The 40,513-nt window shown below is 55.4% G+C and carries 48 protein-coding genes and 5 tRNA genes; all 53 read left to right on the forward strand.

Annotated elements, in window-relative coordinates; genetic code table 11:
- Positions 1-471 precede the first annotated feature (471 nt).
- The 53 genes from QPM17_RS21715 (at position 472) to rplQ (ending at position 40,361) form a co-directional block, all read left to right on the forward strand.
- Positions 472-1,671, forward strand: coding sequence for a hypothetical protein (locus tag QPM17_RS21715; RefSeq protein ID WP_285393828.1), 1,200 nt, complete (start codon positions 472-474; stop codon positions 1,669-1,671).
- On the forward strand, positions 1,671-2,753 hold the full coding sequence (locus tag QPM17_RS21720; protein ID WP_285393829.1) for a hypothetical protein: 1,083 nt from the start codon (positions 1,671-1,673) through the stop codon (positions 2,751-2,753). Before QPM17_RS21715 ends, QPM17_RS21720 begins: the two co-directional genes overlap by 1 nt.
- The gene (locus tag QPM17_RS21725) at positions 2,750-3,298 is read left to right on the forward strand and encodes a DUF6160 family protein (protein WP_340367412.1); all 549 of its coding nucleotides are present in this window, start codon (positions 2,750-2,752) and stop codon (positions 3,296-3,298) included. The genes QPM17_RS21720 and QPM17_RS21725 overlap by 4 nt, the downstream gene beginning before the upstream one ends.
- Positions 3,299-3,308: 10 nt before the next feature.
- Positions 3,309-5,708 carry a DUF6160 family protein gene (locus tag QPM17_RS21730; protein WP_285393830.1) on the forward strand — a complete coding sequence of 800 codons (2,400 nt, stop codon included), beginning with the start codon at positions 3,309-3,311 and terminating at the stop codon, positions 5,706-5,708.
- 117 nt (positions 5,709-5,825) lie between these two features.
- Positions 5,826-6,794, forward strand: a complete 969-nt coding sequence (locus QPM17_RS21735) for a biotin--[acetyl-CoA-carboxylase] ligase (RefSeq protein WP_285393831.1) — start codon at positions 5,826-5,828, stop codon at positions 6,792-6,794.
- Positions 6,791-7,528 (forward strand): type III pantothenate kinase, encoded by a 738-nt coding sequence (locus QPM17_RS21740; RefSeq protein ID WP_285393832.1) that lies wholly within the window; start codon positions 6,791-6,793, stop codon positions 7,526-7,528. Before QPM17_RS21735 ends, QPM17_RS21740 begins: the two co-directional genes overlap by 4 nt.
- Positions 7,525-8,247 carry a hypothetical protein gene (locus QPM17_RS21745; protein WP_285393833.1) on the forward strand — a complete coding sequence of 241 codons (723 nt, stop codon included), beginning with the start codon at positions 7,525-7,527 and terminating at the stop codon, positions 8,245-8,247. Before QPM17_RS21740 ends, QPM17_RS21745 begins: the two co-directional genes overlap by 4 nt.
- A gap of 31 nt (positions 8,248-8,278) precedes the next feature.
- Positions 8,279-8,354 (forward strand) — tRNA-Thr (locus QPM17_RS21750).
- 41 nt (positions 8,355-8,395) lie between these two features.
- Positions 8,396-8,479: transfer RNA gene (locus QPM17_RS21755), tRNA-Tyr, on the forward strand.
- 10 nt (positions 8,480-8,489) lie between these two features.
- Positions 8,490-8,564 (forward strand) — tRNA-Gly (locus QPM17_RS21760).
- 21 nt (positions 8,565-8,585) lie between these two features.
- Positions 8,586-8,661: transfer RNA gene (locus tag QPM17_RS21765), tRNA-Thr, on the forward strand.
- Positions 8,662-8,711: 50 nt separating this feature from the next.
- Positions 8,712-9,908, forward strand: a complete 1,197-nt coding sequence (gene tuf, locus QPM17_RS21770; RefSeq protein ID WP_285393834.1) for an elongation factor Tu — start codon at positions 8,712-8,714, stop codon at positions 9,906-9,908.
- A gap of 52 nt (positions 9,909-9,960) precedes the next feature.
- Positions 9,961-10,036: transfer RNA gene (locus QPM17_RS21775), tRNA-Trp, on the forward strand.
- Positions 10,037-10,069: 33 nt separating this feature from the next.
- The gene (secE, locus tag QPM17_RS21780) at positions 10,070-10,438 is read left to right on the forward strand and encodes a preprotein translocase subunit SecE (RefSeq protein WP_027830870.1); all 369 of its coding nucleotides are present in this window, start codon (positions 10,070-10,072) and stop codon (positions 10,436-10,438) included.
- A gap of 12 nt (positions 10,439-10,450) precedes the next feature.
- Positions 10,451-10,984 (forward strand): transcription termination/antitermination protein NusG, encoded by a 534-nt coding sequence (nusG, locus tag QPM17_RS21785; RefSeq protein WP_285393835.1) that lies wholly within the window; start codon positions 10,451-10,453, stop codon positions 10,982-10,984.
- A 119-nt stretch (positions 10,985-11,103) separates the two neighbouring features.
- Positions 11,104-11,535 (forward strand): 50S ribosomal protein L11, encoded by a 432-nt coding sequence (gene rplK / locus QPM17_RS21790; RefSeq protein WP_285393836.1) that lies wholly within the window; start codon positions 11,104-11,106, stop codon positions 11,533-11,535.
- Position 11,536: 1 nt separating this feature from the next.
- The gene (gene rplA / locus QPM17_RS21795; RefSeq protein ID WP_285393837.1) at positions 11,537-12,235 is read left to right on the forward strand and encodes a 50S ribosomal protein L1; all 699 of its coding nucleotides are present in this window, start codon (positions 11,537-11,539) and stop codon (positions 12,233-12,235) included.
- 234 nt (positions 12,236-12,469) lie between these two features.
- On the forward strand, positions 12,470-13,000 hold the full coding sequence (gene rplJ, locus QPM17_RS21800) for a 50S ribosomal protein L10 (RefSeq protein ID WP_027830874.1): 531 nt from the start codon (positions 12,470-12,472) through the stop codon (positions 12,998-13,000).
- 39 nt (positions 13,001-13,039) lie between these two features.
- A complete protein-coding gene (rplL, locus tag QPM17_RS21805) occupies positions 13,040-13,414 on the forward strand; it encodes a 50S ribosomal protein L7/L12 (RefSeq protein WP_114614489.1) in 375 nt (124 codons plus the stop codon).
- 242 nt (positions 13,415-13,656) lie between these two features.
- On the forward strand, positions 13,657-17,733 hold the full coding sequence (rpoB, locus tag QPM17_RS21810) for a DNA-directed RNA polymerase subunit beta (RefSeq protein WP_285393838.1): 4,077 nt from the start codon (positions 13,657-13,659) through the stop codon (positions 17,731-17,733).
- Positions 17,734-17,810: 77 nt separating this feature from the next.
- Complete coding sequence (gene rpoC, locus QPM17_RS21815) at positions 17,811-22,025, forward strand: DNA-directed RNA polymerase subunit beta' (protein ID WP_285393839.1); 4,215 nt, start codon at positions 17,811-17,813, stop codon at positions 22,023-22,025.
- A gap of 168 nt (positions 22,026-22,193) precedes the next feature.
- A complete protein-coding gene (rpsL, locus tag QPM17_RS21820) occupies positions 22,194-22,568 on the forward strand; it encodes a 30S ribosomal protein S12 (protein WP_007154021.1) in 375 nt (124 codons plus the stop codon).
- 113 nt (positions 22,569-22,681) lie between these two features.
- Positions 22,682-23,152 (forward strand): 30S ribosomal protein S7, encoded by a 471-nt coding sequence (rpsG, locus tag QPM17_RS21825; RefSeq protein ID WP_114614492.1) that lies wholly within the window; start codon positions 22,682-22,684, stop codon positions 23,150-23,152.
- 18 nt (positions 23,153-23,170) lie between these two features.
- Positions 23,171-25,276 (forward strand): elongation factor G, encoded by a 2,106-nt coding sequence (gene fusA / locus QPM17_RS21830; RefSeq protein ID WP_285393840.1) that lies wholly within the window; start codon positions 23,171-23,173, stop codon positions 25,274-25,276.
- 35 nt (positions 25,277-25,311) lie between these two features.
- Positions 25,312-26,508, forward strand: coding sequence for an elongation factor Tu (tuf, locus tag QPM17_RS21835; protein ID WP_285393834.1), 1,197 nt, complete (start codon positions 25,312-25,314; stop codon positions 26,506-26,508).
- Between the two features lie 192 nt (positions 26,509-26,700).
- Positions 26,701-27,012 (forward strand): 30S ribosomal protein S10, encoded by a 312-nt coding sequence (gene rpsJ / locus QPM17_RS21840; RefSeq protein ID WP_004580743.1) that lies wholly within the window; start codon positions 26,701-26,703, stop codon positions 27,010-27,012.
- A gap of 72 nt (positions 27,013-27,084) precedes the next feature.
- Positions 27,085-27,723: a 50S ribosomal protein L3 gene (gene rplC / locus QPM17_RS21845; RefSeq protein WP_285393841.1), complete on the forward strand. Its 639-nt coding sequence runs from the start codon at positions 27,085-27,087 to the stop codon at positions 27,721-27,723.
- A gap of 11 nt (positions 27,724-27,734) precedes the next feature.
- Positions 27,735-28,340 (forward strand): 50S ribosomal protein L4, encoded by a 606-nt coding sequence (gene rplD / locus QPM17_RS21850; protein WP_285393842.1) that lies wholly within the window; start codon positions 27,735-27,737, stop codon positions 28,338-28,340.
- A complete protein-coding gene (rplW, locus tag QPM17_RS21855; protein ID WP_285393843.1) occupies positions 28,337-28,630 on the forward strand; it encodes a 50S ribosomal protein L23 in 294 nt (97 codons plus the stop codon). Before rplD ends, rplW begins: the two co-directional genes overlap by 4 nt.
- A 17-nt stretch (positions 28,631-28,647) precedes the next feature.
- On the forward strand, positions 28,648-29,475 hold the full coding sequence (rplB, locus tag QPM17_RS21860) for a 50S ribosomal protein L2 (protein ID WP_027830881.1): 828 nt from the start codon (positions 28,648-28,650) through the stop codon (positions 29,473-29,475).
- 23 nt (positions 29,476-29,498) lie between these two features.
- Positions 29,499-29,774: a 30S ribosomal protein S19 gene (rpsS, locus tag QPM17_RS21865; RefSeq protein WP_007154011.1), complete on the forward strand. Its 276-nt coding sequence runs from the start codon at positions 29,499-29,501 to the stop codon at positions 29,772-29,774.
- A gap of 16 nt (positions 29,775-29,790) precedes the next feature.
- On the forward strand, positions 29,791-30,123 hold the full coding sequence (gene rplV, locus QPM17_RS21870) for a 50S ribosomal protein L22 (protein ID WP_007154010.1): 333 nt from the start codon (positions 29,791-29,793) through the stop codon (positions 30,121-30,123).
- 11 nt (positions 30,124-30,134) lie between these two features.
- On the forward strand, positions 30,135-30,818 hold the full coding sequence (gene rpsC / locus QPM17_RS21875) for a 30S ribosomal protein S3 (RefSeq protein WP_007154009.1): 684 nt from the start codon (positions 30,135-30,137) through the stop codon (positions 30,816-30,818).
- Positions 30,819-30,830: 12 nt separating this feature from the next.
- Positions 30,831-31,244 carry a 50S ribosomal protein L16 gene (gene rplP / locus QPM17_RS21880; RefSeq protein ID WP_127330398.1) on the forward strand — a complete coding sequence of 138 codons (414 nt, stop codon included), beginning with the start codon at positions 30,831-30,833 and terminating at the stop codon, positions 31,242-31,244.
- The gene (gene rpmC, locus QPM17_RS21885) at positions 31,244-31,435 is read left to right on the forward strand and encodes a 50S ribosomal protein L29 (protein ID WP_007154007.1); all 192 of its coding nucleotides are present in this window, start codon (positions 31,244-31,246) and stop codon (positions 31,433-31,435) included. Before rplP ends, rpmC begins: the two co-directional genes overlap by 1 nt.
- A 1-nt stretch (position 31,436) precedes the next feature.
- Positions 31,437-31,703 (forward strand): 30S ribosomal protein S17, encoded by a 267-nt coding sequence (gene rpsQ, locus QPM17_RS21890; RefSeq protein WP_007154006.1) that lies wholly within the window; start codon positions 31,437-31,439, stop codon positions 31,701-31,703.
- A gap of 58 nt (positions 31,704-31,761) precedes the next feature.
- Entirely contained in the window at positions 31,762-32,130 is a 369-nt protein-coding gene (gene rplN, locus QPM17_RS21895) for a 50S ribosomal protein L14 (RefSeq protein WP_007154005.1), read from the forward strand.
- Between the two features lie 16 nt (positions 32,131-32,146).
- A complete protein-coding gene (gene rplX, locus QPM17_RS21900; RefSeq protein ID WP_285393844.1) occupies positions 32,147-32,467 on the forward strand; it encodes a 50S ribosomal protein L24 in 321 nt (106 codons plus the stop codon).
- A gap of 15 nt (positions 32,468-32,482) precedes the next feature.
- Positions 32,483-33,022: a 50S ribosomal protein L5 gene (rplE, locus tag QPM17_RS21905; protein WP_064230337.1), complete on the forward strand. Its 540-nt coding sequence runs from the start codon at positions 32,483-32,485 to the stop codon at positions 33,020-33,022.
- Positions 33,023-33,034: 12 nt separating this feature from the next.
- Positions 33,035-33,340 (forward strand): 30S ribosomal protein S14, encoded by a 306-nt coding sequence (rpsN, locus tag QPM17_RS21910; RefSeq protein WP_285393845.1) that lies wholly within the window; start codon positions 33,035-33,037, stop codon positions 33,338-33,340.
- 89 nt (positions 33,341-33,429) lie between these two features.
- Positions 33,430-33,822: a 30S ribosomal protein S8 gene (gene rpsH / locus QPM17_RS21915; RefSeq protein WP_285393846.1), complete on the forward strand. Its 393-nt coding sequence runs from the start codon at positions 33,430-33,432 to the stop codon at positions 33,820-33,822.
- A gap of 9 nt (positions 33,823-33,831) precedes the next feature.
- On the forward strand, positions 33,832-34,365 hold the full coding sequence (gene rplF, locus QPM17_RS21920; protein ID WP_285393847.1) for a 50S ribosomal protein L6: 534 nt from the start codon (positions 33,832-33,834) through the stop codon (positions 34,363-34,365).
- 9 nt (positions 34,366-34,374) lie between these two features.
- The gene (gene rplR / locus QPM17_RS21925) at positions 34,375-34,722 is read left to right on the forward strand and encodes a 50S ribosomal protein L18 (RefSeq protein WP_007153999.1); all 348 of its coding nucleotides are present in this window, start codon (positions 34,375-34,377) and stop codon (positions 34,720-34,722) included.
- Positions 34,723-34,734: 12 nt separating this feature from the next.
- Positions 34,735-35,235 carry a 30S ribosomal protein S5 gene (gene rpsE / locus QPM17_RS21930; RefSeq protein WP_007153998.1) on the forward strand — a complete coding sequence of 167 codons (501 nt, stop codon included), beginning with the start codon at positions 34,735-34,737 and terminating at the stop codon, positions 35,233-35,235.
- Positions 35,236-35,239: 4 nt separating this feature from the next.
- Positions 35,240-35,428 (forward strand): 50S ribosomal protein L30, encoded by a 189-nt coding sequence (rpmD, locus tag QPM17_RS21935; protein ID WP_007153997.1) that lies wholly within the window; start codon positions 35,240-35,242, stop codon positions 35,426-35,428.
- 1 nt (position 35,429) lies between these two features.
- Positions 35,430-35,864 carry a 50S ribosomal protein L15 gene (gene rplO, locus QPM17_RS21940; protein WP_007153996.1) on the forward strand — a complete coding sequence of 145 codons (435 nt, stop codon included), beginning with the start codon at positions 35,430-35,432 and terminating at the stop codon, positions 35,862-35,864.
- Between the two features lie 17 nt (positions 35,865-35,881).
- A complete protein-coding gene (secY, locus tag QPM17_RS21945) occupies positions 35,882-37,204 on the forward strand; it encodes a preprotein translocase subunit SecY (RefSeq protein WP_285393849.1) in 1,323 nt (440 codons plus the stop codon).
- A 30-nt stretch (positions 37,205-37,234) separates the two neighbouring features.
- Complete coding sequence (gene rpmJ, locus QPM17_RS21950; RefSeq protein ID WP_008174902.1) at positions 37,235-37,348, forward strand: 50S ribosomal protein L36; 114 nt, start codon at positions 37,235-37,237, stop codon at positions 37,346-37,348.
- Between the two features lie 142 nt (positions 37,349-37,490).
- Positions 37,491-37,847, forward strand: coding sequence for a 30S ribosomal protein S13 (gene rpsM, locus QPM17_RS21955; protein WP_027830890.1), 357 nt, complete (start codon positions 37,491-37,493; stop codon positions 37,845-37,847).
- Positions 37,848-37,860: 13 nt separating this feature from the next.
- Positions 37,861-38,250 (forward strand): 30S ribosomal protein S11, encoded by a 390-nt coding sequence (gene rpsK, locus QPM17_RS21960; protein ID WP_044387623.1) that lies wholly within the window; start codon positions 37,861-37,863, stop codon positions 38,248-38,250.
- An 18-nt stretch (positions 38,251-38,268) separates the two neighbouring features.
- Positions 38,269-38,889 carry a 30S ribosomal protein S4 gene (gene rpsD, locus QPM17_RS21965; protein WP_027830891.1) on the forward strand — a complete coding sequence of 207 codons (621 nt, stop codon included), beginning with the start codon at positions 38,269-38,271 and terminating at the stop codon, positions 38,887-38,889.
- A gap of 35 nt (positions 38,890-38,924) precedes the next feature.
- Positions 38,925-39,929 (forward strand): DNA-directed RNA polymerase subunit alpha, encoded by a 1,005-nt coding sequence (locus tag QPM17_RS21970; protein WP_275707499.1) that lies wholly within the window; start codon positions 38,925-38,927, stop codon positions 39,927-39,929.
- Positions 39,930-39,962: 33 nt separating this feature from the next.
- A complete protein-coding gene (gene rplQ, locus QPM17_RS21975) occupies positions 39,963-40,361 on the forward strand; it encodes a 50S ribosomal protein L17 (protein WP_285393850.1) in 399 nt (132 codons plus the stop codon).
- Positions 40,362-40,513: the final 152 nt, after the last annotated feature.

Genomic DNA, 40,513 nt, shown 5'->3' on the forward strand with positions numbered 1-40,513 from the left:
CAGCAGTGAAACAGACCAGCGCCGATGGTAGTGTGGCTTCTGCCCATGTGAGAGTAGGTCATCGTCAGGCTCTTAATCCCAAAACCCCAGTACCGTACGGTACTGGGGTTTTTTTATGGGATTAACAGCCTGACGATGACATGGTGTCCACTACAACGGCCCCATGTGACAAGGCGTGCAACGCACGCCGCAGGACGTCGGAGCGCAGCGACGACGGGGGCGAAGCCCCGAAGGCCGCCAGGCCTGAGCAAAGTAGGTCATCCCAGCGCAAAGCGCTGGCCGAAGCCTACTACCCACCTTCCAAATCTATGACACCGCTCACAGTGACAACGTGTAAACAACGTTAATATTTGTCAAGAACTGGCCAAAAAATAAAAACCGCCAGCGAAAACAAGACAAGTGTTCAGAGACACTCATCCAAAACAACGATAAACCGCTTCCAAAAAAGGCGGTCAATGGTGAGATTTGTCTATGAAACCTGTTGCTTGGCTTTCGTTGGCGGCGCTGTCGATTACCCCTCCTGTTGTGGCAGACCTGCAGCCAATCTCCGACAGTGACATGTCCGAGGTCACCGGACAGGCATTCATTTCTGTGGATCGCCAATATCACCCGGACGACACCGATAACACTTCCTATACCCGGGTCAATCTGGGCATGGATATGGATATCCAGACCAATGTCGATGTCCTTGAACTCGGACGCTATGATCGGGATGGCGAGAAAACTGGAACCTCTGATGTCTATATAGAGGACTTTGCCCTCGGGTACATCAATAACCAGGCCTACTTCGACCGTAACCCCAAAGCGCCGCGTCAGCTCAAACCGGACGGTTCCGCCTATGGCGAAGGTGAAATTGTCCCGTTCAGTATAGAGAACCCGTTCTTCGAATTTGCCTTCGATGAGGGTACCCAGGAAATTGTCGGTTTTCGTCTCGGCTTCGGCGAATCCATGGGCATTCTTTCCGGAAAGATAGAAACTCTGACTGGCAATGTGAACGTTGACATTGTTGACCGCGGCGAGGGCCTGAGAGACGCGAGTTCCAGTGGTAATTTCTTTGATCAGGTAATCGTTCTGCTCACCCCGTTACTTGAGGGCGGTAGTCCGCTTCAAACCAAGGCGCAACTGGTTTACGGCGAAGAGGGCGATCCCAATATCGGTGAGCTTGATCCGATCCGGGCAGAGCACATTGGTATTCCCAACGGAGAACGTTTCGTTCTTGAGGATGCCGGTGGATTTACTCGCTGGTCCGTGAAAAACCTGATTGGCTGGGGTTCCAGCTCCCGCATTGAAGTGCCCGACTGTTCGTTTTTCAGTTGTGGCAGTGGCGATATCTATGTGTACGCCCAGGACTGTCTTGTTCTGGGGATAGACTCCTGCTTTGATCTCGATATCTACAACAGCTTTCCAATAGGTACAGTTGAAGAAGTCGGCGATGAGCGGCGTATCACTGGGCCTGCCGACGGGGCGTTTATCTCATTCCAGACGAAGGACCTTGATTGGCTTAAGGATGTCCGGAATACCAATCCCACCGCAGAAGACTTCATACGGGCCACATCCGGAGCTTTTTTCAATATTCCGAATGGCGCGACTGAGGTGAACCTTAATGAGGCTCTTTACGGTACCGACCGTTACAGGACGGAATACATTGACCGGGGGAGGGGGTTGTTCTGATGTTTTCGTCTTTGAAGCGGCATTGCGTCGCGGACCGTTTACCGAGAGCGTTCCTTGTAATGGTAGTGCTCCTTGCTCCAGGGCTGACAACGGCAGAGCTCCAGGGTCTCTCTGAACACGAGTTGTCGGAAATTGACGGAGCAGGCATTGGTGTGGTGCTTGAAAACTTTGTATTTTCTCACGGCACGGATACCCCTGATGCGGACGGCAACCAGGCTCGGATTTTCAAGATTGGCGGCCTGAAGAGTACCGATGGGCGGGATGTAGAGATCGTGGTCAATCATCTCTATATATCCGGAGCCGGGAGTAACTACGGGCAGAGTCTCAGCCCGGTAAACCTTGGCCGCCTGGTGAATCCCTATCGGATCGATGTGGTGGACGGCAACGAGATTGGAATCAGCGACAGGGCCGTTCTGGAGTTCGCTGCGCCGGCATTGGTGGATGCCACCCAGGGATTTGACTGCATGAGTTCCGGCGCCCAGGCCGGTACCGGTACCTGTGCCAGTCGGCCAGCAACCTCTGATTTTGTGGGGGAGCGTCCTGACATCGGGATGCAGATGAACGTTGCTGTCGGTGATGACCGGTCTGCCAATATAAGTATTCATGCAAAAAGCGCTGTTATTGATGGCAGTTTTCTCCGGCTCTGGGGAGATGATGACCGTCGACAGATGGTGGGGCAGTTCAAGCTCAATTTCCAGACTCCGGAATTGTCGATCAACGCCTGTTCCCAGGATGGTCTGTCCTGTGGATCACGAATTACCATGACCAATTTTGCGCTCGAGCTTGCGATCGGCAACCAGTTGCAGCCGGTATTTTTTGATGTGGATGGCACCGGCAATTTTGTGGTGGAGGTCGCGGCCATTGAGCCGCCCGCGCCGGGCGCCATTGGGGCGGATGGACTGCGTGGCAGCAGTGATACCGAAACCTGGGATTTCTATGAGGATTACTACACCAATCCGGACTATCGAAGCAATCTGCACATCGGCAACTTCTCTGTAGCTGACCGGGACTTCGGTTCGGCGAGGGTCGAAGGCATGCTGATCCAGCATCTGGATATCCGAACAAAGGATCTGGCGCCATGAAAGGAAGACACTGTAGAGCCGTTCTCACAACATTGGTGATGTGTGGGGCGGCTCAGGCCACTGCCGAGCTTGATCGCCTGAATGACCGGGATCTCTCGGACATATCCGGTCAGGGTGGGATTTATCTGTCCGGCGACATCAGCATCAATGAAATGGGCGGTCCGATCGAGAACAGCTATTTTGGGCGGTGTGATGACCCTGACAAAAAATGCGGTGCGAGGCTGGCCTACAGACTGAAGGAAGATGGCGGCTGGATGGTGTTGGACGAGATCCGGGGTAACTTTTCCTTCGAGGGCCTGACGCTCCGGGTACGTACCATTGACTCAGGGTTTGGGGGCGATGGCGAGTTGTTCAGTCGCGACGTAATGGAAATCGGCTTGCCCAATGTTGTCCGTTACAACGATGTCCGCTTCAAGATCGCCGGAAGCAATCTGCCCAGGCCAACGGCCCCGGGGTTCCGGCAGACAGACATTCTTGCTGTGGAAATGCAGGGTGAAGTCATCATGGAGGGAAATCTGCTGGTTTTCCCCGCAGGTAATCCATAGGGAGAAGTCTATGCCCGGTATTGCAAGGTATGCATTTAAACTCCGTTTTACCTGGTTTCTGACTCTGGCCATGCCTGCTCCTGTCATGGCCGGCATGCAAAGTCTTGATGATGACGATCTGGCGGATATCAGTGGTCAGAGCGGCATAACCCTGGAGATGGAGCTCAGCATGTCCGCGGCCCGGTTGTCCTATTTTGATGATGACAGCGGTATCTATCTGGAGGATTTGCGTGTGGGTTCTGCAAGCCAGCCGGGAGAATCAGCTGCCCATCTTATCAAGGTGGACATTACGGATGATGCTGCACTGAACCTCGACTATCTGATTGAAGACCGCAGGATAGAGTTTGGCGATATTCGTCTGGCTGGTGCCCCGGGCATAGGTATGGGCGGCGTTTTCTTTGATCACAGTCTGGATGGAAATCTGCGCATCAGTTCGGGAGGTGCGTTTGGTCCCTCCGGGTACACGTTCGACGCCGCCTACACCATGACTGGTGGCCGCCTCGGCTACCGCACTAATGGTAATGAAGTTTTTCTCGATGACGTCACGCTCGACGTGGAGGCTCTTGGCGTCACCCTTGATGTGGTTGGTAGTACACTGGAACTCAACGCACCGCGTATAGCTGGTTCCTATGATGTGGGAGCCATCCGTTATAGCAATAATCCTGCAAACCATGGCAATACCCGGGATGTCTCAACCGGCCAGCTGCTTCCCAGCTATGGCGGGCTCAGCGGTACCTTTGATCTGTCTTCGAAAACCGGTATTACAGGTGGAGGCCGGCAAGGGCAAGGTTTCCGTATCGATAACGAGACCACCATCAACAGCGCATCCTTCATATACCACGACGACGATAATCTGCTTGCTTTTCGGGACATTACCGGCCACTACAACATCAATGACCTGCGGGTTGATGTGACCACCGATCAGCTTGGCCGCGAGGCATTGGGGTTGACCCTGGGCTCGGTGGACGGTGAGCTGAATATAGGCCGTATCGAGATGGGTGCTGCGGGCCAGAGCATTGGAGAGGTCAACGTCAGTTTCATGCTGCGAGACCACACCTATAATGGTCGCAGTTATACCAATGCCGTCTACGTGCAGGGTGGAGGGCATACTGATGCTGGCGTCCAGGGGCTCAGACTGGCTGCGGAATGGAGTCTGCAGTTGGCAGACCTGAGTTACGTGGAGGATGGCAACCGGGTTATTTTCAGTGGCCTGCAGTCCTGGGGCCAGGGTGATATCACGGTGAATGTCACCCGGGACGGGGAGATCAACGGCACGCGTTTCTATGATGGTCTGAGGATCGGGTTTGAGAGCGTGGACGCAGGCTATCGGATCAATGGCCTGCGAGTCGGCAGTGATGATGCGCCCCTGCAGGGAGGCACCGAGCTTCTGCTGGCGCTGGGTTTCTATCCGGCCTATGAGTTTGAAATGGATGGCCAGGTGACGCTGGGCGCCGGTGGTGCCAATGGTGAAGGGCTCACCATCAATTCGGATGTCCGAATACGTAATGGCCAGGCAGCCATCATCGCTGCGCCCTATGATGAAGGTGGTGGAGAAATTTCCCAGAAAGGTCTGTGGATCAGTGACCTCAGCTATGACGCACATATTCGGGATATGACGGTGGATGTCACGGAGGAAGGGCTTGCCATCATCAAGGGAGAAGCCTGGAGTGTGATGGACGTTGGCAATCTGCGTGTTGGCGACAAGGACGACGGGGCCAGTTTTGGTCGTTTTGTTGTGCAGAAGTATGAAACCGGGAGCAGTATGACCATGGTTCCGGGTGGCGCCGGTGATGTGTGCGCCGGTGGGGCGGGGGCGACTCAGGCGGCGTGTACGGACTCCGGTGGTATCTGGGAAGCTCGGGGGGATGAGGGCATTACCATCCGGTTGAAACAGATTTTTGCCAGGGCTGTCAGCGAAAACCGCAAGAACGCGCTGATCTGGGAAACCAATCGTCAGACGGATGCCGGCGGAAATCCGATTAACAACTCCGGTACGAAACTCGTGCTCAATGATATCCATACCAGTGATGGTGGCGACTTCGATGGCGACGGAGTGGATGATAATATGTTTGGTGTCCGCACGGATCTGTCCATAGACGTCTACCAGACCAGAGTCGTCAAGAAAACCGATGGCGCGGATGCCCTCGGGGTGAGTGGCGCCAGAGGGGATGAAAAAATCATGGATTCTGCCGTTGCCGCCGGGTACCGATACGTATCGTCGCCAACGGCCTCTGATCTTGAAAATCGCCCACTCGGTTTTGCTGTCCGGGCCAGGAGCCAGTTCAAGGAACTGTCCATTAACAATATTGACCTGGTACATCCCACCGGTGGGACACAGACAGCGGTTTACGGTGTGAAAATGCAGAACTTCGATATTGAGGCCAACCTGACAGCCACCCCGATTCCCTGAATGGCGGCGGCAGAATCTGCGTCAATCGCGCTGCACTTCGGTGTCGTCCTTTGTCTTTTTGGCTCGCGTGTTGTTTAATCCCGCCCTGATCCTATTCAATCACGCGGGCATACGTTCATGAAATCCAGAGCACTCCTTGGCCTTCTGGCAGACGGGCAGGTTCACTCAGGTGAATCACTTGCCTCCAGCCTCGGCATCAGCCGCACGGCAATCTGGAAGCAGATCCGGCGTGCGATGGACGAAGGTGTTCATATAGAGACCATTCGCGGCAAGGGGTATCGTCTGCTGACCGATATGGACCTTCTTGATGCCGGACGGATCATGCACGGCCTGGACGCCCATCGTCGTTCCGTCATTGACCTGATAGTCCTGGATGAAGTGGACTCTACCAACGCAGAAATCGTGCGCCGGCGTCGAGAGTCTGGAATCGGTTGTATTCCCGTTTGTATCGCTGACTGCCAGACCGCGGGTCGCGGCCGGCGCGGCCGGCAATGGCAAAGCCCCTGGGGGCAAAACCTGTACCTGAGCCTGGGGCTCACTTTTCGTGGCAGCTTTGCCATGCTGGACGGACTGAGCCTGGTGCTCGGCGTTGCCGTTGCTGAGGCGCTGGAACAGCAGGGAGTGCCAGACGTGGGGCTTAAATGGCCCAATGACATTTTTCTTGGTGGCAGTAAGCTCTCCGGCATTCTCGTTGAGCTTCAGGGAGAGCTCGAAGAGGGAGTTGTGCAGGTTGTGGCCGGCATTGGTCTGAATGTACATATGAAAGATGGCGCAGGCGTGGATCAGTCCTGGAGCAGCCTTGCAATGGCGGTACCTGAGCGCCGCTGGTGCCGCAGTGATCTCGCGGCCTCGGTGACCAGTTCGGTACTTGACGCAGTGGATGAGTTCGCCGAGCAGGGCTTCGGAGGCTTCAGGGCGCGCTGGCAGAACCGTGACATCTTCACTGGAAAGCCGTTGGTAGCCAGCCAGGGGGAGCTTGCCGGGACCGGGCGCGGAATAGACGACTCCGGGAACTACCTGATCGCCACTGGTGAAGAACTGGTGAAGGTCCGTGCTGGCGAGATAAGCCTGCGGGTGCAGTCATGAAGCTGGTGATAGATGCTGGCAATACCCGAGTGAAGTGGCAGCTGCTCTCTGATGGGGAGGTACTGAGTAGGGGGGTGGCGACGTTGGACATGGATGATGCTTTCCAGGAATGGGCGCCGCGAGCTGAATCCATTGAGCGCATTGCAGTATCGACAGTGATCTCGGAGGACAAGCGCCGGTATCTGCAGGCTCGGCTTGAAGCCATCTGTAATGCGCCGGTTTTTTTTCACTGGGCGGAGGCCCGTCGTGGCAAGCTGGTGAATGCCTATGCTGATGTGCACAGGATGGGAGCAGATAGATGGCATGCGATGTGTGGTGGTTGGCAGGCGACAGGCGCCGGAGGTTTCGCGGTTGTGGACGCCGGTAGCGCCATTACGGTTGATTACGTCGCCAGGTCCGGAGCCCATCTGGGGGGCTATATCCTCCCGGGCAAGCAGATGATGCTACGTTCCCTCAAACAGGATGCAGCGAGGATCGGATTTGATAGTCTGGATGCGCAACAGGGAAGCCCTGGTGCTTCCACAACAGAGTGTGTCCAGCATGGGCTGGTTTGGCTCAGGGAGGCCATGGTTACGCGAATACATCAGGATTGTGGCTATTTCGGACTGGACCGGATCCTGGTCACCGGCGGTGACGCGGCGGGGTTGATTGGTGCAGGGCTCGCTGCCGTGCATGATCCGTATCTGGTCTTGAATGGGCTAGCTGCCGTCGATGGGGAGTGGGCGCCGGAATGAGGTGGTTTGCCCTTGTTCTGTTGCTCGCCAACGCCGCGCTCTGGCTTTTCGGCGATATGGCTGTTCCTGAGCGTGTCGCTGTTGTGTCAGAGAGGCAGGTTTTGCCCCGCGTGGCGGACCTCAAGACCCGTTCGGTCCAGAACGGGCCTGTAAAGGAAGCGGGCGAGTCGATGCCGTCGGAGCAGGAGCAGGCAATAGCGCCTGTGGTGGTGCCGAGCGCCCCTGATCCCCGGCTCCATTGTGTTCGGCTGGGATGGTTCGAGTCTGCTGAAAGCGCGCGCTCTACATACCGGAATCTTGGAAGCCCCGGAAAGGCCTACGAAGTCCGCGAAGAAGAGCGGGAAATGCCGCCGTTGCACTGGGTGATTGTTCCGCCTCAGCCGGATGATCAGGCGCTGGAATTGTTCCGCGATCTTCAGCGTCGAGGCATTGATTCGTATCTTGTGACCCAGGGTGAAAACAGAAATGCGATTTCTCTGGGGCTGTTTGAGTCAAGACAGGCGGCCGAATCCGTCCTGGAAGAAAAAAAACGTCAGAATCTCAATGCAATACTGGCAAACTTCCCCCGAAATCAGATAAGCTACGCCCTCGTTTTTGAGCACGAACTGACACCGGGTTCTGGTGCAGTCGAGGCGGTAGAATCGGAATACGCCGACAATTTCGATCTGGTCGAAATCAGGCGGTGTGAAGGTGTTGCAACCGCCTTTGAAAATCCGTAGTATACCGCCCTCGCTGAAGAGGCGAATGTGAGCTGGCGTAGCTCAGTTGGTAGAGCAGCTGACTTGTAATCAGCAGGTCGGGGGTTCGATTCCGTCCGCCAGCTCCACTTTTAGTTTTAAACAGGTCCGCTGTTGGCGGGTCTGACTCGGAGGGGTTCCCGAGTGGCCAAAGGGATCAGACTGTAAATCTGACGCGAAAGCTTCGCAGGTTCGAATCCTGCCCCCTCCACCACTTATTGCTCGCGGGCATCGTATAGTGGCTATTACCTCAGCCTTCCAAGCTGATGACGCGGGTTCGATTCCCGCTGCCCGCTCCAATTTGTAGTTGTGTTGAAAGCGCTCATGTAGCTCAGTCGGTAGAGCACATCCTTGGTAAGGATGAGGTCACCGGTTCAATTCCGGTCATGAGCTCCATTATTTGTCCGGTCAACGTCACGGTCTGGTTGATTAGGGAGATAGGTCGAATGTCTAAAGCAAAATTTGAGCGTAACAAGCCGCACGTAAACGTGGGCACCATTGGTCACGTAGACCATGGCAAGACCACGCTGACAGCCGCGCTGACTCGTGTATGTCACGAAGTGTGGGGTACTGGCAGCGCCAGCGCATTCGACCAGATCGATAACGCGCCGGAAGAGAAGGCTCGTGGTATCACTATCGCGACGTCTCACGTTGAGTATGATTCACCGGCACGTCACTACGCGCACGTAGACTGCCCGGGCCACGCTGACTATGTGAAGAACATGATCACTGGTGCGGCGCAGATGGACGGCGCTATCCTGGTTTGCTCCGCAGCTGACGGCCCCATGCCGCAGACTCGTGAGCACATCCTGCTGTCCCGTCAGGTAGGCGTACCTTTCATCGTTGTGTTCCTGAACAAGGCGGACATGGTCGATGACGAGGAGTTGCTGGAGCTGGTCGAGATGGAAGTTCGCGAACTGCTTGAGCAGTACGACTTCCCGGGTGACGACACGCCGATCATTACCGGTTCTGCGCTGATGGCGCTGGAAGGTAAGGACGACAACGAGATGGGTACTACTGCTGTCAGAAAGCTGGTAGAAGCCCTGGACGAGTACATCCCGGATCCGGAGCGCGCCATTGATCAGCCGTTCCTGATGCCGATCGAGGACGTCTTCTCTATCTCCGGTCGTGGTACTGTGGTAACCGGTCGTGTCGAGCGTGGCATCATCAAGGTTGGTGACGAAGTGGAAATCGTCGGTATCAAGGATACCGTGAAGACCGTTTGTACCGGTGTTGAGATGTTCCGCAAGCTGCTGGACGAAGGTCGTGCTGGTGAGAACGTTGGTGTTCTGCTGCGTGGTACCAAGCGTGACGACGTTGAGCGTGGTCAGGTTCTGGCGGTTCCGGGTTCGATCACTCCGCACACCAAGTTCGAGTGTGAAGTGTACGTGCTGTCCAAGGAAGAAGGTGGTCGTCATACGCCGTTCTTCAAGGGCTATCGTCCGCAGTTCTACTTCCGTACCACCGACGTCACAGGTTCCTGTGAGCTGCCGGAAGGTGTGGAGATGGTAATGCCGGGTGACAACGTGAAGATGAGTGTTACCCTGATTGCTCCGATCGCCATGGAAGATGGCCTGCGCTTCGCGATTCGTGAAGGCGGCCGTACCGTTGGTGCCGGCGTTGTCTCAAAGATTATCGAGTAATTACTCTTTTTGAGTAAGAGCTTGAAGTAAGTGCGCTGAGTTGTTTCGGTGCAGGCCAGTAGCTCAATTGGCAGAGCAGCGGTCTCCAAAACCGCAGGTTGGGGGTTCGATTCCCTCCTGGCCTGCCATTTTTTAACATCCGGATACATAAGCTGATTCCTATGGAGTCAAAAGCCGATCGTTCAACCAGTGGCTTCGATGCAGTAAAGTGGCTGGTTGTTTTTGTCCTGATTGCCATCGGTGTCGTTGGCAACCAGTATTTTAGTGCCGAGTCACTGCTGTATCGGGTGCTGGCTCTCGTAGCTCTTGCTCTGGTCGCTGCTTTTGTGGCGCTCCAAACCGAGCGTGGTCGGCGTTTCGCGACCCTGCTCAAGGAAGCCAGGGTTGAAATCCGGAAGGTCGTATGGCCCACCAGGCCGGAGCTGATCCAGACTACAGCCATCGTCGTTGTGTTTGTGTTGGTTGTGGCGTTGATGCTGTGGGGTATGGATTCGTTGATCAGTTGGCTGGTCTCCGGAGTTATTGGGTAACAGGAGTGGGCAATGGCTAAGCGCTGGTACGTGGTTCATGCGTATTCTGGCTTCGAGAAGCAGGTAATGCGCACCCTGAAGGAGCGCGTTTCTCTCGACGGTATGGAAGAGAAGTTTGGTGAAATTCTCGTCCCGACAGAAGAAGTCGTTGAAATGCGTGACGGGAAAAAGCGCAAGAGTGAGCGCAAGTTTTATCCCGGCTACGTCCTTGTGCAGATGGAAATGGATGACGCCACCTGGCACCTGGTCAAGAATACGCCCAAGGTTCTTGGTTTTATTGGCGGCACCAAGGACAAGCCGGCTCCGATCACCGAAAAAGAAGCAGAAGCTATTCTGCGTCGCGTAGAGAGCGGAGCGGACAAGCCCAAGCCTAAGACTCTGTTTGAGCCGGGCGAGATTGTTCGCGTCACTGAAGGCCCGTTCGCGGACTTCAATGGCGTTGTTGAGGAAGTTGACTACGACAAGAGTCGGGTCAAGGTTGCCGTTTTGATTTTTGGTCGTTCAACTCCGGTGGAGCTGGAGTTTGGGCAGGTCGAAAAAGACTGACCGACAGCCTTGAATGCTGAGAGCTCGCGCGCTATGGCGACGCGGGCTTTTTGTGTCTGCTACTGGCAGTTGTAAATACAGGGGAGCCGAGAGGCGATCGAACCCACAGGAGAAATATCATGGCTAAGAAAATTGAAGCGTATATCAAGCTTCAGGTTGCTGCCGGCAAGGCCAACCCGAGTCCCCCCGTTGGTCCCGCACTGGGTCAGCGTGGTGTGAATATCATGGAGTTCTGTAAAGCGTTTAACGCCCAGACCCAGGATATGGAGCCGGGCCTGCCGATTCCGACGGTCATTACCGTTTACAGCGATCGCAGTTTTACCTTTATTACCAAGACTCCGCCCGCACCGGTGCTGCTCAAGAAAGCAGCCGGCATCAAGAGCGGCTCTGGTCGTCCCAATACTGACAAGGTCGGTACTGTGACCCGTGATCAGCTGGAAGAAATCGCCAGGACCAAAGAGCCGGATCTGACTGCAGCCGATATGGATGCTGCAGTGCGTACCATTGCCGGAACTGCCCGTAGCATGGGCCTGAACGTGGAGGGCCTGTAACATGGCAAAGCTTAGCAAACGTCAGAAGCTGATTCGTGAAAAAGTGGATTCCACTCGTGCCTATTCGGTTGACGAGGCGGTAGCACTGCTGGTTGAGCTCGGCGAAAGCGTCAAGTTCAAAGAGTCCGTGGACGTAGCCGTAAACCTGGGCGTGGACGCTCGTAAATCCGACCAGGTCGTGCGTAGCAGCACCGTTCTGCCGCACGGCACCGGTAAGACTGTGCGTGTAGCCGTGTTCACCCAGGGCGCCAACGCTGAAAAGGCAACCGCTGCCGGTGCCGATATTGTTGGTATGGACGACCTCGCGGAAGAAGTTAAAAAAGGCAACATGGATTTCGATGTGGTTATCGCCACTCCTGATGCCATGCGTGTTGTTGGTCAGCTGGGCCAGATCCTTGGTCCCCGCGGCCTGATGCCGAACCCGAAAGTCGGCACAGTTACCCCGGACGTTGAGACTGCCGTAAAGAATGCCAAGGCAGGCCAGGTTCGTTACCGGACAGATAAGAACGGTATCATCCATGCGCCAATGGGTAACGTGGAATTTTCTGCGCAGAACATCAAGGAAAACCTTGAGGCTCTGATTGCAGACCTGAAAAAGGCCAAGCCGTCTTCCTCGAAAGGTGTTTACCTCAAGAAGGTAACCCTGTCGTCGACGATGGGTCCTGGTCTGACTATCGACCAGAGTGCTCTGAACATCTGAACATCTGAGCAGCTGGGCGGTAGTTACTTTGTAGTCTGGGCGGAAGCCAAGGCTGTCAAAGACCGCAGGCCCCTGAAGCGCCCTTTCTTTTGGAAGGGCCGCTGGAAGGGTTAAAGCAACGCCTGCGCAGACGGTGTGAAGACGTTCTCTCTGAACCCAAACACCGTTAGGAGCTCCGAAAGGGGTATTTGTGGGTTTGCCGGGATACACCCGGCGAAATCGAGGAGAAATCCAGTGGCAATTAGACTCGAAGACAAGAAAGCGATCGTCGCTGAAGTCAACGAGACTGCCGGTGGTGCTCTGTCTGTTGTTATGGCTGACTACCGTGGTGTCACTTCCGGTGACATGACGGCTCTGCGAGCGAAGGCCCGTGCCGAGAACGTTCTTCTGAAGGTTGTGCGTAACAACCTGGCGAAGATCGCCATCCGCGGTACCGAGTTCGAGTGCATTGATGAGGCATTGGTCGGCCCGACAATTCTGGCGTTCTCAATGGAAGATCCTGGCGCGGCTGCGCGCCTGCTGAAGGATTTTGCCAAAGAGAAAGAGGCGTTCGAGATCAAGGGCCTGGCCGTCGGCGGTGAGCTGATGGGTGCAGACCAGATTGATCGCCTTGCCAAGCTGCCGACACGCCACGAGGCGTTGACGATGCTGGCCGCAGTAACACAGGCACCAATCACCAAGCTGGCGCGGACACTGAACGAAGTACCAACCAAAGTGACCCGTGCTGTAGCGGCAGTTCGAGACCAGAAGCAAGAAGCTGCTTGATTCTGTTGAACACCATTTTTATATTTTTGGGAGAAAGTCATGGCTCTGTCTAACGAAGACATTTTGAACGCAATTGCTGAAATGAGCGTAATGGACGTTGTTGCGCTGGTTGAAGCAATGGAAGAGAAGTTTGGCGTATCTGCTGCTGCCGCAGTTGCTGCTGCTCCGGCTGCCGCCGGCGAAGCTGCTGCTGTTGAAGAGCAGACTGAATTTGACGTTGTTCTTACCGGTCCTGGTGAGAAGAAAGTAAACGTTATCAAGGCCGTTCGTGAACTGACTGGCCTGGGTCTGAAAGAAGCTAAGGAAATGGTCGACAGTGCTCCTTCCGTTATCAAGGAAGCAGCAAGCAAAGACGACGCTGAAGCCGCCAAGAAGAAGCTTGAGGAAGCAGGCGCTTCTGTTGAGCTTAAGTAAGAGTTGGCTGTTGATCGAAACCGTGCGTTAAGCATGGACAGGCTGGTGGCCGTGTGCCACCGGCCTTTTTCTGTTGTATATGCTATAGACTCTGAACGCCGATCTTGTGGTGCTGTCAGAATCTATAACCTACAGCGAGAGTCTTGTTCAAGACGGCGCAGTAAGCCGAGCAAATCGGCCCCGAAGCATGAAAATGGTTGCTTCTTGATACCAGGTATCAGGTCTAAAGCTGGGGAATGCAGATGACTTACTCCTATACTGAGAAAAAGCGGATTCGCAAAGATTTTAGTAAATTGCCGTCCGTGATGGATGTTCCCTATTTGCTGTCTATACAGCTGGATTCGTTCCGGGACTTCCTCCAAAGTGAAGCCGCACCCGAAAATCGTCGGGAAACCGGTCTCCACGCAGCATTCAAATCCGTATTCCCGATTGTCAGTTATTCTGGCAACGCCGCACTCGAATACGTGAGTTACCGCATCGGCGAGCCGGTATTTGACGTCAAGGAATGCCAGCTTAGGGGCGTAACCTACGCAGCACCGCTGCGGGTTAAAGTAAGACTTATCATTTATGATAAGGAATCGTCCAACAAGGCGATCAAGGATATTAAAGAGCAGGAAGTCTACATGGGCGAAATGCCCCTGATGACCGAGAACGGTACCTTCGTTATCAACGGTACCGAGCGGGTTATCGTTTCCCAGCTCCACCGTTCACCGGGTGTGTTCTTTGACCACGACAAGGGCAAGACCCATTCGTCAGGCAAGCTGCTGTATTCGGCGCGGGTCATTCCTTACCGTGGTTCCTGGCTGGACTTCGAGTTTGACGCCAAGGACTCGGTCTTTGTCCGTATTGACCGTCGCCGGAAGCTGCCTGCGTCTATCCTCCTGCGTGCTCTGGGGTACAACTCCGAGCAGATGCTGGAGATGTTCTTCGATACCAGTAAGTTCAGTATCGGTCCGGAAGTATGCAAGCTGGAGCTTGTTCCAAGCCGCCTGCGTGGTGACATTGCAACGTTCGATATCAAGGACAAGAAAGGCAATGTCATCGTTGAGGAAGGCCGCCGCATCACCGCTCGTCATATCAAGCAGCTTGAAAAGGCTGGCCTGACTGAGCTGGAAGTGCCGACGGAGTATCTCTATGGCCGCGTACTGGCCAAGGACATGGTGGATACCAAGTCCGGAGAAGTTCTGGTTGAGTGCAATACCGAGCTGACTGAAGAAATTGTTACCAAGATCCTGGATTCCGGTGTCACAGAGATTGAAACCCTGTACACCAACGACCTGGATTGTGGTCCGTTCATGTCAGACACACTGCGCATTGACCCGACCCGCACCCCGCTTGAGGCGCTGGTCGAAATCTATCGCATGATGCGTCCTGGCGAGCCGCCCACCAAGGAGTCGGCAGAGAACCTGTTCAATAACCTGTTCTTCTCTGAGGAGCGGTATGACCTGTCGTCGGTTGGTCGCATGAAGCTCAACCGTCGTCTGCGCCGTGAAGAAAGCACTGGTGAAGGGACACTGACCCACGACGATATCATTGATGTTCTCAGAACGTTGATTGATATCCGCAACGGCCAGGGCAATGTCGACGACATTGATAACCTGGGCAACCGTCGCGTTCGTTGTGTGGGCGAGATGGCCGAGAACCAGTTCCGCGTCGGTCTGGTGCGCGTTGAGCGTGCTGTTCGAGAACGCTTGAGTCTGGCGGAAAGCGAAGGCCTGATGCCACAGGACCTGATCAACGCGAAGCCGGTGGCGGCTGCTGTGAAGGAATTCTTTGGTTCCAGCCAGCTGTCCCAGTTCATGGATCAGAACAACCCGCTGTCAGAAGTGACACACAAGCGCCGTATCTCGGCTCTTGGTCCGGGCGGTCTGACCCGTGAGCGTGCCGGCTTTGAGGTTCGTGACGTACACCCGACGCATTACGGCCGGGTATGCCCGATCGAGACCCCGGAAGGCCCGAACATCGGTCTGATCAACTCGCTGGCTACCTATGCCCGCTCCAACTCCTACGGTTTCCTTGAGAGCCCGTACCGGAAAGTGGTGGATGGTCTGGTAACAGACGAGGTGGTGTACCTCTCCGCGATTGAAGAGAGCAACTACATCATCGCTCAGGCCAGTGCGGCAATGGACGAGAACAAGCGTCTGTCCGACGAGCTGGTAACCGTTCGTCATCAGAACGAATTTACCGTCACGCCGCCGGAAAACGTCAATTTCATGGACGTTTCTCCGCGCCAGGTGGTGTCGGTTGCGGCCTCGCTGATTCCGTTCCTTGAGCACGATGACGCCAACCGCGCACTGATGGGCTCGAACATGCAGCGCCAGGCTGTTCCGACCTTGCGTTCGCAGGTGCCCCTTGTAGGTACCGGCGTTGAGCGTACCGTGGCCCAGGACTCCGGTGTCTGTGTAACGGCCCGTCGTGGTGGTGTGATTGAGAGCGTGGATGCAGCCCGCATCGTGGTTCGTGTCAACGACGACGAGACGGAAGCCGGTGATGCTGGTGTGGATATCTACAACCTCACCAAGTACACCCGCTCGAACCAGAACACCTGTATTAACCAGCGCTCCATCGTTAACCAGGGTGACGAAATTGCCCGTGGTGACGTGCTGGCCGATGGTCCCTCTGTGGATCTGGGTGAGCTGGCCCTGGGGCAGAACATGCGTATCGCGTTCATGCCCTGGAATGGTTACAACTTCGAGGACTCCATCCTCATTTCCGAGAAAGTGGTGCAGGAAGATCGTCTGACCACTATCCACATTCAGGAACTGACCTGTGTGGCCCGGGATACCAAACTGGGTAGCGAAGAAATCACCGCGGATATTCCGAACGTTGGTGAAAGCGCGCTGTCCAAACTGGACGAGTCCGGTATTGTCTATATCGGCGCGGAAGTCGGGCCAGGTGATATTCTGGTCGGCAAGGTGACGCCGAAGGGCGAGACCCAGCTGACGCCGGAGGAGAAGCTCCTGAGGGCCATCTTTGGCGAGAAGGCGTCGGACGTTAAGGATACGTCCTCACGTGTGCCCACCGGCACCCGTGGCACGGTTATTGACGTTCAGGTCTTTACCCGTGACGGCATCGAGAAGGACTCTCGCGCCCAGGCCATCGAGAAAGAGCAGCTGGACGAGTACCGCAAGGACCTGAAGGACGAGTACCGCATTGTTGAGGGTGCCACCTTCGAACGTCTGACCAGCGCCCTGAAAGGGCAGGAAGTCATCAGCGGGCCGGGCCTGAAGAAGGGTGCCAAGCTTGACGAGTCTTACCTGGCAGAGCTGCCGCGTGACGACTGGTTCAAGTTGCGCATGAAGGACGAGACGCTGAACGAGCTGCTGGAGAAATCCGAGCAGGGCCTGGAAGATCGCAAGAAAGAGCATGAAGCGCGCTTTGACGACAAGAAAGGCAAGCTGCAGCAGGGCGACGACCTTGCTCCGGGCGTTCTCAAGATCGTCAAGGTGTACCTTGCGATCAAGCGTCGGATTCAGCCGGGTGACAAGATGGCCGGCCGTCACGGTAACAAGGGTGTTATCTCTGCGGTTATGCCGATCGAGGACATGCCTTACGACGAGTACGGCAACACCGTTGATATCGTGCTGAACCCGCTGGGTGTTCCGTCGCGGATGAACGTTGGTCAGGTTCTTGAGACCCACCTGGGTGCCGCCGCGAAGGGGCTGGGTGAGCGCATCAGCCGGATGCTGGATGAGCAGCGCAAGATCGCTGAACTCCGCAGCCTGCTGGATGAGATCTACAATCACTCGGATGAGGTTACCCATGTGGACCTGGATTCGCTGAGTGACAAGGAGATCCTGGCGCTGGCCAATAACCTGCGCTCGGGTGTTCCCATGGCAACGCCGGTGTTCGACGGTGCCAAGGAAGCTGAGGTCAAGCGCATGCTTGAGCTGGCTGGTCTGAGTACCACTGGCCAGACTGTGCTGTATGACGGCCGTACCGGCGACGAGTTTGACCGTCCGGTGACTGTTGGCTACATGTACATTCTCAAGCTGAATCACCTGATCGACGACAAGATGCATGCTCGTTCCACCGGTTCGTACAGCCTGGTTACCCAGCAGCCGCTGGGTGGTAAGGCGCAGTTCGGTGGTCAGCGCTTCGGTGAGATGGAAGTGTGGGCCCTCGAGGCTTACGGTGCGGCGTATACGCTGCAGGAAATGCTTACCGTGAAGTCTGATGATGTGAATGGTCGGACCAAGATGTACAAGAACATTGTCGATGGCGATCATCGTATGGAGCCGGGCATGCCCGAGTCCTTCAATGTTCTGGTCAAGGAAATCCGCTCGCTGGGTATCGACATCGAGCTGGAATCCGACTGAGCCGAATTGTTTTTGGCAGCGTGAGCGGGTACCGGTCGGTACCCGCCCGAGAATAACGCCATCCGGAGCTGTTACTGATGAAAGATTTGCTGAATCTTCTCAAAAACCAGAACCAGAAGCAGGAATTTGACGCCATCCGTATTGGGCTGGCGTCTCCTGACATGATCCGTTCATGGTCTTTTGGTGAGGTCAAAAAGCCTGAGACCATCAACTACCGTACGTTCAAGCCTGAGCGTGACGGTCTTTTCTGTGCCAAGATCTTCGGCCCGATCAAGGATTACGAGTGCCTGTGCGGCAAGTACAAGCGCCTCAAGCACCGTGGTGTTATCTGCGAGAAGTGTGGTGTTGAAGTGGCACTGGCCAGTGTGCGCCGTGAGCGCATGGGGCATATCGAGCTTGCCAGCCCGGTCGCCCATATCTGGTTCCTGAAATCACTGCCGTCCCGCATCGGTCTGATGCTGGACATGACCCTGCGCGATATTGAACGGGTTCTTTATTTCGAATCCTTCATCGTGATCGAGCCGGGCATGACTACCCTCGAAAAAGGGCAGTTGCTGAACGACGAGCAGTACTACGAAGCCCTGGAAGAGTTCGGTGACGAATTCGACGCCCGTATGGGTGCCGAAGCCGTCCAGGAACTGCTGGAAGGTATTGATCTGCAGGCGGAGGTTGAAGCCCTGCGGGAAGAAATTCCCCAGACCAACTCCGAAACCAAGATCAAGAAGTTCAGCAAGCGCCTGAAGATTCTTGAGGCATTCCTCTACTCCGGCAACAAGCCGGGCGACATGGTCATGACCGTGCTGCCGGTTCTTCCGCCGGATCTGCGTCCGTTGGTACCGTTGGATGGCGGTCGTTTTGCAACGTCCGACCTGAACGACCTGTACCGCCGGGTGATCAACCGTAACAACCGCCTCAAGCGCCTGCTGGAGCTGAACGCTCCGGACATCATCGTGCGCAACGAGAAGCGGATGCTGCAGGAAGCTGTGGACGCACTGCTGGATAACGGTCGTCGTGGCCGTGCCATTACCGGCACCAACAAGCGCCCGCTGAAGTCCCTGGCAGACATGATCAAGGGCAAGCAGGGTCGCTTCCGTCAGAACCTGCTGGGCAAGCGTGTGGACTACTCCGGTCGTTCGGTGATCGTGGTTGGTCCGTACCTGCGCCTGCACCAGTGCGGTCTGCCCAAGAAGATGGCGCTGGAGCTGTTCAAGCCGTTTATTTTCTCCAAGCTGGAGCATCGCGGCCTGGCGACCACCATCAAGGCCGCCAAGAAAATGGTCGAGCGTGAGGAAGGCGTGGTCTGGGATATCCTGGACGAAGTCATCCGCGAGCACCCGATCATGCTGAACCGTGCTCCGACCCTTCACCGTCTGGGTATCCAGGCGTTTGAACCGGTACTGATCGAAGGCAAGGCGATCCAGCTGCACCCGCTGGTCTGCGCCGCCTACAACGCCGACTTCGATGGTGACCAGATGGCGGTACACGTACCGCTGACCCTGGAAGCCCAGCTCGAAGCCCGTGCGTTGATGATGTCTACCAACAACGTGCTGTCGCCCGCCAATGGTGAGCCGATCATCGTGCCGTCCCAGGACGTGGTTCTGGGTCTGTACTACATGACCCGTGAGCGTAAGAGCGCCCTGGGTGAAGGTATGGTCTTCGCCGACGTGAAAGAGGCGCATCGCGCCTATGGTGCCGGCAAGGTTGATCTTCAGGCCATCGTCCGGGTGCGCGTGAAGGAAGTGACCATCCAGGAAGACGGTGAGCGTACCGAAGAGTACAAGATTGTAGATACCACCGTTGGCCGTGCACTTTTGTTTGATATCGTGCCGGACGGTCTGTCTTTTGATCTGGTCAACAAGCCCATGGTCAAGAAGGCAATCTCCAATCTGATCAACACCTGTTATCGTGATGCCGGTCTGAAGGAAACGGTTATCTTCGCCGACCAGATCATGTACATGGGTTACCACTATGCGACAGTTTCCGGTATTTCGATCGGTTTCAACGATTTCGAGATTCCGCCGGAGAAGTACGAGCTGGTGGACGCCGCGTCCCAGGAAGTGAAGGACATCGAGACCCAGTACGCGTCCGGTCTGCTGACCCAGGGCGAGAAGTACAACAAGGTTATCGATATCTGGTCACGTGCCAACGACAAGGTGTCCAAGGCCATGATGGATCGCCTGTCCAAAGAGCAGGTCATTGGTCCTGACGGGAACCCGGTAAAGGGTGAGGACGGCGAATACCTGATGCAGGAGTCGTTCAACTCGGTCTACATGATGGCAGATTCCGGTGCGCGGGGTTCCGCGGCCCAGATCCGTCAGTTGGCGGGTATGCGCGGTCTGATGGCCAAGCCGGATGGCTCCATCATCGAAACGCCGATCACCGCGAACTTCCGTGAAGGTCTGAACGTACTCCAGTACTTCATCTCCACCCACGGTGCCCGTAAGGGTCTGGCGGATACCGCCCTGAAGACGGCCAACTCGGGTTACCTGACACGTCGTCTGGTGGATGTATCCCAGGATCTGGTTGTTACAGAGACTGACTGTGGTACCGAGGAAGGCCTGCTGATGACGCCGCACATCGAAGGCGGCGACGTGGTCGTGCCTCTGGGTGATCGCGTGCTCGGCCGTGTAACGGCGCGTGCAGCCTTCACACCCACTGACAAGGACAACGCGGTTGTTGAAGCCGGCACCCTGCTGGATGAGAAAGCCGTTGAGTCCCTTGAGCGTGCCGGTGTGGATGAGGTCTGGGTTCGTTCCGCGATCACCTGTGAGACCCGTCACGGTATCTGTTCCAAGTGTTACGGTCGTGACCTTGCCCGTGGTCATCAGGTCAACGTTGGCGAGGCTGTCGGTGTTATCGCGGCCCAGTCCATCGGTGAGCCGGGTACCCAGCTCACCATGCGTACCTTCCACATCGGTGGTGCGGCGAGCCGGGCGTCTGCAGTGGACAACATTCAGGTCAAGCACGGCGGCACCGTTCGCCTGCACAACCTGAAGTCCATTGAAAAGAGCGATGGATCCCTGGTAGTGATTTCCCGGTCATCAGCGTTGGCCATTGCCGACGAGCAGGGCCGTGAGCGCGAATGGTACAAGCTTCCCTACGGCGCGGTGCTATCGGTCAAGCATGGTGATACGGTTGAAGCCGGTGTCGCGGTCGCCAAATGGGACCCACATACTCACCCGATCATCGCCGAGGCGGAAGGTACCGTACGGTTCGTCAACATGGATCAGGGCATTACTGTCCGTACCCAGACCGACGAGCTGACCGGCCTGTCCACCATGGAAGTTATCGATCCCAAGGAGCGTCCGGCGGCTGGTAAGGATATCCGCCCCGCGATCCAGTTGGTCGATGACAAAGGTGATGAGGTTGAGTTGCCTGGCGGCGGTACTGCGATCTTCTTCCTGCCGGCCAACGCGCTGGTGACCATGGCCCATGGTGCCAGGGTCGAGTTGGGCGACGTGGTTGCACGTATCCCGCAGGAAAGCTCGAAGACCCGCGATATTACAGGTGGTCTGCCACGTGTTGCCGATCTGTTCGAGGCCCGTCGTCCGAAAGAATCCTCAATCCTGGCGGAAGTCAGTGGTGTGGTTTCGTTCGGCAAGGAAACCAAGGGCAAGAAGCGCCTGGTAATCACGCCCAAGGATTCTGATCCCTACGAGGTTCTGATCCCGAAGCACCGCCAGATGAACGTGTTCGAGGGCGAGACCGTTGAAAAGGGTGAGGTTATCTCCGATGGCCCGTCCAATCCGCACGACATTTTGCGTCTACTGGGTGTGGTTGAGCTTGCCAAGTACATCACTAACGAGATCCAGGATGTGTATCGTCTGCAGGGTGTTGTGATCAACGACAAGCACATCGAGGTTATTGTTCGCCAGATGCTGCGTAAGGTCGAGATTACGGACGCCGGCGATACCAACCTGCTGGGCGGTGATCAGGTTGAAATCACCCAGTTCATGGAAGAGAACGAAAAAGCGGAAGCGGCAGACAAGGAGCCCGCGCGATGCGAGCGCCTGCTGCTTGGTATTACCAAGGCTTCTCTGGCAACCGAATCCTTTATTTCGGCGGCATCGTTCCAGGAAACCACACGGGTCCTGACCGAAGGCGCTGTAACCGGCAAGCGGGATTACCTCCGCGGCCTGAAGGAAAACGTGGTTGTCGGTCGTCTGATACCAGCCGGAACTGGCCTTGCTTACCATGCTGAACGCAAACGTAAGCGTGAGCTGGAGCAGCAGGGCGTGACCGCGGCGGATGTTGAAGAAGCACTGAGTGCCGAGCTCAACCGCGAAAGCTGAGTTGGCCGGCACCGCCACCCGCCGGTAGTTACGTACGCCGCGGGTGGTTAAAAAGAGATCAGTCATCTTGACTGTTCGGGGGCGCAGGCTTACACTTGCGACCCTCAAATTTTACCCCCGCGTGCCGGGGGTAAGTTTCATTGATACGGTTTTTTGGAGTTTGCTTACATGGCAACGATTAATCAGTTGGTGCGTAAGCCTCGTAAACGCAAGGCAGCCAAGAGCGACGTTCCTGCTCTGCAGGCCTGTCCTCAGCGCCGTGGTGTGTGCACTCGTGTATACACTACAACGCCGAAGAAGCCGAACTCAGCACTGCGTAAAGTGTGCCGTGTTCGCCTGACTAACGGCTACGAGGTTTCCTCATACATTGGTGGTGAAGGTCACAACCTTCAGGAGCACAGTGTTGTGCTTATCCGTGGCGGTCGAGTAAAAGACCTTCCGGGTGTGCGCTATCACACTGTTCGCGGAACGCTGGACACCCAGGGTGTACAGAACCGTAAGCAGGGCCGCTCCAAGTACGGTGCAAAACGACCCAAGTCCTGATGTCCCACGCGGGTGTCTTTTATCGTTGCTACGTAGAACGGTAAGAGTAAGGCTGAGTAGCTGATGCTATCTCAGGGGTTCCTGAAGACCTTTAAATAGATAAGGGCTTATCGATGCCTAGAAGAAGAGTTGCAGCAAAACGGGAAATTATCCCGGATCCTAAGTTTCATAGCGCACGGCTGGCCAAGTTCATCAACCATGTGATGGAAAGTGGCAAGAAAGCTGTTGCAGAGCGCATTGTTTATGGCGCGCTCGATATTGTCGCCGACAAATCCAAGGAAGAGCCGATCGAGATGTTCGAGAAGGCCCTGGAAAACATCCAGCCGATGGTCGAGGTCAAGTCCCGTCGTGTTGGTGGTGCTACCTACCAGGTGCCGGTTGAAGTACGGCCTTCCCGTCAGAACGCGCTGGCCATGCGCTGGCTCGTAGAATATTCACGGAAGCGTGGTGAAAAGTCCATGGCGCAGCGTCTGGCAGGTGAGATCCTGGATGCCGCTGATAGCAAGGGCTCCGCTGTTAAGAAGCGCGAAGACGTTCATCGCATGGCAGAAGCCAACAAGGCGTTCTCTCACTTCCGTTTCTAATCAGCCGAGGTTTATACAGTGGCACGTAAGACTCCGATCAAGAGATACAGAAATATTGGTATTTGCGCGCACGTTGATGCGGGCAAAACCACAACCACCGAGCGGGTGCTGTTCTATACAGGCATTTCCCACAAGATCGGTGAGGTTCATGATGGCGCAGCAACCATGGACTGGATGGAGCAGGAGCAGGAGCGTGGTATCACCATCACGTCCGCTGCGACTACCTGTTTCTGGCAGGGCATGGACAAGCAATATCCCGAGCATCGCATCAACATCATCGACACCCCGGGGCACGTTGACTTTACTATCGAAGTAGAGCGCTCCCTGCGCGTACTCGACGGTGCGGTCGTGGTGTTCTGTGGTTCCTCGGGTGTTGAGCCGCAGTCCGAGACTGTCTGGCGTCAGGCCAACAAGTATGAAGTCCCCCGCATGGTTTTCGTCAACAAGATGGACCGTGCCGGCGCTGACTTCCTGCGTGTTGTTGCCCAGATCAAGAATCGCCTTGGTGCGAACGCTGTTCCGGTCCAGTTGCCGATTGGTGCTGAAGAAGACTTTGCCGGTGTTATCGACCTGATCCGTAACAAGGCGATCTACTGGAACGAAGACGATGCCGGTGCAACCTATGACCAGCGCGATGTTCCGGAAGAAATGGTCGAGGAAGTGGCCAAGTACCGCGAAGAAATGATGGAAGCGGCTGCGGAAGCCAACGAAGAGCTGATGGAACGCTACCTTGAAGAAGGCGAGCTGAACATCGATGACATCAAGAAAGGTCTTCGTATCCGTACGCTTGCGAATGAGATCGTCATTGCGACCTGCGGCTCCGCATTCAAGAACAAGGGTGTTCAGGCGGTGCTCGATGCCGTTATTGAATTCCTGCCGGCACCGGATGAAGTCAAGGCCATCCGTGGTGAAGTGGACGAGGACGGCACTGAGGAAACTCGTCAGGCGGATGACGATGCGCCTTTCTCGGCACTCGCGTTCAAGATTGCCACCGACCCGTTTGTTGGTACGCTGACTTTCTTCCGTGTTTACTCCGGTAAGCTGGAATCCGGCAACGCTGTTTACAATTCCGTAAAAGGCAAAAAAGAGCGTGTCGGCCGTATGGTCCAGATGCACTCCAAGGACCGTCAGGAAATCAAGGAAGTTCTTGCGGGTGATATTGCCGCGGCAATCGGCCTCAAGAGTGTCACTACCGGTGATACCCTGTGTGACGAAAACCACAAGATCATCCTGGAGCGCATGGAGTTCCCGGAGCCGGTTATTTCCGTAGCCGTTGAGCCGAAGTCCAAGGCTGACCAGGAGAAGATGGGTGTTGCTCTGGGCAAGCTGGCCCAGGAAGATCCTTCGTTCCGTGTGCGCACTGACGAAGAGTCCGGCCAGACCATCATCTCTGGCATGGGTGAGCTTCACCTGGACATCATCGTTGACCGCATGCGTCGCGAGTTCAAGGTGGAAGCAAACATTGGTAAGCCTCAGGTGGCCTACCGTGAATGCATCCGCAAGCCCGTGGATGTGGAAGGTAAGTTCGTACGTCAGTCCGGTGGTCGTGGTCAGTACGGTCACGTCAAGATCAAGCTTGAGCCGCTGCCTCTTGACGATGAAGATGGCGAGAACTTTATCTTCGTGAATGAAATCGTTGGTGGTGTCGTTCCCAAGGAATACATACCTGCTGTCCAGCAAGGCATTCAGGAGCAGATGCAGAACGGCTGTCTGGCCGGTTACCCGCTGCTGCGCATCAAGGCCACGCTGTACGATGGTTCTTACCACGACGTTGACTCCAATGAGATGGCCTTCAAGGTCGCCGGTTCCATGGCGATGAAGAAGGGCGCTCTGGAAGCCAGCCCAGCCCTTCTCGAGCCGATGATGAAGGTAGAGGTTGTTACCCCTGAAGATTACATGGGTGACGTAGTAGGCGACCTGAACCGTCGTCGCGGTCTCGTGCAGGGCATGGAAGACATTCCTGCTGGCAAGCAGATTCGTGCCGAGGTTCCGTTGTCGGAGATGTTCGGTTACGCCACCGATCTGCGTTCAGCAACGCAGGGTCGGGCGTCTTATGCGATGGAGTTCTCCCGCTATATGGAAGCTCCTTCGAACATTGCCGAAGCGATCATTAAAAAGGGTTGATCCCCAGGACTTAAGAAACAGGAAGAGGTGTAACCGTGTCTAAAGCAAAATTTGAGCGTAACAAGCCGCACGTAAACGTGGGCACCATTGGTCACGTAGACCATGGCAAGACCACGCTGACAGCCGCGCTGACTCGTGTATGTCACGAAGTGTGGGGTACTGGCAGCGCCAGCGCATTCGACCAGATCGATAACGCGCCGGAAGAGAAGGCTCGTGGTATCACTATCGCGACGTCTCACGTTGAGTATGATTCACCGGCACGTCACTACGCGCACGTAGACTGCCCGGGCCACGCTGACTATGTGAAGAACATGATCACTGGTGCGGCGCAGATGGACGGCGCTATCCTGGTTTGCTCCGCAGCTGACGGCCCCATGCCGCAGACTCGTGAGCACATCCTGCTGTCCCGTCAGGTAGGCGTACCTTTCATCGTTGTGTTCCTGAACAAGGCGGACATGGTCGATGACGAGGAGTTGCTGGAGCTGGTCGAGATGGAAGTTCGCGAACTGCTTGAGCAGTACGACTTCCCGGGTGACGACACGCCGATCATTACCGGTTCTGCGCTGATGGCGCTGGAAGGTAAGGACGACAACGAGATGGGTACTACTGCTGTCAGAAAGCTGGTAGAAGCCCTGGACGAGTACATCCCGGATCCGGAGCGCGCCATTGATCAGCCGTTCCTGATGCCGATCGAGGACGTCTTCTCTATCTCCGGTCGTGGTACTGTGGTAACCGGTCGTGTCGAGCGTGGCATCATCAAGGTTGGTGACGAAGTGGAAATCGTCGGTATCAAGGATACCGTGAAGACCGTTTGTACCGGTGTTGAGATGTTCCGCAAGCTGCTGGACGAAGGTCGTGCTGGTGAGAACGTTGGTGTTCTGCTGCGTGGTACCAAGCGTGACGACGTTGAGCGTGGTCAGGTTCTGGCGGTTCCGGGTTCGATCACTCCGCACACCAAGTTCGAGTGTGAAGTGTACGTGCTGTCCAAGGAAGAAGGTGGTCGTCATACGCCGTTCTTCAAGGGCTATCGTCCGCAGTTCTACTTCCGTACCACCGACGTCACAGGTTCCTGTGAGCTGCCGGAAGGTGTGGAGATGGTAATGCCGGGTGACAACGTGAAGATGAGTGTTACCCTGATTGCTCCGATCGCCATGGAAGATGGCCTGCGCTTCGCGATTCGTGAAGGCGGCCGTACCGTTGGTGCCGGCGTTGTCTCAAAGATCATCGAATAATTGATTCGATTGGTCTGAGGAAAAAGGGGCTGAAACTCAGCCCCTTTTTCTGTTTCAGCCGCACAATCTGACCCGGTAGAGTCACTGCTGATCGCAGTTGACACTGCTGGGTATTATGCATACAATGCGGCTCCTTTTTTTGAAGGTCGGCTAACTAGTTAGTAGCTGCTACGAGTGGAGTTTGGGTGCATCATGCAAAGCCAAAAAATTCGAATCCGGTTGAAGGCGTTTGATTATCGCCTGATCGACCAGTCAACGCAGGAGATCGTCGACACCGCAAAGCGGACCGGCGCTCAAGTGCGTGGGCCAATCCCTCTGCCGACGCGGAAGGAAAAGTACACCGTTCTGATTTCCCCGCACGTCAATAAAGACGCGCGCGATCAGTACGAGATTCGTACACACAAGCGTCTGCTGGACATCGTCGAGCCGACGGAAAAGACAGTAGATGCTTTGATGAAGCTGGATCTGGCAGCAGGTGTAGACGTTCAGATCAGCCTCGGCTAACCAAGCGGTTAGTCTGTGTAACTGTCATAAGGCCATAGAGGGTGAGAGCCCCGTACACTTAAGAGGTGAAACATGGCAATTGGAATTGTCGGTCGCAAGGCCGGTATGACCCGTATTTTTACGGAAGACGGGCAGGCGCTGCCCGTAACGGTAATTGAGGTTGAACCCAACCGCATTACCCAATTGAAAACTCTTGAAAGCGATGGCTATCGTGCGGTTCAGGTAACCGTTGGTAAGCGTCGTTCCTCACGTGTGACCAAAAGCGAAGCGGGCCATTACGCCAAAGCCGGAGTAGAGGCAGGTCGTGGTCTGTGGGAATTCCGCCTCGCCGATGGTGAAGGTGAAGATCTGGCGGCAGGCGGTGAAATCACTGCTTCCATCTTTGAAGATGGCCAGGTCGTGGATGCTATGGGTCAGTCCAAGGGTAAGGGTTTCCAGGGCGGTGTTAAGCGCTGGAACTTCGCCATGCAGGACGCCACACACGGTAACTCCCTTTCTCATCGTGCGCCGGGTTCTATCGGTCAGAACCAGACTCCGGGCAAGGTATTCAAGGGCAAAAAGATGGCGGGCCAGATGGGCAATGCGCAGGTGACTGTGCAGAACCTGCAAGTCGTCCGTGTCGACGCCGAGCGCAACATTCTGCTGATTCGTGGTGCCGTTCCGGGCGCGACCGGCGGAAATGTTGTCATCAAGCCTGCAGTTAAAGCCTGAGGAGCGGTGCGATGGAATTGACAATTACAGGTAGCGGCAAGGGAATTTCTGTTTCCGACGCCGCGTTCGCCAAAGATTTTAACGAGTCGCTGGTTCACCAGGTGGTTACTGCTTATATGGCAGGCGCTCGCCAGGGTACCAAGGCTCAAAAGACGCGTTCTGAAGTCGCCGGCGGTGGTAAGAAGCCGTGGCGTCAGAAGGGCACTGGTCGTGCCCGTGCCGGTACTATCTGCAGCCCGATCTGGCGCTCCGGTGGTGTTACCTTTGCTGCCAAGCCCCGTAGCTTCGAGCAGAAAGTTAACCGCAAGATGTACCGCGCAGCGATGCGCTCCATTTTTTCAGAGCTGGTTCGCCAGGAGCGTCTGGTCGTTGTTGACGACATGAATGTTGACAGCCCCAAGACCAAGGCGTTCAGCGCCAAGCTGAAGGACATCGGTGTTACCAATGCACTGATTCTCTCCGAGAACGTTGAGCAGAATCTGCACCTGGCCTCGCGCAACATCCCGCACATTGACGTGCGTGATATCGCTGGCCTGGATCCGGTTAGCCTGGTTGCCTTCGAGAAGGTCGTTGTGACTGTTCCCGCTCTGAAGAAAATCGAGGAGATGCTGGGATGAATCAGGAACGTATTTACAAGATTCTTCTTGGGCCGCACGTATCAGAGAAAGCCTCTCTGGTAGCGGAAAGCGGACAGGTGGTGTTTCGTGTAGCCCCTGACGCAACCAAGCCCGAGATCAAGAAAGCCGTTGAGCAGCTGTTCAACGTCACCGTCGAAGGTGTTCAGGTTCTGAACCGTAAGGGTAAGCTCAAGCGTACCGTTCGCGGCTTCGGCAAGCGTGCTGACATTCGTAAGGCTTATGTGAAGCTTGCGGACGGTCAGGACATTGATTTTCTGGATGTGGAATAAGGTAAAGGGGTCGTAAAATGCCGATCGTCAAAACCAAGCCAACATCTGCCGGCCGCCGTCACGTTGTTAAGCTCTTTAACCCTGATCTTCACAAGGGGCGCCCTTACGAGCCGTTGGTAGAAACATTGAGTAAATCGGGTGGACGCAACCATTTTGGTCGCATTACTACCCGTCATATTGGTGGTGGCCACAAGAAGCACTACCGTGTAATCGACTTTAAGCGGACCAAAGATGGTATTCCGGCGGTCATTGAACGCCTGGAATATGATCCCAACCGCTCTGCGCACATTGCGCTGGTCAAGTACGCCGATGGCGAGCGTCGTTATATCATCGCTCCCAAAGGTATGCAGATCGGTGATCCTGTGCGCTCCGGCATCGACGCGCCGATTAAAGTAGGAAGCACGCTTCCGCTCCGGAATATTCCGGTCGGTTCCGTGATTCACTGCGTCGAAATCAAGCCTGGCAAAGGTGCTCAGCTGGCTCGCTCCGCGGGCGCATCCGTACAGCTGGTTGCTCGGGAAGGGGCTTATGCCACCATCCGCCTGCGCTCAGGTGAAATGCGTAAGGTGCTTGTTGACTGTCGTGCAACGTTGGGCGAGGTGTCCAACAGCGAACACAGCCTCAAGCAGCTTGGTAAAGCGGGTGCATCACGTTGGCGCGGTAAACGTCCAACAGTACGTGGTGTTGCTATGAACCCAGTTGACCACCCACATGGTGGTGGTGAAGGGCGTACCTCTGGCGGGCGTCACCCGGTTACTCCGTGGGGTGTTCCGACCAAAGGGCATAAGACTCGTAAGAACAAACGTACTGACAAGATGATAGTACGTCGTCGTTCAGCCAAGTAAACGACTACATAGAGGTAAATGCTGTGCCACGTTCTTTGAAGAAAGGTCCTTTTATAGACCTGCATCTGTTGAAGAAGGTCGAGGCAGCTCTGGAAGCTAACGACAAGCGGCCGATCAAAACCTGGTCCCGCCGGTCGACAGTGTTTCCGGAGATGGTAGGCCTGACCATTGCAGTCCACAACGGCAAGCAGCACGTGCCGGTTTATGTCACCGAAGATATGGTCGGTCATAAACTGGGTGAGTTCGCGGCAACGCGTACTTATCGTGGTCATGCGGCCGACAAGAAAGCTAAACGCTGATTGTGAGGTAATAGAAATGGAAGTAGCAGCCAAGTACAAGGGCGCTCGCCTCTCAGCTCAGAAAGCGCGTCTTGTCGCTGACCAAGTACGCGGCAAGGCTGTTGAGGACGCCCTGAACATTCTGACTTTCAGCCCTAAGAAGGCAGCGGTCATTCTCAAGAAGGCTCTTGAGTCTGCCATTGCCAACGCTGAGCACAACGAAGGTCTGGACGTAGATGATCTGCGGGTTTCCACCGTCATGGTGGATGAGGGTCCGACGCTCAAGCGAATCAAGGCTCGAGCCAAGGGGCGCGCTGACCGGATTTTCAAGCGCACCTGTCATATCACCGTCAAGGTCGCCGACAAGTAGGAGATGCTCAGATGGGTCATAAAGTAAATCCAACCGGCATGCGCCTGGGTGTGATCAAAGAGCACAACTCAGTGTGGTATGCGGAAAAAGCGGAATACGCGAACAACCTGTTGAACGATATTCAGGTTCGCGAATTCCTCGACAAGCGTCTGGTAAAGGCGTCTGTCAGCAAGATTGTGATCGAGCGCCCTGCTCAGAACGCCCGTATCACGATCCATACAGCCCGTCCCGGTATTGTTATCGGTAAGAAGGGTGAAGATGTTGACCGTCTGCGTCGCGAAGTCAGCGACATGATGGGCGTGCCCGTGCACATCAACATCGAAGAAGTCCGCAAGCCGGACCTGGATGCCCGCCTGGTCGCGCAGAACGTTGCGGGTCAGCTGGAGCGTCGTGTGATGTTCCGTCGCGCCATGAAGCGTGCGGTACAGAATGCGATGCGCCAGGGCGCGAAAGGCATCAAGATTCAGGTTGGCGGTCGTCTCGGGGGTGCTGAAATTGCCCGTTCCGAGTGGTATCGCGAAGGTCGTGTACCGCTGCACACTCTGCGTGCAGATATCGATTACTCGACCTACGAAGCGAAGACCACCTACGGCATTATCGGCGTCAAGGTATGGATCTTCAAAGGTGAGATTCTTGGTGGTATGGAGCAGGTCCGTGCTGACAAGAAAGCCTCTGGGAAGAAAGGTTCTAAGTAAAGGGGCACTCAAATGCTGCAACCAAAACGCACCAAATTTCGCAAGGTAATGAAAGGCCGTAACACCGGTCTTGCTCACCGTGCTAACAAGGTGAGCTTCGGTGAATACGGATTGAAGGCGACAACCCGTGGGCGTATAACTGCGCGCCAGATCGAGGCAGCGCGTCGTACCATGACTCGTCGCATCAAGCGGGGCGGTAAGATCTGGATCCGGGTATTCCCGGACAAGCCGATCTCCAGCAAGCCGCTGGAAGTACGAATGGGTAAAGGTAAGGGTTCTGTCGAGTATTGGGTGGCTGAGATTCAGCCAGGCCGGATGCTTTATGAGATGGAAGGCGTCTCCGAGGAAATTGCTCGCGATGCATTCACTCTTGCTGCGGCCAAACTGCCCGTACAGACCACCTTTGTTACGAGGACGGTGATGTGATGAAAGCAACAGAGCTGCGTGACAAGTCAGTCGAGGAGCTGAACAAAGAGCTGATCGACCTCCTGAAGGAGCAGTTCAACCTGCGCATGCGTAAGGCGACAGGTCAGCTGAATCAGTCTCATCTTCTACCGAAGGTGAAGCGTGACATTGCTCGCGTGAAAACGGTTATGAATGAAAAGGCAGGACAGTAACATGACTGAAGCTACCCAAACTGCCAGAACCCTGAGCGGCAAGGTCGTGAGCAACAAAATGGAGAAATCCATTGTGGTTCTGGTTGAGCGCCAGGTTAAGCATCCTCTGTACGGTAAGTACATGAAGCGCTCATCCAAAATTCACGCTCACGACGAGAGCAATCAGTGCAACATCGGTGACACCGTTACAATCCAGGAAACCCGCCCGGTCTCCAAGACCAAAAGCTGGGCTCTGGTGGAAGTCACCGAACGCGCATCGAAGGTGTAACTCGCCCGGACGGTGAGTCTTGTCGTAACGGCAAAGTGGTTTCTGCTGGAGAACAACCATGATTCAGACTCAAACAATGCTTGAAGTCGCGGACAACAGTGGTGCACGTCAGGTTATGTGCATCAAGGTCCTGGGCGGTTCACATAGGCGTTACGCCAGCGTTGGGGATATCATCAAGGTAACCGTTAAGGAAGCCATCCCCCGCGGTAAAGTGAAAAAAGGCCAGGTCCTGAAAGCTGTCGTTGTACGTACCCGTAAAGGTGTACGTCGTCCCGACGGGTCGCTTATTCGTTTCGACGGAAACGCGGCAGTACTTCTGAACAATCAGGACGCACCAATTGGTACCCGTATCTTCGGACCGGTTACCCGTGAACTGCGGAATGAGAAGTTCATGAAAATTATTTCACTGGCACCCGAAGTACTTTAAGGACCAGAGGCCGGTTATGAAAAAGATCAAACGAGATGACGAAGTAATCGTCACTACGGGGAAAGACCAAGGCAAACGTGGTAAAGTCCTGAAGGTTCAGGACGACGGCCGGGTTATTGTTTCTGGGATCAATATGATCAAGAAGCATACCAAGCCGAACCCGATGTCTGGTACTCCAGGTGGCATCGTCGAAAAAGAAGCACCTATCCAGGCTTCCAACGTGGCTATTTTTAATCCGCAGACCGGCAAGGCCGATCGCGTAGGCTTCCAGATCAAGGAAGACGGCGCCAAGGTGCGGATTTTCAAGTCCACGAAAGAAGTCGTCGATAACCAGTAAGCGGTGGTGGTTACGATGCTTAATATGAAAGAGCAGTACAGTAAGGAAGTGGTACCCGCCCTGCAGAAAGAGTTCAGCTACAAGAACGTAATGCAGGTGCCGCGTATCGAAAAGATCACCCTGAACATGGGTGTCGGCGAAGCGGTCGGTGACAAGAAGCTGATTGAGAATGCCGTGGCGGATCTTGAGCGCCTGGCAGGTCAGAAAGCGGTTGTCACTCTGGCACGTAAATCCGTTGCGGGTTTTAAAATCCGTGAAGGTTGGCCGATCGGTTGTAAAGTTACGCTGCGTGGCGAGCGCATGTGGGATTTCTTTGATCGTCTGGTTCACATTGCGGTACCCCGCATTCGTGACTTCCGCGGTCTGAATCCCAAGTCCTTCGATGGTCGCGGTAACTACAGCATGGGTGTGCGTGAGCAGATCATTTTCCCCGAGATCGAGTACGACAGAGTCGACAAGATCCGTGGTCTTGACATCACCATTACCACCACAGCCGGTACCGACGATGAAGGTCGTGAACTGCTGAAAGCCTTCGGCTTTCCGTTCAAGAAATAAGGAACGAGTGTAATGGCTAAGGTTTCCATGAAGAACCGCGAGTTCAAGCGTGAAGCAACCGTCGCGAAATACGCGGCCAAGCGCGCTGAGCTCAAGGGAATTATCAAAAACCCGAATTCCAGCGACGATGACCGTTGGAACGCACAGATGAAGCTGCAACAGCTTCCTCGTGATGCGTCTCCCTCGCGTCTTCGTAATCGTTGCCAGGTTACAGGTCGTCCCCACGGCGTTCTGCGTAAGTTCAAGCTTTCCCGCATCAAATTGCGTGAAGCTGGCATGCGTGGTGATGTCCCGGGTCTGACCAAAGCAAGCTGGTAAGGCAGGTACTCTGACCGCAGGTCAGGTGCCCGTTGGTAAGCGGTGCGGCGCGCCGCTGCACAACTAAAAAGAGCAGGAGTCTCATACCAATGAGTATGCAAGATACGCTTGCGGATATGTTTACCCGTATCCGTAATGCACAGATGGCACAGAAGGCCGATGTGGCCATGCCGTCTTCAAAGATGAAGATCTCCGTAGCCCAGGTCCTCAAGGACGAAGGTTACGTAGCGGATTTTTCCGTCTCAGCTGACGCGAAGCCCGAGCTGACCATTGATCTCAAATACTTCGGCGGCAAGCCGGTTATTGAGGAAATCAAGCGGGTCAGCCGTCCGAGTCTGCGCCAGTACAAGGGCGCTGGGGAACTGCCGAAAGTATCCGGCGGTCTGGGAGTCGCGATTGTCTCTACGTCCAAGGGCGTAATGACAGACCGCGCTGCACGTGCTGCCGGCGTGGGTGGCGAAGTCATCTGCACCGTATTCTAGGAGATACACATGTCCAGGGTTGCCAATAATCCTGTCGTGCTGCCTTCCGGTGTTGAGGTTAAGCTGAACGGACAGGAAATTAGTGTGAAGGGGTCCAAGGGATCGCTTCAATTCACCATCCATCCCGTGGTCGACGTTACGCAGGAAGAAGATGTTCTGCGCTTCGCACCTCGTGATGGCGCCAAACAGTCCCGCGCTCTTGCTGGTACTACCCGCGCACTGGTCAACAACATGGTGACTGGTGTGTCTACAGGTTTCGAGCGCAAGCTCGCGCTGACGGGCGTAGGCTACCGTGCCCAGGCGCAAGGTAAGAAGCTCAATCTGACACTGGGTTTTTCACACCCGGTCGAGTATGAGCTGCCCGAGGGGATTACCGCTGAAACTCCGTCCAATACGGAAGTTGTGGTTCGCGGAATCGACAAGCAACAGGTTGGCCAGGTCGCTGCTGAGATCCGTGCATTCCGTCCGCCAGAGCCTTATAAGGGCAAGGGTGTGCGTTATGCGGATGAGCAGGTCAGACGCAAAGAAGCCAAGAAGAAATAAGGCGGGACTATGAGCGCGAATAACGAAAGATTGCGTCGCGCACGCAAAGTGCGCATGAAGATCCGTAAGTTGGGTACCAACCGCCTGTGTGTACATCGTACACCGCGGCACATGTATGCCCAGGTTACGACTGCAGACGGCAGCAAGGTGCTGGCGGCTGCCTCCACGTTGGATAAGGACCTGCGCCAGGGTGCAACCGGTAACGTGGACGCTGCCAAAAAGGTCGGTCAGCTGATTGCTGAGCGTGCCAAGGCAGCAGGTGTAGAGCAGGTCGCTTTTGACCGCTCCGGTTACCGTTATCATGGTCGCGTCCAGGCTCTGGCCGACGCAGCCCGTGAAGCTGGCTTGCAATTCTAAGAGGTGGAGAAGATGAGCGTTAACGAACAGAAGGCGCCTGAGCTCCAGGAGAAGCTGGTTCAGGTCAATCGCGTCGCCAAGGTTGTTAAGGGCGGTCGTATTTTTGCCTTCACTGCACTGACTGTAGTGGGTGATGGTAAAGGGCGCGTTGGTTTCGGTCGTGGCAAGGCGCGTGAAGTGCCGGTTGCGATCCAGAAAGCGATGGAAGCTGCACGCAAGAACATGGTCGACATCCCGCTTGATGGAAATACCCTGCAATATGCGGTTAAAGCGCAGCACGGTGGTTCCAAGGTGTACATGCAGCCAGCATCGGAAGGTACCGGCATCATCGCCGGCGGTGCGATGCGCGCGGTACTGGAAGTAGCGGGTGTGCAGAACGTACTGTCCAAGTGTTATGGGTCTACCAACCCGGTGAACGTGGTACGTTCCACCATCAAGGGTCTCCAGGCAACACAAGCGCCTGAAGATATTGCAGCCAAGCGCGGTAAATCCGTGGAAGAGATTCTGGGTTGAAGTCATGGCGAACGCAAAAACGATCAAAGTAACACTGACCCGCAGCCCAATCGGCTGTCAGCCCAAGCACAAGCTGTGTGTGAAGGGTCTGGGTCTCCGTAAAATCGGTCATACCGTGGAAGTGGAAGATACACCGTCTATCCGCGGCATGATCAACCGGGTTAACTACCTGGTTCAGGTAGAGGAGAACTAAGATGCGTCTGAACGAACTTAGTCCGGAGCCTGGTTCACGTCCCGCCGCCAAGCGTGTGGGTCGGGGTATCGGTAGCGGCCTCGGCAAGACCGGTGGTCGTGGTCACAAGGGTCTGAAAGCCCGGTCCGGCGGCAGCGTAGCTCCCGGTTTCGAGGGCGGTCAGCAGCCGTTGGCCCGTCGTCTGCCGAAGTTCGGTTTCACCTCGCGCCAGCAGCGCTATGTGGCCGAAATTCGTCTGAACGAACTGGCAAAAGTAGATGGTGATGTTGCCGATCTCGAGGCCCTGAAGAAAGCTGACATCGTTCGCGAGGAAATTCGCGAAGCGAAGGTCATTCTGTCCGGCGAACTGAGCCGTGCGGTGACCGTCAAGGGTCTGAAAGTGACCAAAGGCGCACGCGAGGCGATCACTGCCGCGGGCGGTAAAGTCGAAGACTAAGGCGAGTCGAGGACTAAATGGCCAAGAACGCATCATTGCCTGCGGGCGCGGGAAAAGGACTGGCAGAGCTGCGTTCGCGGCTCTGGTTTGTCTTCCTGGCACTGTTGGTGTACCGCATAGGTGCCCATATACCGGTTCCGGGTATCAACCCTGATCGCCTTGCGGTACTGTTTGAGCAGAATCAGGGCACAATCCTGAGCATGTTCAACATGTTTTCCGGTGGTGCGCTTGAGCGGATGAGTATCTTCGCACTTGGTATCATGCCGTACATTTCGGCCTCTATCATCATGCAGCTCATGACGGCGGTTAATCCGACGCTTGAGCAGCTGAAGAAAGAGGGCGAGGCCGGTCGTCGCAAGATCAGCCAGTACACACGGTATGGTACGGTTATCCTGGCCCTCGTTCAGGGCTTTGGTATCTCTGTCGGGCTGGCGTCTCAGGGCGTAACCTTTAACGACAGCTTCAGCTTCCACTTTGTGGCAGTGGTCTCTTTTGTCAGCGGTGCCGTGTTCATGATGTGGCTGGGTGAGCAGATCACCGAGCGTGGCATTGGAAATGGTATTTCATTGCTGATTTTTGCTGGCATCGTTGCCGGTCTGCCCGGGGCCATTGGCCAGACGCTGGAGCAGGCACGTAACGGTGAGATGAGCCTGCTGGTGGTTCTGGGTATTGCGATCCTGGCAGTCGCCGTGGTTGGCTTTGTGGTGTTCATGGAGCGCGGACAGCGCCGTCTGACCATCAACTACGCCAAACGGCAACAAGGCCGCAAGGTATTTGCCCAGCAATCCAGTCACTTGCCACTGAAGGTAAATATGGCCGGCGTTATTCCGCCGATCTTCGCCTCTTCCATCCTGCTGTTCCCGGCGTCATTGGGGCAGTGGTTCGGCCAGGGCGAAGGCATGGAGTGGCTCAGTGATATTTCCCAGGCATTGGCGCCGAGTCAGCCCCTGTACATCATCCTGTTTGCGGCAGCAGTGATATTCTTCTGTTTCTTCTATACAGCGTTGATGTACAACCCGAAGGAAGTTGCGGATAACCTCAAGCGCTCAGGCGCGTTTATTCCGGGCATCCGTCCGGGCGATCAGACCGCCAAGTATATTGATGGTGTACTGACCCGCCTGACACTGTTCGGTGCAATGTACATTGCAGCAGTTTCCCTGTTCCCTCAGTTTCTGATGGTGGCCGGGAATGTACCGTTCTATCTGGGCGGCACGTCACTGCTGATTGTTGTAGTCGTGGTGATGGATTTCATGGCTCAGGTTCAGTCGCACCTGATGTCTCATCAATATGATTCGTTGATGAAGAAGTCCAATCTCAAGGGCTATGGTCGGAACGGCTAATCCCGTTCCCCTTGAAAACTGGAGTCGACAATGAAAGTACGCGCTTCGGTAAAGAAAATTTGCCGTAACTGCAAAGTAATTCGTCGCAATGGCTCGGTAAGGGTCATTTGCTCGGAGCCTCGTCACAAGCAGCGCCAGGGCTGATCCCTAACGGATCCGGAACTGACATTGCAGAGGGTACGACTAATAGCGCTTGACCTCAGGTGGGGTCAGGCGCTATTATTTCGCGCCCTTTTATAGTGGCGGAAAATTCACACAGCAAAGCTTTGAACGCGGAGTAATTTGGATGGCACGTATAGCCGGTGTCAATATACCCGATCACAAACATGCTGTTATCTCGCTGACTTACATTTTTGGAGTCGGCCGGACAGCAGCCCAGAAGCTTTGCGATGCAACCGGCGTCAAGCCGGACGTCAAGGTCAAGGACCTGTCAGACGAGCAGCTTGAATCACTTCGTACAGAAGTAGGCAAGCTGGCCGTTGAAGGCGATTTGCGTCGTGAAGTTCAGATGAACATTAAGCGTTTGAAGGATCTCGGTTGCCACCGTGGTCTGCGTCACCGTCATGGCCTTCCGGTCCGTGGCCAGCGCACAAAGACCAACGCACGCACCCGTAAAGGTCCTCGCAAACCTATTCGTAAGTAACAGGTAGGCAAACATGGCAAAGCCAGGTACACGTACCCGTAAAAAGGTGAAAAAGACGGTTGTTGATGGCGTCGCGCACATTCACGCGTCCTTCAACAACACTATCGTGACCATTTCTGACCGTCAGGGCAATGTACTGTCCTGGGCCACCTCTGGTGGTTCCGGTTTCCGTGGGTCACGCAAGAGTACACCTTTTGCTGCGCAGGTAGCAGCTGAAAGAGCCGGTAATGCGGCTGCTGAATACGGCCTTAAAAACCTGGACGTAGAGGTTAAAGGTCCGGGGCCCGGACGTGAATCTGCGGTTCGCGCGCTTAACTCGTGCGGCTACAAGATCACTAACATCACTGATGTGACGCCGATTCCCCATAACGGTTGTCGTCCGCCCAAAAAGCGCCGCGTCTAACACAGGAGACAGTGAATTATGGCTCGTTACATAGGCCCGAAGTGCAAGCTGTCTCGTCGTGAAGGGACAGATCTTTTTCTGAAGAGCGGTGTTCGCGCGCTCGATTCGAAGTGCAACATCGAGACTCCGCCGGGTATGCACGGCGCGCGTCGCGGTCGTCTGTCCGAATATGGCGTACAGCTTCGTGAAAAGCAGAAGGTCCGTCGTATCTACGGCGTACTGGAAAAACAATTCCGCAACTATTACAAAGAGGCCGCCCGCATCAAGGGTGCAACCGGTGAGAACCTGTTGCAGCTGCTGGAAGGGCGTCTTGATAACGTTGTATATCGCATGGGTTTTGGTTCTACCCGTGCTGAGTCCCGTCAGCTCGTTTCTCACAAAGCGATCCTGGTCAACGATAAGCTGGTGAACATTCCGTCTTATCAGGTCAAGCCAGGTGATGTTGTGAGTGTGCGTGAGAAGGCAAAAAACCAGCTTCGCGTTAAAGGCGCACTGGATCTGTCTTCCAGCCGCGCACCGGTGAGCTGGGTAGAGGTCGACGCCAGCAAGATGTCCGGCGTTTACAGGTCAGTACCTGAGCGTACTGAATTGCCGGCCGACATCAACGAGAACCTCATCGTCGAGCTTTACTCCAAGTAAAGCCCAGTTAGCAACGAGAGCAATTAGGGGCGTCTATGCAGCGTTCAGTACATGAGTTATTGACACCTCGTACCATTGACGTGAAAGAATCAAGCGCCATGCGCGCCAAGGTGACACTGGAGCCTCTGGAAAGAGGTTTCGGACACACCTTGGGCAGCGCACTGCGTCGTATACTCTTGTCCTCAATGCCGGGCTGTGCCATTACCGAGGCACAGATCGACGGCGTTCTGCATGAGTACAGCGCGATCGAAGGTGTTCAGGAAGACGTCATTGAGATTCTGCTGAATCTCAAGGGCGTGGCCGTGAAAATGGGCAGCCGGGACGATGCTGAGGTAACCCTCAGCAAGAAAGGCCCGGGTGTTGTCACTGCTGGCGATATCAAGCTGGATCACGATGTCGAGATCACCAACCCGGATCATGTGATCTGTCACCTGAGTGATAAAGGTGAAGTTAACATGCGTCTGAAGGTTGCCCGTGGTCGCGGCTATGAGCCGGCTGATCAGCGGGGTCTGGACGAGGACGAGACTCGCGCGATTGGACGTCTGCAACTGGACGCAACCTTCAGCCCGGTTCGTCGTGTTGCCTATGCCGTGGAAAGTGCACGGGTAGAGCAGCGCACTGACCTGGACAAGCTGGTTATTGATCTGGAAACCAATGGTACCATCGATCCGGAAGAAGCAATTCGCCGGGCGGCCACCATTCTCCAGCAGCAACTGGCTGTGTTTGTTGATTTCGATCACGAGAAAGAGCCTGAGCGTGTTGAGGAAGAGGAAGAGATCGATCCTATTCTCCTGCGTCCGGTAGATGATCTGGAATTAACGGTGCGTTCAGCTAACTGCTTGAAGGCTGAGAACATTTACTACATCGGCGATCTGATCCAGCGCACAGAAGTTGAGCTGCTGAAGACGCCTAACCTTGGTAAAAAGTCGCTTACTGAGATCAAGGACGTGCTCGCGTCCCGCGGTCTGTCACTGGGTATGCGTCTTGATAACTGGCCGCCGGCTAGCCTTCGTGGCGACGACCGGGTACTGGGCGGTTAATCGCCGATTAGTTTAAGGTAAGGAATCAGAGCAATGCGTCATCGTAAGAGTGGTCGTAAGTTCAGCAGGACCAGTGCGCATCGCAAGGCCATGTTTCGTAACATGACTGCGTCACTGGTTGATCACGAGCTGATCAAAACAACGCTGCCGAAAGCCAAAGAGCTTCGTCGTGTAGCCGAGCCGTTGATCACGCTCGCAAAAAATGATTCGGTCGCGAATCGTCGTCTGGCGTTCTCACGCCTGCGTGACGACGCAGCGGTTGCCAAGCTGTTCAATGAGCTTGGTCCCCGTTACAGCGAGCGTCCGGGTGGTTACCTTCGTGTTCTGAAGTGTGGCTTCCGTGCTGGTGACAATGCCCCCATGGCATTCGTAGAGCTGGTCGGTCGTCCGTTGGACATCGAAGCAGAAGAAGTGGACGAAAGCGAAGATTAAGTTCTTCGCCCGTTCCAAAAAAAACCGGAGGCTAACCCCTCCGGTTTTTTTATGCTTCAGTCTTGCCCATTAAGTGTAAGCGTCCGCCCATCACACCTTGTCAGGTATAGCCGGCTTCCAGTTGTGGGGCAATAGCTCATCGATGGCGTTGT

It is taken from the genome of Marinobacter azerbaijanicus, from assembly GCF_030250645.1.
GTDB classification, from domain to species: Bacteria; Pseudomonadota; Gammaproteobacteria; order Pseudomonadales; family Oleiphilaceae; genus Marinobacter; species Marinobacter azerbaijanicus.

Excerpts from the sequence above, each read along its gene's own strand:
- QPM17_RS21725 (WP_340367412.1), top strand. The coding sequence starts at position 2,750 with ATGAAAGGAAGACACTGTAGAGCCGTTCTCACAACATTGGTGATGTGT.
- rpsM (WP_027830890.1), top strand. The coding sequence starts at position 37,491 with ATGGCACGTATAGCCGGTGTCAATATACCCGATCACAAACATGCTGTT.
- rplB (WP_027830881.1), top strand. The coding sequence starts at position 28,648 with ATGCCGATCGTCAAAACCAAGCCAACATCTGCCGGCCGCCGTCACGTT.
- rplO (WP_007153996.1), top strand. The coding sequence starts at position 35,430 with ATGCGTCTGAACGAACTTAGTCCGGAGCCTGGTTCACGTCCCGCCGCC.
- rpsG (WP_114614492.1), top strand. The coding sequence starts at position 22,682 with ATGCCTAGAAGAAGAGTTGCAGCAAAACGGGAAATTATCCCGGATCCT.
- rplK (WP_285393836.1), top strand. The coding sequence starts at position 11,104 with ATGGCTAAGAAAATTGAAGCGTATATCAAGCTTCAGGTTGCTGCCGGC.
- rplF (WP_285393847.1), top strand. The coding sequence starts at position 33,832 with ATGTCCAGGGTTGCCAATAATCCTGTCGTGCTGCCTTCCGGTGTTGAG.
- rpsJ (WP_004580743.1), top strand. The coding sequence starts at position 26,701 with ATGCAAAGCCAAAAAATTCGAATCCGGTTGAAGGCGTTTGATTATCGC.
- nusG (WP_285393835.1), top strand. The coding sequence starts at position 10,451 with ATGGCTAAGCGCTGGTACGTGGTTCATGCGTATTCTGGCTTCGAGAAG.
- secE (WP_027830870.1), top strand. The coding sequence starts at position 10,070 with ATGGAGTCAAAAGCCGATCGTTCAACCAGTGGCTTCGATGCAGTAAAG.
- rpsE (WP_007153998.1), top strand. The coding sequence starts at position 34,735 with ATGAGCGTTAACGAACAGAAGGCGCCTGAGCTCCAGGAGAAGCTGGTT.
- rpmJ (WP_008174902.1), top strand. The coding sequence starts at position 37,235 with ATGAAAGTACGCGCTTCGGTAAAGAAAATTTGCCGTAACTGCAAAGTA.
- QPM17_RS21730 (WP_285393830.1), top strand. The coding sequence starts at position 3,309 with ATGCCCGGTATTGCAAGGTATGCATTTAAACTCCGTTTTACCTGGTTT.
- rplX (WP_285393844.1), top strand. The coding sequence starts at position 32,147 with ATGAAAAAGATCAAACGAGATGACGAAGTAATCGTCACTACGGGGAAA.
- rpsC (WP_007154009.1), top strand. The coding sequence starts at position 30,135 with ATGGGTCATAAAGTAAATCCAACCGGCATGCGCCTGGGTGTGATCAAA.
- rpsN (WP_285393845.1), top strand. The coding sequence starts at position 33,035 with ATGGCTAAGGTTTCCATGAAGAACCGCGAGTTCAAGCGTGAAGCAACC.
- rplD (WP_285393842.1), top strand. The coding sequence starts at position 27,735 with ATGGAATTGACAATTACAGGTAGCGGCAAGGGAATTTCTGTTTCCGAC.
- rplR (WP_007153999.1), top strand. The coding sequence starts at position 34,375 with ATGAGCGCGAATAACGAAAGATTGCGTCGCGCACGCAAAGTGCGCATG.
- rplC (WP_285393841.1), top strand. The coding sequence starts at position 27,085 with ATGGCAATTGGAATTGTCGGTCGCAAGGCCGGTATGACCCGTATTTTT.
- rplP (WP_127330398.1), top strand. The coding sequence starts at position 30,831 with ATGCTGCAACCAAAACGCACCAAATTTCGCAAGGTAATGAAAGGCCGT.
- QPM17_RS21970 (WP_275707499.1), top strand. The coding sequence starts at position 38,925 with ATGCAGCGTTCAGTACATGAGTTATTGACACCTCGTACCATTGACGTG.
- rpoB (WP_285393838.1), top strand. The coding sequence starts at position 13,657 with ATGACTTACTCCTATACTGAGAAAAAGCGGATTCGCAAAGATTTTAGT.
- QPM17_RS21735 (WP_285393831.1), top strand. The coding sequence starts at position 5,826 with ATGAAATCCAGAGCACTCCTTGGCCTTCTGGCAGACGGGCAGGTTCAC.
- rplE (WP_064230337.1), top strand. The coding sequence starts at position 32,483 with ATGCTTAATATGAAAGAGCAGTACAGTAAGGAAGTGGTACCCGCCCTG.
- QPM17_RS21720 (WP_285393829.1), top strand. The coding sequence starts at position 1,671 with ATGTTTTCGTCTTTGAAGCGGCATTGCGTCGCGGACCGTTTACCGAGA.
- rpsH (WP_285393846.1), top strand. The coding sequence starts at position 33,430 with ATGAGTATGCAAGATACGCTTGCGGATATGTTTACCCGTATCCGTAAT.
- rplQ (WP_285393850.1), top strand. The coding sequence starts at position 39,963 with ATGCGTCATCGTAAGAGTGGTCGTAAGTTCAGCAGGACCAGTGCGCAT.
- rpsL (WP_007154021.1), top strand. The coding sequence starts at position 22,194 with ATGGCAACGATTAATCAGTTGGTGCGTAAGCCTCGTAAACGCAAGGCA.
- rplN (WP_007154005.1), top strand. The coding sequence starts at position 31,762 with ATGATTCAGACTCAAACAATGCTTGAAGTCGCGGACAACAGTGGTGCA.
- QPM17_RS21715 (WP_285393828.1), top strand. The coding sequence starts at position 472 with ATGAAACCTGTTGCTTGGCTTTCGTTGGCGGCGCTGTCGATTACCCCT.
- rpmD (WP_007153997.1), top strand. The coding sequence starts at position 35,240 with ATGGCGAACGCAAAAACGATCAAAGTAACACTGACCCGCAGCCCAATC.
- rplW (WP_285393843.1), top strand. The coding sequence starts at position 28,337 with ATGAATCAGGAACGTATTTACAAGATTCTTCTTGGGCCGCACGTATCA.
- QPM17_RS21745 (WP_285393833.1), top strand. The coding sequence starts at position 7,525 with ATGAGGTGGTTTGCCCTTGTTCTGTTGCTCGCCAACGCCGCGCTCTGG.
- rpsQ (WP_007154006.1), top strand. The coding sequence starts at position 31,437 with ATGACTGAAGCTACCCAAACTGCCAGAACCCTGAGCGGCAAGGTCGTG.
- secY (WP_285393849.1), top strand. The coding sequence starts at position 35,882 with ATGGCCAAGAACGCATCATTGCCTGCGGGCGCGGGAAAAGGACTGGCA.
- rpsD (WP_027830891.1), top strand. The coding sequence starts at position 38,269 with ATGGCTCGTTACATAGGCCCGAAGTGCAAGCTGTCTCGTCGTGAAGGG.
- rplA (WP_285393837.1), top strand. The coding sequence starts at position 11,537 with ATGGCAAAGCTTAGCAAACGTCAGAAGCTGATTCGTGAAAAAGTGGAT.
- tuf (WP_285393834.1), top strand. The coding sequence starts at position 8,712 with ATGTCTAAAGCAAAATTTGAGCGTAACAAGCCGCACGTAAACGTGGGC.
- QPM17_RS21740 (WP_285393832.1), top strand. The coding sequence starts at position 6,791 with ATGAAGCTGGTGATAGATGCTGGCAATACCCGAGTGAAGTGGCAGCTG.
- rpsK (WP_044387623.1), top strand. The coding sequence starts at position 37,861 with ATGGCAAAGCCAGGTACACGTACCCGTAAAAAGGTGAAAAAGACGGTT.
- rplV (WP_007154010.1), top strand. The coding sequence starts at position 29,791 with ATGGAAGTAGCAGCCAAGTACAAGGGCGCTCGCCTCTCAGCTCAGAAA.
- rplL (WP_114614489.1), top strand. The coding sequence starts at position 13,040 with ATGGCTCTGTCTAACGAAGACATTTTGAACGCAATTGCTGAAATGAGC.
- rpmC (WP_007154007.1), top strand. The coding sequence starts at position 31,244 with ATGAAAGCAACAGAGCTGCGTGACAAGTCAGTCGAGGAGCTGAACAAA.
- rpoC (WP_285393839.1), top strand. The coding sequence starts at position 17,811 with ATGAAAGATTTGCTGAATCTTCTCAAAAACCAGAACCAGAAGCAGGAA.